Here is a 57,671-nt window from a genome sequence, read left to right on the forward strand (position 1 = left end):
TTTTAGGGGTTAAAAACCCCAGAATATCAACGTTTTTATTCGACAGTGACCGAATGTTGGGATTCGGCGCCAATTTGTAAGTTACTTAGATATTCTTTTCCAAATCCTTTGAGCAAATCTCTTATCTTCTCCCCACTCCCGATCAGTATAGATTAGATTTGCTTCGTCCAATCTCCATGTCTGATTACCGTTATTAGCGGACAACAACAAAACACCCTCCTCGAGTTTTAGGTCGTAAGTTCTATAACCCTCCCACGGAGAGGTGTCATTAACACGTTCCTCACCATCACTTACAATTAAAACCTTCCAATCACTATATTGATAGTGAAACGTGTCATCACTGAAATGATAATCTCCCCAAGCAATTACTTTCACTGTTTTTGTTTTATTTATGCGATTATCTAAAGTGAATCCTATTTGACCATTAGTAATTGATAAGGTTCCTGCCACATCGGGATATTTATAACTTACATCACCATCCACCCAGGTCTCTAATTCATACATTCCAGTCAAAAGATGACCGATGTGATCAATCACATCATTTGCAAATAACAAAGATGTATTAAAATAAACCATTATAAAAACTAAATATTTAAGCAATTTGGATATTCCCTAAACTCTTTTCAAATTTCTAAAACGTGATAAATCACGAACTGACATTAAACATCTTTATTTATAGAGGAAAAACTCGCCTTAAGAAAAAATACCACCGAACTACATCATTCTACGGTGACAGATTTCGCCAAATTTCTTGGTTGATCTATATCTGTTCCTTTTAATGCAGCAACATGGTATGCCAGCAATTGAATAGGAATAGCATATAATATAGGGGCAACCAGTGGCGAAACTTTTGGTAATGCAATCGAGGCAAAAGCCTGAAGACCTGCCTTACCGACCCCATCCTCATCCGAAATCAAGATCACGCGTCCACCCCGCGCTAAGACTTCCTGCATGTTGGCTGCTGTCTTATCAAAAAAATTATCATTTGGGGCAATCACAATTACAGGAACCCCATCGTCAATGAGAGCAATGGGTCCATGCTTTAACTCACCAGCTGCATAACCCTCTGCATGAATATAACTTATCTCCTTTAATTTCAGAGCACCTTCTAATGCAATAGCAAAACTAGTACCCCTGCCTATATAGAGAACATCTCTTTCATTATAGATTTGTTGAGCCAAATTGCGCAAAGCTACGTCATGATTCAGAACTTCCGCGACACGGGATGGAACCTCTGTTAACGCTGAGGACATCTCCTCTTCTCTTGCTCTAGTAAGATTACCACGGTCCCGGCCGATAGCGATTGCTAAACTGGCGAGAGTTATCAATTGGGTAGTAAAAGCCTTAGTTGAAGCAACACCAATTTCTGGACCAGCCATAGTATACAAAACATTATCGGCCTCACGCGCCATTGAACTTTCCGGAACATTCACGACAGATAAGATACTTTGGCCCATCTTCTTTGCAAATCGCATCGCAGCAAGGGTATCCGCAGTTTCACCAGATTGTGAAATGAACAGACCCAGAGTGCAGTCTTGCCTCGGTATGGCACGATAACGATATTCAGATGCAACATCTATATCAACGGGAAGGCCTGCAAGCGACTCAAACCAATAGCGGGCAACCAGTCCAGCGTAATAGGAGGTACCACAGGCTACGACACTTACTCTTTCATAGTCAGAAAAATTAATGTTTAGTTGCGGCAAGCTAATGGTTCTCTTCACTGGATTGAAAAGGCTCTGAAGACAGTCACCAATTACCACCGGCTGTTCATAGATCTCCTTTAACATAAAGTGAGCATGGTTACCTTTTTCGACCGCACTATCAGCTAAATCGATTTCCCTTATGGGCCTGTTTGCCACTTCTCCCGCCTGGTTATGAACTGTAACCACGTTATCCTGCAGTTCAACCCAATCCCCCTCCTCTAAGTATGAAATACGTCTCGTAAGGGGAACCAAGGCCAGGGCATCAGACCCTAGAAATAGCTGACCGTTCCCATGTCCAACAACTAACGGACAACCCCGACGGGCACCAATCATCAAGTTATCATGGCCAGTAAAAATAATGGCAAGAGCAAATGCTCCCTCAACCCGCCCAAGCATGGTTCTCGTAGCCTCTGCAGGTGACATACCCTTTCTCAGATAACCATCAATAAGAGCCAGAACAACTTCTGTATCAGTTTCACTCTTAAAACGATATTCTTGCCCTTCAAGTTCTTCCCTAAGTTTCAAGAAATTTTCAATGATCCCATTATGCACCAAAGCCACCAGATCAGTTGAATGTGGGTGGGCGTTAACAGTACTGGCGGGGCCGTGGGTAGCCCATCGGGTGTGACCAATTCCTATACTGCCCTCTATGGGATCAGTCTTCAAAAGAGACCCCAACTCAGCTAGCTTCCCCTCGCAGCGCCGCCGCTGAACCTGCCCATCCAGCAAAGTTGCAACTCCAGCTGAATCATAACCCCTATACTCAAGGCGCCGCAAACCCTCCATCAAGAGGGGAGCCACATTGTCCTGAGAAATTGCTCCGATGATCCCACACATAATACACCTCAGGGTTTATCGGTTGAGCGGCGCCCTCTCCATCTTTTGGCACCGCCTTTCAAGTGTTTTTGTTCTGCCCTGGTGACCGATAGCTCATCTTCTTCTATGTCATCGGTTACGACGCTGCCCGCACCTACAATGGCATTCTCACCAATGGATACAGGCGCTACGAGAGCAGTATTTGAACCTATAAACGCCCCATCACCAATCTCCGTTGAATGCTTTCTCAAACCATCATAGTTGCAAGTTATTGTACCTGCCCCAATGTTTACACCCGCCCCTACGTTTGAGTCCCCGATATACGTAAGATGGCCCACCTTAGTTGCCGATCCGATACACGCTGCCTTAATCTCTACAAAATTTCCTACCTTAGCCCCCGAACCAATCATCGTTCCAGGCCTCAATCGAGCGAATGGACCTACGACAACATCATTTGCCAGCTTAACTCCTTCCAAATGGGAGAAAGCCTTTATCTCCACCCGATCACCCACCTCAACAGATTTTCCTAGAAACACATTTGGCCCGATAGTTACATCCTTACCGAAAGTAGTATCCATAGAAAGCCATGTAGTTCCAGGATCAATAAGGGTTACGCCTCCTGCCATTGCCCTTACTCTTAAGCGGTTCTGCAAAATTGACTCAGCATTGGCTAAGTCCATACGACTGTTGATTCCTTGCAATTCATCGGACAACCCCACCACCAAGCCTACCTTCTCTCCGCTATCCCGAACTAACGAAACGAGATCTGTCAAATAATACTCACCTTTGACATTTTGATTCTTAACCTTAACTAGCTCCTTAAACATAACTTCTGAGCGAAATATCATCACCCCCGAGTTACATAGGGTTGTTTTTAGATCTTCACTGCTAGCGTCCAATTCCTCAATAATAGCCTCAATAGTGCCATCCCGTTTGCAACGGATACGGCCATACCCTTTTGGAATCTCTGGTTCAAAGCCAAGGACAGCCAGGATATTCTTCCTATTAACATCTAAGGCCCGTTTCATGAGCAAGATAGTCTCAGCAGTTAAAAGCGGAGTATCCCCAAATACAACTAAAATATTCCCCCCAAAACCTTTTAACGTAGCGCTAGCCTGCAGAACGGCATGGCCTGTACCCAATCGTTCTTCCTGGACTACAATAGTGTGATGCCGGCAGGCCCTCCCAACGTCTCCCATATCTGGCCCAATGACAACTACAACCTTATCCGGCGAGACCGCCTCAACAGTATCGAGCACATGGTCGATCATTGGGAGTCCGCCCACTTGGTGAAGAACCTTAGGGACTTCCGATTGCATCCTGGTACCATGACCAGCGGCGAGCACAATTACCGCCAGGGGCGCATCCGATCTATTATCTTTTGAAAACTCGCTCATTAGAATACATTACAAGAGAGTAACGAAATTGTCACAACCAACCTATCTATTATCCTTTTTGAAAGATCTTGCATGAAAAATGTCCCTGGTCCAGTCATCTTTGACCTTGATGGCACTCTTCTGGACACTGCACCAGACCTGGCTACAGCCCTCAATAACCTACTTTTGGAAGAGGGATTTGAACCTCTTACACTGTCCGCCGTGCGGTCTATGGTCGGCCAGGGAGCTGTCCAAATGATAAAAAAAGGCTTTACCGAATCGGGCAAGTCACCTTCAGAGGAAGAGCTCCATGGGAAGTTACGTAAACGATTTTTAAGCCATTATGAAAATTGTTATCTTAATGAAACTCGCCCCTTTCCATCAGTCGTAACAACACTGGAAAAACTAAAAGAGGCGGGTCACCCCATGTCCATATGTACGAACAAGTCTTACGAAATGTCTGTTCCTATTTTGGATGGACTTAACTTGGCGAACTATTTCCATGGGGTCATCGGTGGAAACTCACTACCGACTGCTAAGCCAGATGCAGCACCACTTGAAGCTGCTATTGGCCTTACCAATGGCTTGGCATCCTCAGCCACAATGGTTGGCGATAGCATTACCGATGTTGAGGCTGCACGGGCGGCGGGGATCCCTGTAATCGCTGTATCCTTTGGCTACACAGATATTCCACCAATTGACTTGGGAGCTGATGCAGTAATAGACAACTTCAGTGAATTGATACCAGAAATCAAGAGATTATCTCTCGATCGCAAAGAAACAAGCGAGCCTAACTTCTAGCCTATGGTGTGTTCTATATAAGAGAGCGTAGTTCAACGCCAGAACCTTGCGCAATCCAGAATATCTCGGGAAACAGCGCCCTTGATCATGGTAGAAGAGATAAATTCTCCCATCTCTTTACCAGTCCTGACACTTACTAGCTTACCTGATTATGCTACTCAGGATCTTGCAATCGACACCACAAAGAAAAACAGCTACTGGTGATTCGAGTTGAAGCCTGATGAAAAACCACCGCCAACCACCCAGCTTTCAATGAGGTAACGCGCGATCGCAAGTTTTCCTGGGAGAGAAAGGTCTGTCACTTCCCCGGCTAGGGCTTTCTTCACGTGCGCTCTAGAAAACCAACGAGCATCGGCCAATTCCTCTTCATCGAGAATAATATTCTCGCTTAATGCTTCTCCATAGCAACCCACCATTAAAGAGTAGGGAAACGGCCAAGGTTGTGAAGCCACATAACTAACCTCTCCTACTTCAATTCCAGACTCCTCCCTTATCTCTCGCCGAGCAGCCTCCTCTATTGATTCACCATACTCTATAAAACCAGCCAGGGCTGAATACAGATTGCGACCAAACCTACCGGACCGCCCAAGAAGGCACTTATCCCCCTTAATCACCAATACGATTGCAACTGGATCAAGCCTCGGAAAGTGATCTATCTGACAACGGGGACAGTGCCGCGAACTTCCACCATTTCGATGAACAGACCTATTGCCGCAGCCAGAGCAAAATGGGTGCCTGGCATGCCATTCCATAATAGAACGAGCTTGCGCCGCAATGGCAGCTTCCTCAGGCGACAAAACGGAAGCAAGATCACGCAATCCAAGAAAGCTCCCCATGGCGCCAATGCCGAGGGAGTCCAGGGCCAACTGAGGATCAGCCACATTGAAAACAAAATGGCCACGCCCCTTAAAATTCCCTAAAAATATCGGTTCTTCGGGTTTAGTGGATGCCTTAAGCCAGCTTCTGTCTCCCCATAATAACTTACCTTCCCGCCCATTTGTCGCCGGGAACTCCAAATTACTCACCGGAAGAAAACAACTACTTTCCGAGTTTAATGCCTGTTCTACCCAATCAGGATCACGCCTTTCATTGCTGGCACGATATATCGGGTTTCCGGAAAAGAACATCGGTTGTTCACTCACGGGAAATATCCCCTATAATTAACTCAGAACACGAATACGGGCCAGCCATCATGACGCTCCCAAGGCCTCCTCATAGCTCACAACGAAACACCATTGGACTCGATGTCTCATTCAACAAGATCAATCAATGATTGGAAACACCTGCATCCAGCGTAATAACAGTCCCAGATGTGTAATTACTTCTTGGAGAGACCAAAAACGTTGCGAGATCAGCCACTTCCTCCGCCTTCGCCGCTCTTCCAAATGGCAAATCTTTGAATAATTCCTCCCACCGCTCTTCATCACCCAATTTTTCTTTGGCTTGACCCCGCATCATTGTAACCATTCTATCCGACGCGGTCAGACCAGGACTAATGCCTAATACTCTAACACCATTATAAGTACTCCCATTAGACAAAGCCTTCGTAAAAGCAGTAAGACCAGCATTACCGGTGGTCCCAGCAATATAGGCATACATTGGCTTAACAGCGGCTGCGCCTATTATGTTGAGTATAACACCACTCTTCACCTCTTTCATCTTACCATAAAAAAGCCGACAGAGATTAATGTACCCAAAAACTTTTAAGTTCCATGCCTCTCTCCATGCTTCCTCGTCAATCGCCGTCAATTCCCCAGGAGGAATCGCTCCCGCATTATTTATTAGAATATCAACATTCCCCGCAAACTCAGAAATTTGCTCTGCTGAATTTTTTAGAGACAAATCAATTGGAAATATTTCCACTGATATGTTGTGCTTTTTTTGTAAAGTCGCCTTGACGTCCTCAAGCATGTCCCCGCTACGGGCAGTCAGAGCCAAATTACAGCCTTCCTGTGCAAGTGACTCAGCAATGGCTTTCCCTATTCCCTTTGAAGCCCCCGTAATCAAAGCCGTTTTGTTATTTAAGAACAAATCCATAGAATAACGTTTCCTTATACATAGCCTGACCAAAACTCAAAGTTGGCTATTTTGACTTGCCAACACATACTAGGTATAAACAAAATTAGAGCAATTGGGGAGACATAAATATGTCGGATACAGACCAGAAGTTTAGCGCCAGCTTCGCAGACAACGCAACCTTTAAGCCAGGGTTACGAGATTTTCTAGAGTACAGAGACCTCGGCGTGCTTGAAGCTACCAATGGTGAATTTAGGGCTCACGTTCTTCGAGTAAAAAAAGATTTTGAAGGCGATCAAGACATGAAGACAACAGGCTACCACCAACACATGGTCACCTTTCAAATGTTCTATGTGCTGAATGGCTGGGTTACCTTTGATTATGAGGGAGTAGGTGTAAAGACCTACCGGAAAGGAGACTGTGTCCTAGCTCCTGCTAAAATAAAGCACAATGAGTTAAAGTGCTCGGAAGATTTTGAAGCACTCGAAATTCTCTCTCCAGGAGTACATGATACGATTCAAGAGGATGGTAAAGTACTAAGTGATAAAGCGGCTTAGTGTCTTAAATTGAAGCCAGTGGCTGGACCTTCTGTTCTAACTCAATAATATTAGAAAATGTGGAAGGCCGGTATATAGGTCAACCGCCACCAAGAGGCCTCTGCCTTCCAGACGGAGTAGAAGCCACCCACAGCTCTCGATTTTTAATGGATCCCAGACTAAGTTGCTCACTCAATGCTGGAACTCAACAAAATATAAACCTCTTAAGTCTATAAAGCCAAATGGAAGATACGGATGGCGAAAACCATTGATTATTACTTTACCCCCCCTTCACCATATACCTACCTTGCCGGACCAAGATTCAAAATACTGGCAGAGCAAAACGAGCTAGTGGTTAATTGGAAGCCGTTTGATTTGTTTGCAGCATTTGCCTTAACTGGACAGAAAAAAGTAAAAGAACGTCCCCCTCAAATACAGGCTAACAGACTCAATGAACTGCGTCGGTGGGGCGAGGTTCTGAAAATGAAAATTAACATCCAGCCGAAGTACTTTCCACCAGACCCAACCCCAAGCCACAAAATGATTGTGGCAGCCACAAAGACGGGCCAGGACGTCACGGATCTAGCCAACGCATATATGAGTGCTTGCTGGGCAGAGGAAAGGGACATTGGGGATACAAATACCATTGTTGCTATTGCCAATGAGCAAGGCTTTGAAGGTAAAACACTACTTGAGGCCGCGGAAAGTAACCAAATTCAGCAAGAGCTTGATCAAAATACAAAGGACGCCATCTCGTCTAATGTTTTTGGCGCACCCACCTGGATATACCAAGGAGAACTATTTTGGGGGCAGGACCGAATCGACTTCCTCACCCGGGCAATTGAAAAATAGACGACGTCTCTCTGGCGGGAACCAAACTGACAATTTTGGAATGGACGGCCTTAAACTGTGAAGCCGGGGGCCGTTGGTAAATACTGCATATACTTTAATAACTATTTGGAATGTTTGACCCACTCCCGCATATCCCAAGGCTCATATAAAGTCCAGATATAATCAGCGGTGGAATTCTCTCTCAGTCGATGAATATCATCTTTCTCAGCCTCATCTAAAAATTCCTGAAAAACTTGCTCACTTGGAAATTCAACGACAATCATATGCCGCCGTTTAATATCTCCCCGTAATTCACGAATTGGGTTCCACCCCGAAGAAATGACCCTTCCCCCTTTTCCATATATTATTTTTCCTGCCTTTACAGAATACTCTTTATAATCATTTTCTTGCCCTTCAATAAAATTGAAGACATTTAGTGCATAAACCACAACACATCTCCCAGATTGAATTCCCAAAACGTATGTTCCTACCCGAGATATAACATAAAACATCGCCACTTTGTTAGCGGGGCACTCCTTCCCTGAAGACGTAATCAGTGATATTTACCACGTTCACTTAATGCAGCAGCCGAAACTTCCCATGACAACGACCCATTAAGACGACTTTATAAAAACTGGTCTAATTTTCGCCGATTCGCTGTAACCTATCAGCCCTATCCTATTTTGGATTTTAGAAGAGACGCGTTAGTTTTCTTCCAAAGGAAACGAAGAAGGCTGAGTTTCTCCTCAGCCTTCCAATCACACCACCTTATAACGTGAACAAAAACATCCTGACTAATAGGTACAATTAGTCCAGGTAGCGTAACCCATGCCATTCATCTCATCATCCATGGCCACGGTATGTCCCACAAAGTCGCCGCCGCCTGCGGAGCCCTCAAATTTCCCTGTACCACCCGTCACCTGAAAAGGGCCACCGGTAACCGGGAATGATCCTGTTCCCGCCCAAGTAAAAAACATTTTATCGCCTGCCGCATCTTTTAGGATACATACGCCTTGCGAATTTCCTTCACCACCCTGAACATGCCACGATCCCGGACATTGAACGGTGGCTTTGTGGGTTGGGTCATTTACATCCGTATTGAAAAACGCGCCACTGAACTCCCCAGTAAAGATAAAATCACCCTCTGCAAGACCGAAAACTTTACCCTTACCCAACCAACCAAACTCACCATTGCAGGTTCCCGCCAAAGCGCCGGTTGATACGGAAAATAGGCACAATGCCAAAATTGTTAGTAATTTCTTCATATCCACTCCAAATTCTGTTTTGTTATACGTAAGCGAGGGGCCTCCCTTGTAGACATCGCTAATCTAAGCATAAGCACTTTATGTAACGATAAATAGCACAAATAATGAAGGTATTCCAATTACTCTATTCAAACTTCTGATTTAGGATGAAAAAGACCAGAAACGTATGGGTTACCTAGAACGAAGGAGTATCATCCTCCACTATCCGCAAGCCCTGATTCGGCCACCAGGCGGTAAATTTTTCCCGGTCCTCAGAATTGGTCCACCATTTGCGGGCCTTGGGATCCCATCTAGCACCTAGTTTCTTGACCTCATCTTTATCTGCAAAATCCACATCGAGATAAAACTTATCCGCGTCCTCAACAACAACCGGATCCTGATAATCCGCATTGGCGCCCGGAAACCACTTGGCAAAAAGATCCTTATCAACATTTCCAGGGACATACCATTTTCGTACATCAGCATCCCAAAAAGCCCCCAGCCCCTTAGCTTCGTCTTTTTCAGAGAAAGGACAATCCAAATAAAACCGCTCTTTCTTCTCCATAACTTGTCTCCATAAGGCTCTTTTGGGGGACCGAGGAAACTGATCAGCCTCAGTCTAGTATAAGGTGATTTTGTCCAATATTATGCAACTAAACAACTCTTTTAGAGGAATATCTTATGACCACTGTTGGGAAATATCTTCTGCTAGTAAGTATGGACGTAGATGCGGAAAAGGAAGCCTTATTTAACGAGGTCTACGACAAGGAACACATCCCCGCGCTCCTAAAGGTCCCGGGAGTGGTATCTGTGCAACGTTCGAAAACTACCGATTTAGAGATGAATATTGGCGGGCAAACTGTACAAATGGACCCCAAAGGTGAACCTAGGTATACCGCCATATACGAAATAACCGATCCTCAAGTCCTTACCAGCGCGGCTTGGGATACGGCAGTAGAAAAAGGTAGATGGGGCATAGAAGTCAGGCCATTTACTAATAACCGACGCCATACCCTGAAAAAACTATTGTGAGCCGGGTCCGTTCACTGCCGGGGCCTAACCAAGCGAGCTATCTCTGTATAAACGGCATGGATGGGTTGCTCTACTACCTCGCTACCGATGCTGGCCCGTTCCATGAAGGTAAAGCCCCTATGTGCGGGGACCTAATATTGTCTCGCCCCTCATGGTGTTACCAACAAAGGAGATTGTGCCTTCGGTGATCAAAATGGGGAGCAACATCTTACCAACCTCAACCGACAACGCCACCACAAATCAAGGAATTAGCACTATTATAGGCGGCACAACCAAATATGCGGGCATTAGCGGAAGCGGACCTTGGCATTTGTTTTGGACCAAGGTCTGCCAAATATGACAACGCCTCTAACTACCGCCAAAGCCTTACCTATGAACTTCCATAGGGAAATAATTAAAAAGCAAAACACGTCGAGCTTACCCTGAATAGAGCCCGATCTGCTTGGAATCTTCGCTAATTCTGCCACAAAAATCCATACTTAACCAAAATAGTCTTGATTTTTTGATAATTTTTCCTATCTTCTCGCGCATTGCGTGCTTGAAAAGGGCACAAAATTTCTAAATTCACGATTATAAGGAACGTTACACAATGAAAAAGACACTAATCCTCTTCTTAGCTGGTTTGTTCTTCTCTTCGTTTAGCCTAACTGCTAGCGCTCAAGAGATGAATGCATGCACTGGCTCAAATTGTGATGAAGAAAAAGAGGAATCTTCTGAGTCTGAAGAGTAGTAGAAAATACTACCAAATAATAAAGGGGTGCCTTTTTGCCAAAAGCACCCCTTTTTCTTTTCTGGCCAGAACTATTCAATTAATCCAACACCCCCAAACTGACATTCTTCAGCATATCCCAATCGATATCGTATCCCAAACCGGGCTTTGTGGGCGCATGCACATATCCTTTATCAAATTGAATTTCCTCCACCAACCCATAGGTTAAACCTCCGGTACACGGAAAAAACTCATAAAACTCACAATTGGGAACTGCCATTGTCACATGCAAATTGGCAACATTATTGAGAGAATTCCCCCCGTGATGAATTTCACACTTCATATTGAAGCCCTCAGCTAAATGACAAAGCTTCATCATCGGGGTAATACCTCCGGTAACAGCAACATCACCGCGCAGGATGTCCGTAGCATATTGTGTGATCCACTGTGTCATTCCATAAAATCTGCCTGGAGCAAACTCTGTACACATAATTGGAATATCAAGTTTTTCGTTCAGCTTCACATAGTTATAAATGTCTTCCTCTACCAAGGGGTCCTCATACCAATAATAATCAAAATCCTCGATCGCCCTACCAACCCGCATCGCATCTTCGTATTGGTATGCCCACATGGAGTCCAGCATTAACTTCATATCCCCTCCGACTGCCTCTCGGATTGCTCCAGAGATCTCAATATCCTTTGCAGGATCTCCATGAGGATGAATTTTATGAGCCTGCCAACCCTTTTCTTTGAAAAGCAGGGCCTCTTCAACATACTCTTCCGTAGTTCCATGGAAAGCTGTACTGGAATAAACAGGAACCTTCTCTTTGCACGTTCCAAGCAACCTATGTATTGGCTGGTTCGCTATTTTACCGTTAATATCCCACAAACAAATATCAATGGCCCCAATACCAGCAATAGCAGCTGCCCTATTCATCTTCCACATGCGCCACCAAAGAGATCCAATATCCTGAGGGTTAGCTCCCATAACTATTGGCTTAAGATACTGTATTAAGCTGGGCGCAGTGTGTTCAGGAGCTCTCAAGAATGCATTGCCGATTACTCCCTCATCAGTCTCTACAGTTACTACACCGAGCTTACCTTCTCCCCCGGCCCGCAGGTGATTCAGGCCAACCCGCCAAGGCGCCGTAGACCATTTGAATAACTCCACTTTTACATTTGTTATCTTCATGGAACTTCCTTTCCAAATCCAGGTCCGTAGCGAACCACTCAATAGGTTACCCGACCACGCCATAATTCAGCTGTATTACTGAGACATTAAATAATCCTACGCACAGAAAACATTTGATACAATCAAATCTTACACTACCAATATTACACAGCTGAAAACCGCCCACTGGGAGAAATTTTGTGAGTCTAAACCGAAAAGAATTGATAGAATCCTTATTTCAGGTAATGGAGATTAAGATAGGAAACTGTTCCGAGAAGGAAGCAAAGGACGTTCTTCACGAACTTCAAGAAAAACCATACTCTATAGACATTGGCGCTTCATGGGAAAGCTATATCAAAGCGTCCTTTTAATAACCAGCAGCGTGTGACTTACACATTTAGCAACACTGATACTTAAATGAACAGGTAAGTGTGAGACCGGAGAGCTATAATGTTTGCCCATGGCCATGACCATAGCGTCGATATGTTGAACGCAGTCTGGAGACTGGTATTTTGTGGTTTCCTTGTCCTAGCCCCCCAACCACTAAGTACCCAAAAATCATGGGCGTTTGATCATCAAGACCTTGAATATTTTCAGAAGAATAGAGAATGTTCTGGCTGTAACCTAGCTGGAGTTGATCTAGCTTCCCTATACTTTGAAGAAGACGACCTAATTGAAGCTGATCTTAGTGGATCAAATTTCGAAAACGCTGATTTATCATGGGTAAACCTTACACGGGCGAATCTCAGTAACGCCAACCTATCACGCGCGATATTACGCCTTACAAATCTTACCGAAGCGACTTTGCGGAAGGCCATTCTTTTTGAAACAGACCTGACAGGAGCTAACCTACAAGGGGCGAACCTTTCACAAGCAACCTTAGAATATGCAAATTTAACAGATTCCAATTTAAGTATGGCCAACCTGCAAGAAGCGTTGCTCAATTTTTGTTTCTTAACTGGAGCGACGATGATATCAGCCAATTTAGACGGAGCCGCCATGGAGTCTGCTGATCTTGGCCGCGCGAATTTGGAGAAAAGCTCCATGCAAAGAGTCAACTTAAATTGGGCTAATCTTCAACTGGCAACACTAATTTCGGCCAATCTATCGAACTCAGACCTGCGCCTCGCCTCGCTTTCTCAAGCTGACCTTTCTAACGCTTTATTAGCCTATGCAAATCTGCAGCAGACAACACTTCGCGATGCGAATCTCAGTTTTTCCTCATTTTTTAAGGCCAACCTCGCCGAAGCGGACTTCAGCTGGTCTAATTTAAGTGGCACCGACTTTAACGCTGCAAACCTTGAACAAGCCCAATTTCAGCACACCCTACTTTGTCAATCTGAAACTAATTTCAAAAATCTTGCCAACATACGATGTTCCTCCATGGAACCGTAAATAAATCTGCGAATCCCCCTTGGTTATGATACAAACACTGCTTCATATTATTGGGGAAGCCGGTCCTCGATAGAAAGCTCAGAAATCACCTCCTTAAACCACCCTATAACTTCAGGGTGATAAGGAATGCCTTTATCCCTCCTAACAATCTCCTCTTCAAATTCTTGCAACCCCGCATAATAAACTTGCCCCTCTCCAGGAGCTGTCTTGGAGGCGCGAAGGCGTTTTAGATACGTATCTACATCATCTTTAAATTGATCCAAATCGGTAAAAGCATCTACTCTGTATGCCAAAAAATGATGAGCCTGCTCCGCTCGCCTATCTGGACCTGCGGAACCGCCAGATAGCGTACTTGTCAGCAACTCTATCATCATCGCTAAGCCAAACCCTTTATGCGAACCTATTTCTCTCGTACCCCCTACAGGTAGATGCAAGTATCCTTCTGGAACCTCTTTTTCCTCCATGATCGGGTCTCCATCGGAATCGGTTATCCAAGCAGGTAATGTCCCCCTTCCCAGCCTCTGTATTAATTTTACTTTATTTCCAGCTACAGCACTCATGGAAGCATCAAAAATGTAGGGGGGTTCCTTCTTACTGGGCACGGCTATCCCTATTGGATTGAGCCCAACCAAGGCCTCAGCCCCAAAAGTTGGGGCCATCGCCACGCCCCCCGCAGTCATCGACACACCAATCATATCATGATCAAGGGCCATGGCTGCCGTATAAGCAGCTGCTCCAAAATGGCCGCCATTGTATACAGTGACCGCCCCGACACCATATTTCTTACCCCGTTCAATGGCTTCTTTCATGGCAATTGGTCCAATCACCCCGCCGTGTCCTGAATCTGAGTCTATGGTGCAGGCCGCTGGAGCCTCACGAGTGATTTTCCAGTTTGGATTCAAGTTTATTTTTCCCTCCTGGATTCTCTCTACGTACAGCCTGAGCATATTGCTAACCCCATGGCTCTCTATGCCTCTGATATCAGCATACAAAAGAACGTCGGCAGATTGCCGAGCATCTTTCTCGGGCATTCCCAAAGCGACAAAAATATCTCTAACAGTCGCATGCATATCTTGGTGATCAACAAAAACAGCAACATCCTCGGACACACGAAATTGGTCTAACATTTCACTTCCCTTAGCCAAAAGTAATTGTAAGAATTCTGCAAAAACTTCTTGTCCTTGTTAATATGTTGGTAGGATTATCGCAATACAATTTAGAACTGTATCCAGAATTCTGGCTGTCCTGCGAGGAAGGGGATTGATACGACATCACTTCCTCTCGCTATAACAAATGCCGCGCCAAGTAAAATTTTCTACAAAGCATAAAAATAGCTAGTGAAATCCATACGAATATCTATGATAACTAGAGATTTGAAGGCTCTTGGTGACTTGGTATCTACTGACCTCTTCACTAAGCAATAACAAGCAAATGGAGAACGAAAGTGGAAACAGGGGACGCAATCGCAGACATTCTAAAAAGGGAGGGTGTGGAAACCCTTATATGTTATCCGGTAAACCACCTCATAGAAGCCGCCGCTCGTGCTGATATTAGAACTATTGTAGTCCGCCAGGAGCGGATCGGGTTACACATGGCGGATGCCATGTCTCGCGTCTCCAGTGGAAAGAACATTGGTGCATTTGCAATGCAGATGGGGCCCGGAGCAGAAAATGCTATGGGAGGTGTTGCTCAGGCGTTCGGTGACTCTGTCCCGATATTAGTTATGCCTATGGGATATCCTCAAGCACAGGCTCATGTAACTCCTAATTTTAATTCTGCACACAGCATGAAAAGTTTTACAAAAATGACGGAGCCGATAACCAGCCCGAAGGAAATACCGAATGTTATGCGACGGGCATTTACGCAATTACGTAACGGGCGCCCAGGCCCTGTATTAGTGGAAATACCAGCTGACATGTTTGGCGAGGAAGTGGAGGACTTCTCTTATACTCCAACTCTTGTAACCCGTTCGGGTCCCGACCCCGAAGAAGTCGGGAAAGTGGCTAAAGTTCTGATGGAGGCAAAAAGCCCTGTTATTTATGTGGGGCAAGGCGTACATTATGCAGAGGCTTGGCCCCAACTCAAACGTCTAGCTGAAATGCTGGCAATACCGGTCATGAGTAGTTTGGGAGGGAAAAGTGCTTTCCCAGAGAATCACCCCCTATCACTGGGGACAGGGGGCATAGCCATGTCACTGCCCTTGCATGAATTTCTACACAAAGCCGATGTTGTTTTTGGAATAGGTTGCAGCTTTACGGAAACCTCCTTTGGGGTAAGCATGCCTAAAGGACCAAAGATTATTCATTCCACCCTAGAACCCACTGACTTAAATAAAGATGTTGAAGCGGATTACGCATTAATTGGGGATGCTGCTCTGACGCTTGATGCCCTATTGGTACACGTAGAAAAGGAATTAAATGGCACACCCAGAGACCAAAAGAAAGTCACTGAGGAAATTGCCAGACTAAGAGCATCCTGGCTAGAGAAATGGATGCCAAAATTAACCTCGGATCAAAACCCTCTGTCCCCCTACCGGGTGATATGGGATCTCGCAAACACGGTAGACATGGAAAATACCATTGTTACCCACGACGCGGGCAGCCCGAGAGATCAAACAACACCATTCTGGAATTCCATCAAACCTCTCAGCTACATTGGATGGGGAAAAACAACCCAACTCGGGGCTGGGTTGGGCTTCGCAATGGGTGCTAAACTCGCCCAACCAGAAAAATTATGCATCAATATCTGGGGCGACGCTGCCATAGGCTTTACCGGAATGGACTTTGAAACGGCGGTCCGGGAACGAATCCCTATTTTGTCTATATTATTAAATAACTTTTGCATGGCGATTGAATTAAAAATTATGCAGGTAGCAACTGAAAAATACCGGTCCACTGACATCTCAGGAGATTACGCCGCCATGGCTCGAGCCTTCGGGGGCTATGGAGAGAGGATTACCGACCCCAAAGAGATAATACCCGCCATCCGCAGGGGGATCGAGCAGACTGAGAATGGAACTCCTGCCTTGCTTGAATTTATAACAGATAAAGAAGTTGAGGTGTCTCGGTTCTAAAATAGGTTTATAGAGGACGACTAGTGAAATAAGCCCACGAGATAATTTCTCGCGGGCTTATTATCAACTAATACGCACAAAAATTTTAATCTCCCTATTTCTCAACTCTCTAGGACTTTAAGTCTGCTGTCGGCCCGCCCAGATCCAGCCAGGCAGTAAATCCCCCAGCAATATGGCAAACATCAGAGAACCCCATATCCTGTAAAGTCTTGGCAGCAAGTGCTGAACGGCCTCCCGACGCACAGTAGAGAACCAGTCGCTTCCCACTAGAGAGCTCCGTCTTGTGCATTGGACTTTCCGGATCCGCCATAAACTCTAGCAAGCCACGGGGCACATGAATATGCCCCGGTAATCCCCCACTACTTTCAACCTCTTGGGTTTCCCGGACATCCACAAATTTGATATCATCATTTCCAATATGGCCTACCGCCTCCTCAGCCGAAATAGTCGTGATCTCGGCATTAGCCTCGCCCAATAGCGCCTTAAATCCCACCTTTAGCATTCTTGCCAACCCTTTTCCTTCAGACCTCTATACTACTATGTAACCTTTGCCGATTCCATCATTGCTTTAGTGATGGTTTCTGCGTTGGCCCCAGGAGCCCTTGCGGCCTCCAGAACTACGGCTTCCCTTCGGACCATGAGATCGGCTGCTGCGGGTACGTCCCGGGCCACCTCGTGGGGGATGACAACTGCCCCATGCATATCCGCATGAACCAAATCGCCAGACTTAACCACCATACCTGCAACATTTACCTCACCTCCCACATTCACCAAGTGCACATTGGCATGGCTTGGGGTGATAGCACCTGCTAATCCTTGAAAACCTGGAGCAAACTCAGTTAAGTCTCGAATACCACCATTGGTTATTGTTCCCAAACAGCCAAGGGCCTTATGCACGTTGCTGTTAACTTCACCCCAAAAGCACCCAAATCCAGCCTGTCCATCATCCAAATCCTGAACTACACTTACCGTTGGGCCTACCCCCTCAGCAACGTAGTTGTAATAATCTATTCGCTTCTGCTTTTGATCTGCTGGCTCATCCGTTGAAGCACGTAAAGCTCTTATCGTGGATGTCCTAGCGTAACCCACCATTGGTGGGAGTTTTGGATTTACACAATGCAAATGCTGTGTTGTGAAACCAAAAGACCTTCGCTCTGGCAAACAAATCTCAAGCGCATTGCATACAGTCGGGGTGTCGAGATCTCTCAAAGCCGCCAACTCGTTGGTATTAAGTGGTGTTTCAGACATACCTATATTCCTTTGCCATCAATCTTACCAGAAAAACTATTGCCGAGGTCTAGTGCGACCCCAGTCTCCACGTTCTAGCACCCATAATAAAGCCGAACTCTTGCTATACAATAGCTTAACAGACAATAAATCCAACAAAGGCATCCAAAAGGACCAATGAGTTGGGGAGTGCGGCAGCTTCTATGAAGGAAGTGCCAATCGACTATCTAATGTTTTTCCTTCCGGGTCGGCCAAAGCAGCTTCTACGGCTCCTTTAATTGCTCGACCCCCAATCCTGGGTTCGCCAGAACCATCGAGCGCCTTGGTTAATAATTCTTCCCTAATTCTCTTATAATTTTGTACACCCCGGTGATGGGTCTCACCATAGCCCTTAATCAAGCGTGCCAACTCGACCACTGACCTAGCCAAATCCACATCTATTCTGATCGCTATCCGAACATCCTCAACCCATTCATCAATTCTTTCTTGTTCTTCCTCCCATCGAGATCCAATGGGCCTAAGAAATTTTAACCGGGACAAGAGCCATAACACCAAAAAACCCCAAATAGTAGAAGTCCGGAGTGAAATACCGATATTTAGCCCCCTCGCGAACCCATGTTTTTTACAACTCCTCAAAATAGGCGTAGCAATGAACTTAGGCAAAAGGGAACAAAGCTCTTCAATCCCAGGTTTTAGAAATTCAGTTATTTGTACAGGAATCCCGGATGGAACCTTCAACTCAGATCTGATGTTTCGCATCCGCCCAGAAGAACTTTTTATTTGGGCTACTCTTATAACATCTTCATATGACATCCAAAGGGCCAACTCCCGCGCGAATTCAGTGGTTACAATTTTGTCCTGGGAACAATCCACTTCCAATATGCTTTCCATACGGGTAAGATATTTTTTGCAGTATTTTCTACCCTGATATTCCATTAATCTCTGTACCCCTAATGTCACGATTCCCCGCAAATCTGAGTATTCTTGGGGAATACTTTCCAGCCATGGCTGTATTTCTAAGGCATTCTCCTCAGAAGATTTAGTGGTCAAAATTATTGGTTCCTCACGCCTCTTGCTCAAAGCTATTCCTGCTTCAAAACCAGATAAATTGGCACTAACCGCCTTACCACCCTGTTCGATAGCCATCACAAAATTTTTCTTTTGGATCGGTAGAACTCCGGAAGCAAATAAGGCACCCAAAAGTACTGCGTTTATAGGACAACCATTGCTCTCAGCCACAGCCAGAAAATCATGTAACACGCATAGTTTAGACATTTTTTTCAAGGCGTTGCGCAATTCGACCGGATCCAAACGTCCATCACCCATGGCTGCCCTCTCACCAATTGTGAACACCCTATGGGTTGACGCTATCAAAGTTGTGCGATCAGGACTAACGTAACCATTACGTGCCGCTCTCGCTGCTTCTAATAACTCGGTGGCAATCATCAAATCGACGTCACCAGCCCCAGGATAAAGTGAAAAAACCGGCTTCCGTCCTTCTAGATCAGCCCCAGCTATGGGACATATTTCAATATAATAGGTAGTTGCCCCAGTCCGTTGTGCTACCCCAGGAATAGAAGTGCTTTGCACCAGCAAGCCGGCGCGCTCGGTAGCTTTTACAATCCAATCAGCAAAAACGCCACCACCCTCTCCTCCCATGGCGGCGATTAGTAATGTAATAGGGCGCTCCGACACTAGGGCTAAACTCGCACTAAGCCTTGGAGCACTCCAATCACGAATACCCTCCAGCGATTCAACCAAAGGTCGAATTTGGTTGGATTTCGAATGGTTTCGGCTTTGTAAAAGGAGGGACATAACACAGCTGCATGCGCTACCTCTCCGCATAATCCACAGCCCAGACAACCATTATTCACGTGAGCCACGGGATCCTTTCGAAGGGGGCTAGGATTAGGCTTAATCGTGAGAGACGGGCAACCCGACATCCTTATGCATGAATGGTCTCCTGTACAAAGCTCATCGTCAATTCCATATTTAGCAGTGACAACGCGCTTGCCAGCATCCAGTTGTCTCTCGATTTCAGGTTTGATCCGCCGTTGCCGCGCTAACTGGCACTCCCCGTCCGCAATGATAACCTTTAAGCCTTTCTTCGTTTCAGTTACCGCCCGTCGCAAGGTGCGGACCATACTAGCAACGTCATAGGTCCGAACCTTTTTCACCCACTCTATTCCTAAGCCCTTAAGCGCGCGTTGTATAGACATGCCCCTACCACGACCGAACCTACTAGTTTCGCTTGAAGGCAAAAATTGCCATCCTGTCGCCGAAGCATACCCGTTTTGCATAATAACAAGAACTGAGTCGTCTTCGTTAAAGTTCGCACTGGCCACGCCGGAGGACAGTCCATTATGCCAAAAGCCACCATCTCCCATTATACTGACAACTTTTTTACCAAAACTAGGTGCAACACCCGCTGAGCTTGCCAATCCCAACCCATAACCAACGACGGTATTTCCTATATTGAAAGGAGGCAACACAGCAAAGGTATGACAACCAATATCTGCGGCGACATGGGTGGGCCCCAATTCTTTTTCCAAAATTTTCATTGCACTGAAAACTGGCCGTTCGGGACAACCTGTACAGAAACTTGGTGGCCTTGGTGGAAGCGCCTCGCCTAATAAAGCGGTTGCTTGGTCAGTTAACTTATCGATCCTATGCGTAATCAACTCTCGTCTGGCATCATGATCTGGGTCCGACCATGCCTCTGCCAAAAATTGCTCTATCCCGCGTTGCATAACATCAGCAGTATATTCACCACTCTTAGGCAAGATCTCTTTCCCCACAACCTTGGTACTTTGATTTGCTTGCCGGAGGGCAACATTGATAGCCTGCTCAATATACTCTGGAAAACCTTCCTCAACTACCAAGACACTTTTTTTATCCATACAAAAACTAGTTATTTCTCTGGGCACTGTAGGATAAGCCACATTCATGACATAAATAGGGACCTTTGTATTGCCATATATATCTGACAAACCGAGACGTTCTAATGAGCGCACCACACCATTATAATGACCTCCTAGGGTAATGATCCCAATATCACAGGAGTCCGGGCCAAAAGTTTCATTAAATTTGTTCTCAACTATGAATTTTTCTGCAGCAGGAAGCCGAGACTCAACCTTCTTCTTCTCTTGCAGGTAAGTGGAGGGTGGTAGACAAAATTTCTCAAAATCAAAGTTTGGTTCCTGCAATACCTGTTTTCGAGATACCAAGGGCTCCCGATTGTTCCTTGCCACAAAATTTCCTGTAACGTGGCACGCCCGTATTCTGAGCTGCAACATAACGGGCATATTGCTAGCTTCAGATAAATCAAACCCTCTTTCCACAGACCGCACTATACTGTCCAGATCGGGGCGAGGATCCAGCAAACACATGGACGACTTCATCGCATAGGCATGGCTCCGTTCCTGAATAATACTAGCGCCTTCGCCATAATCCTCGCCTATAACAATTAATGCCCCTCCCACAACCCCAGCTGAAGCAATGTTGGACAGCGCATCAGAGGCAACATTGGTACCCACAACAGATTTCCAGGTTACCGCACCTCGCATAGGATAATTAATTGAAGCCGCTAACATTGCAGCGGCAGCAGCTTCCCCAGTTGGGGTTTCCAAATGCACTCCGAGCTCATCCAACAAATCACTAGCATCAACCATTACGTCCAGAAGCTGGGATATCGGTGAACCTTGATACCCACCAATATAACTGACTCCCGATTGAAGGAGAGCCTTGGTAACTGCTAGGATGCCTTCACCAGAGAAAGTCTCTCCAGCACCTAAGCGAAGCTGCTCTACTTCTTTTTTGAATGATCGTTCCATATGTCACCTAGCGAAATGGAGTTAATCCGGCTTTTGTATAAATTCAATAGTTATGCCGTCAGGATCCCGGGTATATACAGCTTTACCCCCTTTATTAGGGCCAGCATTCACTACTACGGGTTCACTTAGCGGCTCCGCAACCTGACGCACAGACGCCACCACGGAGTCTATATCATCCACATCAAAGGCTACATGGGCAAAACCAGAGTCACAAGGCCTCGCATCCAACTTTCGCCTATCTTCCGGAGAATGGTACTGTATCAGTTCCAGTTTGTGATTAGGAGCTTGTATATAGGCCACTTCAATTTCAGCCCCTGGAATACCCACCACCTTTTCTGTAAAACCAGGGTCTCTGAAAGACCTGTTGAGAAGCGGAAATCCTAGGGTTTGGGTATAAAATGCTATCGAAGTATCCAGATTAGAAACCGTGAAACTTGTATGATTTGTGCCAATAATATTAAACTTCGCCATTCTTTCCCCGTATCCTTCAACAACAGAGCTAGCCCGCACGATTTATGGTATACGACCAAACTGCTAAACACCAGTTTCTTGATCCCACCATCATTTTTCTGGCACAATACACTAAATTTAACCAGCAAGGTGCCTCATGACTATAGAGATAAAGCGCTTACATCCTCATTTTTTTGCCGAAGTTTCGGGGGTCGATTTAACAAAAAAATTAAGCGCTCAAATACTTGCAAGGATCCAAGAGGCCTTTGCTCAGCATGCTGTCCTCCTTTTCCGAAATCAGGCGTTCGACGATTTATCACAAATTTCTTTTACGTCGCAGATAGGACCATTGGAACGAAATATAGGTGGGAAATTTGGAAATGGACATCCCGAAATATCCAAACTTTCTAATGTTGGTTCGGATGGGAAGACGTTTGAGAAAGGAAGTGATGGGGCAGAATTTCTGAATGGAAACAGCACCTGGCATACCGATAGCTCATTTAAGGTTGTTCCAGCGCTGGGTTCAGCTTTATCCGCGAGGGCGGTACCTCCAAAGGGCGGCGAAACACAATATTGCGACATGAGAGCGGCCTACGACGTACTAGACGAAGAAACGAAAACTCTTATAGAAAAATCAACTGCGGTACACAGCTACCTGTATTCAAGCGGGAAGATAAGTGCTAACATTCTAACCGACCAAGAAAAAGAAGAACTTCCCCCCGTACAACACCCCATGGTACGGGTACATCCACAAACAACACGGAGAGCTATTTATGCCGGAAGGCACGCATCACACATCCTTGGTATGCCGGAGGAAGAAGGGCGATCTCTAATCGCTAAACTTAATGACTTCGCCACGCAGCCTGAATTTGTTCATACTCATAAATGGCAGGTGAATGACTTGGTAATGTGGGATAATCGTATGGTCATGCATAGGGGGCGCCCGTATGAAGCAAGGTATAAACGTGTAATGCACAGGACAACGATTGCTGGCGACTCCCCTGGTAACCCCTGGGTTGTGCAGGATAAAGTCGCCTAAATACGAAAGCCAGAGTGGAGAAGGAACATTCCAACACTCTACTTACACTGGAGGCATACATAAAGGCTGGACTATTTAATAAGATATTTTAATAACTGAACATGGTGCCATAATGAACAACCCACAAGGCCATACTTCCCTAGCGCCTGCAGAGACCCGGCAAGCCTATAGAACTATCTCTCGGCGTCGAGCCATAACCCTATTTGGATGTGCAGCAGGCCTACCGACCCTGGGGTTAGGCACGGCTTTTGCTGGCTCTAAAGACATATCTCTGTACAAGTGGGAAGGTTCTGCGTTGGGCGCACAGGCACAACTGACCCTAGCTCATCACAACCCCGAAGAAGCCAAGAACATAATATCTTCCGTAATCCAGGAAATCGAACGCCTCGAACAAATTTTCAGCCTACATCGACCCGAGAGCGAACTAACACTCTTGAACAGCCAGGGGTATATTTCAAATCCATCTGCTGATCTCACAAAACTCTGTAAAACTTCCATTGGATTTGGATACGACACAGATGGCGCTTTTGATATTACGGTTCAACCTCTTTGGAAGGTCTTTACAAAGCACTTCCAAGAAAATTCTGCAGCTTCTGAAGGTCCCCCGAGCCAGGAAATACTTAAGGCTCTAAATTACGTTGACTATCGTGCCGTAGATGTTTCAAGCCAAAAGATAAATTTTGGTCGCCCGGGGATGGAAGTAACGTTAAATGGTATAGCACAAGGATACATTACCGACACCGTTACCGAATTACTGCAGCAGAGCGGGATCACTCAAGTATTGGTCGAACTAGGAGAGACAAGGACATTGGGAGAACACCCGGAAGGACGCCCCTGGAGAATTGGCCTAGCTGACCCCAAAGACCGCACTAAGACTACTGAAACCGTCGAATTGGAAAATAAAGCCGTCGCGACATCATCTGGCTTCGGAACAAAATTTAACCGTGATGGAAGCTTTCATCATCTATTTGATCCCCGCACAGGCCTGCCTAGGAATCACAATATCTCTGTTTCAGTGGTTTCTGATAGCGCAGCGGTAGCTGACGCCATGTCGACGGCGCTCTTTATAGCCACACCTGATAATGCTCGCCCAATAGTTGAACGGGTGGGAGGCATGACGGCTGTAATTAGCGCAACGGATGGCACTAAACGAAGAATAGTCAGTTAAACTAAGAAAACCTATTAGCTACTGGTAGGTAGTTTAGCGAGGGAAGAGACCACTGTGGGTTCCACGAAAATCTTGCCCATGGCACTCTCTAACATCTCGCCTTGCTCTAAATAAACTAGCTAGGACCTTCGCACCAGACCATAGCGCCTGTTTGTAGGGCCTTCCCCAAATTCCCGATGATTACGTACTAGTTCAGACATTTTATCTACTTCGAAATCTTTCTGGATCATTGTTACATCGACATCGTAGATACGTGCCGCGTTAATACCGAAGATAGCCTGCTTCGTATTACTATTTGGCCCCCCCAATTCTGGAAGACTATATTTCTCTCGCATGTCCTCGGGTATCTCAAGACGCCTCATGGCCTCAATTTGCCACTGGGGTGACCCGTACCAAACCGAATCCGTCCCCCACAACACATGGTCCGGCCCCAATCCGGCTACTAAAGTGCCGATAAATGCAGCAGAAAATTTAGGGTGCGCAATGGCTGAGTTAGCAAAGGAAGTACCAAGCTCGCCGTAAACATTGCCTGTTCCGGCGGCCTCTGCCGCTTCGCACAGATCCGTGACCCATTTTATACGACCAGTCCGTTCAAACTCTGACCACGCTTGATCTGGTAGTTCAAGAAACGGACGCAACGCCGAATGATAGAAAATAAAGTTCATATCTGGCCAATCCCGCGCCGCCTTCTCCACATCCCAAGCTGTTGCGTACCGCCATAGACCGCGGAATGATTGTTCATAGTCTGGTGGCATTAAGCCTTTATGAACACATATCGTGTTTATTCCAGCCGCTAGAGATTTCTCGTAAAACGGGTACATAAGTTTCTCGTCATCCAAACGCCAGGGCCATTTCGAGGGACCAGAAGGATCCCCTATGGTATAGGTTTTCCACGACACTAAATCTGGGTTGCCATGGCTTATAGCTTCATCCACGGTATCCAGCCAGCCTGGCTGGCCTGGGGTAATAACCGCATGTCCACGTAGCCGGACACTACCAGACAAGTTATTCACCATGCTGCACGCATCCATTATCTGTTCATTAGAGAGTAAATACCACTCCGGATCATCAAAAGGCGCCCCAGACAGCAATGCCATCTTAGTGTCACTGTTAAACCATAGTTCACGAACATAATTATCGAATTTGTAATCTTTGAGCTTAACGGGATCCTGTTTTGGGTTTAGACTCCAATGTTGCGAAGAATAATTCCCTAAGCGAGTGATCTCTTCATGTGGAAAATCATCTCTCACAAAGTGGGTTTGTGCGTCAAAAATAAATTGACTCGCCAACTTGTCAGCGCGATCTTTCGTTAATCTTGGATCTCTCGCCTCAGTAGCATCGACCTGAAATATCTCCGCCCCGTAAACCTCGTTCATGGCAAGGAAAGCAGCCGCTAAACCGCAATTGGTCAATAAATATTGCCTTCGAGTTAAGCCTAAGCTTTTACTATTTAGGTCCGCCAACTCGGCGACCCGTCCCTCAACCATCTTTTGTTTGGGACTCTGCGCAGGAGGCAAATACTCCCCATTAGATACAATCTGGGTAGGCAGGGGATACGGAGAGTCTGATACTTCCGCACCTTCTACTAATCGTTCCTCGCGCTCGCTAAGCCACCTTGGCATGTTAACAACCCCTAGTGCATTATCAGAAAAAGTACTGTCCTAAATCATTGCTAGAAGGTTGAGAACCCAATAAATTTTTACACCTTGCATTATCACCAATTCTCAGTCACCTGTTATCGACTTTACGATTCTAGCGTTTCTCTATTCGCAAAATAAAAATCACTAAAATAGTCTTCTCAAATTCATATAGTTACCTTGACTGCCTTTTGATAAGCTAGGATGTTGGCGTGAAAGTTTGGCATGGGGGCAATTATTAAGTATGAGTCCGCCTTGATAGCCTAGATAGCCCGTTCTGTAATCAAGAAAAATGGATTAGTAAATAATGGGAATTAAAAAACTGCTTTCGATATTTTTATTTTTTATGGCTTTTGCTAGCCACGTTCATCCTGCAGAAAATTATTCTCTTGTAGATGTTCAATGGCTGAAGCCATTAGTCTGTGAGCCCAACGTGACAATTCTCGATGTACGAAGGTCAGCAGAAGACTATAAAGCCGGCCACATCCCCTGTGCAGTTCACACCAATTATTACAAGGATGGATGGAGAACACGAAAAGACGGGGTGCCACACATGATGCCCACAGTACCGCATCTCGAGGCTCTCATGGGAAAATTGGGGATCACCAATGACAGTCACGTGGTCATTTATGGATCAGGAACGGGTGAATTTGATATCGCCGAGACTACTAGTATTTACCTAACTCTAAAATATCTAGGCCATGATAACGTTTCAATCCTCGATGGCGGTTTACCAGTTTGGATGGATGAATGGTCAACTGACTTTGATGTAGGGGTAACTGAAATCAGCCCCTCCGAATATACAGCCAAACCAAATTCCCATCTGCTGATATCCTCGGAGCAAGTCCAGAATTCCATAGATGGGAAAACTCCCCTTGTTGATATCCGTAGCAACGATATGTTTCTCGGAATTAATAAGGCATGGATGTTAAAAAGGCCAGGAACCATACCAGGTGCCTTAAACCTTCCCATGAGCTGGTTCACCATTAATTCCAGCCTATTGTTCCGCGACACCAAAAAATTAAAAAAATTGTTTTCTGCAGCCAATGTGCCGTTAACTGGCAAAACTATCTTCTTCTGCAATGCTGGCCTCGAAAGTTCCGTAGGTTGGTTTGTAGCACATGAGCTTCTCAATAACACAGAGGCAGTGTTGTATGATGGTTCACTCGCTGAATGGACTAAAAACCATGAACTTCCCATGACTAGGCATATTCAGCTTGACTGAACCTGTCGTTCCGCCATCAATTTACAGCTGGCACGTAAATTTTTTGATCAACGATTGTTAACCATTTGAAGAGAGGTGTTTTGTTTGGACCTAAACAAAGGAATCTCATACTCCTTCCAAGGCACCTGCAACCAAAAATATTTCCTTCCACTCCTTGATTGCAAAAGAAAAGTCCCCATATCATCTAATGTAGGTAATGCCGCGACAGGGTTCCTACAAGAAACCGGCCGCGCTTTGCGGGCCATACCTTAAATCGTGTTGCTCAATGGAGGATATGATAATGCACACTTTCGATCTCTCACCACTTTTCAGAACATCCGTTGGATTTGATCGCCTAAACCACCTTTTCGATGCTGCACTTCGTGTTGACGAGGACGCGTCCTTCCCACCATATAATATAGAGAAATTGGATGAAGAAAGTTACCGAATCTCAATCGCCATAGCTGGATATGGCGAGGATGACGTCGAAGTACTTGTGAAGGAAAATTCTCTCTCTGTAAGCGGTAAAATAGGGAAAGAGAAACAGGGACCCTCCTACCTTTACAGGGGCATTGCGGGACGATCGTTTGTTCGTCGTTTCCAGTTAGCTGATCACATAAAAGTGACCAATGCGGACTTAAACAACGGCCTCTTGAATATTGATCTGGTCAGGGAGTTACCAGAAGAAATGAGGCCAAAGCGCATCGCGATAAACACTAGCAAGACCCTAGGCTCAAGAAAGGCTGCTTAGCAACTCAAAATCATGATGAAGGTAGCGGACATTTTCCTCTACTAGAGGGAGATGGTTCGCTACCCGACCCCCTCCACAATAACCACCTCTCCTTCAGACGCTTTCTGACGCAACTCTATCAGAGGTGCATATTCGGCCGAGGTATACCAACGTCTTGCAGCTTCTTGGGAATCAAACTCGATCACAACTAAACGAGTTCGGGCAAGGGCTCCTTCCAGATTATCCATTGACCCACCACGAACAATGTAGCGGCCACCATAACGCTTAACTACAGCCGCAACTTGTTCTCCATATTTCTTAAAAAGATCAGGATCAGTTATGTCAATCTGGGCTATAACATATGCTGACATTAGCCTTCTTCCTTTCTTACTAAACCCCTTAAAAACAGCTTTATCACTCCCTAGGATGAACATCCTCTCCAAATAACCATTAGCTCAGAGCACTAGAGCTCAAACACTCAAAAACATCGCCACCATCAGGGGAGAGATTCAAAACATGCTTCCGGTGCCAAAGTGCAAAGAAAAGCAATATCCAGGCCGCCTGCCCTGCCCTTTTCCCGGGATTCTTAAATAATGGCACTATGGTTCCTGGCCTACATATCTCTTTCACTCCTGGCTGAGCCGCTACCAATTCGCCAAGATTATTACCACCGGCCGCCATCCATTCCCTAACGGGTACAGTGAACCCCTTCTTCTTCGAAAACGCCCCAGCCCGAGGTAAGCGCCTAGATAGCCACTTCCGTAAAAGCCATTTCCCTAGGCCCCGTTGAAGTTTGGCCTCATCAGGAAGCCTAAAGGCAAAATCGGCCAGCACCGGATCTAGGAATGGCGTTCTTCCCTCCAAACCGTGCGCCATCAGACACCGGTCTAATTTCAACAAAAGGTCATTGGGCAACCAATTTGCAAAATCTCGAGCCTGAATTCTCTGGAGATTTGTGGAGAAAGGGCCCTCATTGAACTCCTCGGAGAATGAAAAATCTACCCCTTCTATAAGTACACCTAGCCTATTGAAGAATGATTTAGGGGACCCACGTCCCCCCAACCAACGGGGTCTTAATTCTCGTCTATACCGACCATAGCCACCAAATAATTCATCTCCACCCTCCCCCGATAACACAACCTTGACATCTTTCGCAGCATGACGCGCCAGAATATATGTAGGAACAATCGCATAATCCGCACACGGATCGTCCAAAGCGGCCGCAATGTTTGGTAATTCTCTCCAAAAATCATCACACGTTATTCTAACTTCCGAATAGGAAGCACCCACCGATTCAGAAATATTTCGGGCATGTTTGGTCTCATCAGTCACCGAACTAGCATCAAATCCAGCCGTGTAAGTGATGACCGGATGGTCCTTTCGCCGCACCATCTCAGCTAAAATGCAGGCACTGTCTATACCTCCTGAAAAAAATAACCCATACGGCACATCGGATCGCTGATGGAATTCAATGCTCTCTGCAAGCTCTCGGTCAAGATCCCGCTCTAACTCGCTCAACGAAGAAACTAAAATCGGAGAAGTTGGCAGAGCATGGTTTTGGCGACGCTCGACAATCTTCCCTTTTTCGACCACTATGATTTCTCCTGGAGACACCCTTTTAACTTTTGGAAATATGGTTTCCACCCCAGGCACAAATTGTTTATTCAAGAGCCTAGAAACCAGAACTTTGGATATCCTTCTTTCCGCACATCCAGCCTTTAGCAATGCCTGCAGTTCAGAGGCGAAAAAGAACCCTTCGCTATCTTCCACAAAGTACAAAGGCTTTATACCAAAAGGATCCCTCGCTAAGACCAATCTCGCCCTTTGCTTATCGTAAATCGCAAAAGCATACATCCCTCGCAAACGATTAACAAAGTCGAGACCATATCGTGCATAGAGATGCAAGGGAGGCTCGCAATCAGACTTAGACTTTAACTTCACGTTATTCATCTCAGAGATTATCTCACGATAATTGTATATTTCGGCGTTACCAATTAAGTAGTTCTCTCCATTATCACACATCGGTTGCTGTCCAGTTTCTAGGTCAATTATGGAAAGACGCCTATGGGCTAGCCCTACATTATCGAACAAAACTTTTCCCTCGGAATCGGGCCCCCTGTGCTCAAGAGCCGAAGACATGATTTCCAACTGAATTACAGATGGCTTGAGACCTTCCCTCATCATCATTCCAGCTATTCCACACATCACCGTCTCACCGACTCAAAAAACCGAAGATATTTTTTGACAACAACCTCCTCAGAAAAATTTTCTTGGTAGTTTCGCAACCCTTGTACCGAAAGCCTTGCACCCATATCACCATCAACCCTAGTTACAGCATCGGCTATAGCTACGGGATTATTGACCTCACATAATAAACCATCCTTTTCATGTGAAATAAGTTCTCTTGGACCAGCTGATGCAGCCGCCACAACTGGTACCTCATGGGCCCAGGATTCTATAATAACGTTCCCTAAGGGTTCCTTTCTGGATGGGCAAACCAAGACGTCTGCAGATGCTAGAAGAGAAGCAACATCTCGTCTCCATCCCAAAAACCGAATCCGCTTTTCTATTCCAAGCTCTTTCGCCCGGACACGTAGAGACCTCTCCTCTGGCCCTGCTCCGGCTATCCAAAGCCAATGTTTTGGCAACATTTCCATGGATTCCAATAACACATCAAATGCTTTGTTAGCATGAAGCCGACCGAGACCTAAAACTAAGGGAACATCCTGCGGAGTGGCCAAGGTAGCTCTGTCTACCTCCTTAGATTTTTCTGGAGATACAAAATTTGGGAGATAATGCGTAGCGCTTTCTGGCCAACCTAGCTTACCAATATACCCAACCATTCCCATAGTGTTACCAATGAGGTGATCACATTTTTCAAAATATTTAAGCTTATAATAGCCCCCCAACCGCGCCACATGAACTGGACCACTTTCTGTCAAAGACCTAGAGCAGACCTCTGCCGCACGGCCCATCCAGCTCAACACCACATCCGGCTGCCATTCTCTAATTATTCTTCTCAAGGTGAACGGGGTCCGAAAATCCAGCCTTCGTCCAAAAGGAAGCAATTCCATATCCACTCCCTTTGCTTTCAATTCATTAACTCTATCGGGGTAAGCCCTGATAACTACTTTTTGACATATAGGCGTTTTTACAAATGCGGTGGCAAGCCTAACAAAAAACTCTTCTGCCCCACCCGTTTCGGCCCCACACATTACTTGCAAAACCTTCACTGAAGACCACCCCGACGCCTCAAATCGACCTTAAGATGCGAAATTAGCGGATAAAGGGCCGACATTAGGGCAACTGCAAATCCCCAACGTCCTTCCCGATAGCCCCGCCTTAAGAAATAACATTTGATAAACCTTCCCAACGATCGTCGAAGTGTCCAAATCATTGGAGGATTTTGCGCCTCCGAGGCCAACAAATCGGCCGCGCGCGCGTCGGTATAACGCTTGAGCCTCTCCAGCATATCGTTGAAGTCCTTGTCAACATAATGGCTGATCGGATTTTTTAACCAACGTTTTTCCCCCAACAAACTCAAAGACGGGTGAATACGCTGGCGTCCCCAACGCTTTGCGCCTCGACTAGAAAGACGCGGCGCTGCCATCACACCCCAAGATCCTCCCCATCCATATTTCACTAGCTTATCCCCTATGTAATTATCAAAAGGGACTAGAAAATAACCCGGGTCCGCTCCATCGATCACTTCTCTGATTTCTAGTAATAATTCATCTGATACTCGCTCATCTGCATCAACCTCTAATACCCACTCACCGCGACAAGAGTCCAAACCCAAGTTACGTCTCTCTCCCTCGATATCCCAGGATCCCTCAATTAAAAAGTCTGTGTAACGATTAGCAATCTCTCTAGACTTATCAGTGCAGCCATCCAGAACTACTACCAATTCATCCGCTGCCACTAAACGAGAAAGGCAGTCAGCCAACTGCCTCTCCTCATTATGAACAACCACCAGTACGGACAAACTAATTTCACTCTTCATTTCTCGACAGCCCGCCTGTGCTGCCCCCACAGAGTAATCGCAGCCTCTTCAACCTGATCCACACTCAAAGAAGACATCAAACTTCCGGTGTTACGATGATCGTAACCCGGTTCTCCTACTAATTCATCATATGTTTTTGGAGTCCTGATCCAAGCGGATTTGGAGCCCCAAGGACCATAATGCGCTTCCTTACTGGGCCCAAATAATCCCAGGGTGGGGATACCAGAAGCTGCCGCCATATGCATCAACCCGGAATCGTTTCCGACAAACAACGAACTTCGTCTAAGTACCGCATAAGCCGTAAGAAGATCAATTTTTCCAACCAAATTTACACGTTTTTCCGCTGGAATTTTCTCTAGCACTATTTTGGAACGAGGCAGCTCTGCTTTGCTTCCCAAAATGACCACAGAGGCACCGGCAAGAATACCTCCGGGTTGGGTCAATCGAAAAGCCAACTCAGAAAATCTTTCAAGCTTCCATTCCTTTCCCTTCCAGTTGGCCATGGCCCCCAAGGCCAACACTTTTTGTTTCGGCTCAATAATTTTTTGGGCTGCCTCCTCTTGGCGATCAGAAGTCCACAGGAATGGAGATGGTGGCGATGACCGCATCCCCATCACGTCACCCAACTGCTGAACTCTGTGTATTGATGGATCAACCCGCCTCATAACGTACCGGCGCCGGGCAAACAACATTCTACTCACGGGAGAATTTCGTAGGTCCACTATAATATCCCACTTAATACCTATACATATCTTCCACAGATCAAACCAATGAAGAGAGCAAACTTTCTTCTCCATGGCGACCAACTTTTTTAGACGAGGCATTTCCGAAAAAATTGGAGCAGCCGCTGGCCCACAGGCAATAGTGATATCTATGTTAGGATGTGATTGAATTAATTCCTTCAAAATACCAGTGGACAAAACTGCATCCCCTATCCGGGTAGAAGTGATGAAAAGTACCTTCATGAGAAAATCCGCTCTAGGTCGCTAGCCACATCATCCCAACTGCGCTTGGATTGCTCTTTCTTTGCAATCCTGCTCGCCTCCATAAAGAATTCATCATCATTTATTAGCCGGACAACCCGTTCCTTAAACACATCATCATCCACTGCGAGAAACCCTGTTTTATCATTCAAAAGACGTTCCCCAACGCCCCCTAGATCACGACTTACCGCAGGAAGGCCTGAAGACTGACTATCACCTAGTGTAGGGCACACAAGATCCCGAGGATCGCCTGGATACAAATGAGCCCTTGCAGCCCTGTAGACTTCTACCATCCGGATATCCGGAATCGGTTCAAAAATTTTGACACTAGAGTTGTGATTTTGCCCGGCCAACTGCAAAATTTCAGTTACCACCGGGTCCGGGACCTGGGTTCTTAACCCTCTAGACAACAGCGAGGAATAAACATGAAGTTCGGCATCAGGCACCTGATTAGATATTTGCTCAAACCAAAGTCGCACCAACCAGCTCATTCCATTTCTGGGATGGGTTGTTACAACCACGCGTTTAGGAGAACTTGATGCCATTCCTCTTGATAATCTATAGCAGTCAAGGGTCGCAGGTGGAAGCATCTCAGCAGATCTTAACTGCAAAGAGTGCGGCACGGTGGAACTCTGACAAAGTGTCTGCAATAATAATATTGGCTGCCTGCTGTTCATCGCCTTCAAAGGATCTGGTTTTGCCAGATATCCTGCATGACCACCCACCCAAAGTGCTGCTTTTTCCGCTCTGGGCACATAAGACAAGAGAGTCGGCTTCCGATGTGCTATCAACCAGTCAGAGTATGTTGCTTTGCATGTTTCAATCGGCTGCCAACTCACTCCCTCAACAACCACCCCTGACAAACATCGATTGAAAACTCGAACCGTGTGGCCACGTCTGGATAAGGCGGTGCTCAACGCCACCAATGCCTTCTCCCCGCCCCCAATTGCCCGTTTGGAAGGACTTTGGCCATCAAAAGGCACCGAATCATCTAGGAAAGTAATCAACATCAAGTCACTTATACGATGTTCCTTGCGGTTCTGCCAAGCAAAGGCTGAAGGCATAATTAGGAAGCCAAAGAAGAAGGTGTTATAATAACTTAGTGGCTTAAGGGCAGTTAATATGATTTTTTATGAGGTTTTATACGATCGAGGGGTGGTAGCGGTTGAAGGTCCGGACGCACGAACTTTCCTTCAAGCTATGATCTCTAATGACGTTAATAATATTTCCCCTAGTACTTCAATTTATGCCGCCATGTTGACGCCCCAAGGAAAATACCTTCACGATTTTGTGATTAGTCAAGTAGACCATAGGTTTCTTCTCGACACTGAACAAGGCCGCATATCGGACTTGGTTAACCGCCTTACCCTTTTTCGCCTTGGAGCAAAGGTTACAATCACGGCTATAAAGGAGGATACCCTGATAGCAGCCTTCTGGCGAAAAGCCAGCCCTCTCATTTTAGCCAGCGATCACAAACCCGGTCATACAACCACAATATCAGGTTGCTCCGTAGTATTAGATCCACGCCTTGCCGCGTTAGGATACAGAGTTATAGGAAGCAAACTTAATATAGAAAAATTTATCAGTCGCGAATTACCTGATTCTGCCACTAAGTCGAATTTTGATTCACACCGGTTGGAAAATGGAGTGCCAGACGGAAGTCGCGATATACAGGTAAACAAATCATTTCTTTTAGAGAGTAACTTTGAAGAGCTTAACGGAGTTGCTTTTGATAAGGGATGCTATGTAGGGCAGGAAAATACCGCACGCCAAAAACACCGAGGCACAATCCGCCGAAGATTAGTAAAGGTAAATATTTCTGGTCCCGCTCCAGTAAATAATGAAAGAATTTTATGGAAGAACACGGAAATCGGCAAAATGAGATCTGTGAGAGATAACGTAGGAATGGCAACTATTCGCCTAGATCGTTGGACAGAAGCCAAAGCTCAAAATGCTGAATTCCGTGCAGGCTCCGCAATAGTGGTCCCCGTCCTCCCTAAGTGGATGGGCCTTGAAAATATGTAAGCCATTGCCCTCAAGAACGGCAACATCGTTTTTCCCTAATCACCTTTAATAATTTCGCCGATCGACGTCTGGGCTGCAGCTAGTCTCGCGATAGGCACGCGGTACGCTGAACACGAAACGTAGTCCAAACCAATTTTATGACAAAAAGAAATAGAGCTAGGATCTCCCCCATGCTCGCCACATATACCTAGTTTGATATCCGGACGAGTTGTTCGACCGCGATCCGTAGCTATTCGGATTAGCTCGCCAACTCCGTCCTCATCAATAGAAACAAATGGATCCTGCTCTACAATATTAGTCTCATGATATGTTGGAAGGAAATGCCCTGAATCATCTCGGCTTATACCAAAGGTAGTCTGGGTTAAATCATTGGTGCCAAAACTAAAAAATTCTGCCTCCTTTGCCAGGGATCCTGCAAAAAGGCAAGCCCTCGGCAATTCCACCATTGTTCCAACTAAATAAGACAATTTCGTTTGAAGAGAATTCTCTATTTCCTTGGCTACAAGGTCAATCCGCGACCTAATAATCTTCAATTCAGCCTTGGTAGCAACCAGTGGGATCATTATTTCAAGATGGACTGGGTTCCCGCGCCTTTGCTTAACCTCCACCGCTGCCTCAAAAATCGCCCGCGCCTGCATTTCATATATTTCCGGATGCGTTATTCCTAATCGGCAACCACGGTGACCTAACATAGGATTCAACTCGTGAAGTTGGGTAGCCCTGTTTCTTACAGCGACTTCCGTGCTGTCCGTTGACCTAGCAAACTCTGCGAATTCCGAATCAGTCTTAGGCAAGAATTCATGCAGCGGAGGATCTAACAACCTTATAGTTACAGGCAATCCTTCCATAATCTCAAACAACTCTACAAAATCATTGCGCTGCATCGGTTGCACCTTTGCAAGTGCGCCTGACCTATCATGACTATTCTTTGCCATTATCATTTCTCGCATGGCCGAAATTCTGGACGCATCGAAGAACATATGCTCCGTGCGACACAAACCTATCCCTTCTGCACCAAACTTTCGTGCAATAGCTGCATCTTCGGGTGTCTCAGCATTGGCCCTCACCTTAAGAGTCCGACACTCATCCACCCAAGCCATGAAAGTATCAAAATCTCCGCCCAGTTCGGGCTGGACTGTCGCAACTCGACCCTCCATGATCTCCCCAGTAGAACCATCTATAGTCATAGTTTCCCCAGATTTGATCGTTTTTCCTGCGACTACTAGGGTCTTCGCAGAGTAATCTATTTGCACCTCACTGGCGCCACTTACGCAAGGACGCCCCATACCTCGAGCGACCACCGCCGCATGACTTGTCATACCACCGCGAGCCGTTAAAATACCAACAGCCGCATGCATCCCGTGAATATCCTCTGGACTCGTTTCCACTCTGGCTAACAAGACTTTTTCACCAGCATGGGACAGCCTCTCCGCCTCATCTGCCTCAAATACAAGCTTTCCAGTTGCCGCCCCTGGGGAGGCAGCCAAACCACGCGCGAGAACAACTCGTGAGGCGTCCGGGTCCAAAGTAGGATGCAATAATTGTTCCAGAGAAGAAGGTTCGATCCGCATCACTGCTTCCCGAGGCTCTATGAGCCCTTCTTTAGCCATAGCCACTGAAACCTTAAGAGCTGCCTGTGCTGTTCTCTTTGCATTACGGGTCTGCAACATCCAAAGAAAACCCTTTTGAACAGTGAACTCAATATCTTGCATATCACGATAATGGGCCTCTAGACTCGCACATACATTTTGCAGTTCCTGGTAAATCTCCGGCATGGCTTCCTCCATAGCCAAGCTTTCGACACCACCTCTCGACTTTTCCTTGAGGGTCAATGGCTGTGGTGTTCGTATACCAGCGACGACATCTTCCCCTTGGGCATTCACAAGGTATTCTCCATAAATTTCGTTATTGCCCGTGGAAGGGTCCCGCGTAAAGGCAACCCCAGTTGCACAGTCGTTCCCCATATTTCCGAAAACCATAGCTTGGACATTGACAGCCGTTCCCCAACTCTCTGGAATATTGTGCAACTTGCGATACGTTTTAGCTCGTTGGTTCATCCAACTACCAAACACAGCGCCAATGGCACCCCACAATTGCGCAAGCGGGTCTTGAGGAAATGGTTTTCCACATTGCCGTTCAATCTCAGCGGCATAGCTGGCTATTATTGCCTGCCAGTCTTCTGCCAGCATCTCAGTATCAAGGGATAAATTTCTCTGCTCTTTATAATCTTCTAATATATCCTCAAAATGATGATGGGCTACGCCTAACACAACGCTCCCGTACATTTGAATGAAGCGCCTGTAGCTGTCATAAGCAAACCGCCTATCCTTACTTTGCTCAGCCAAACCTTCGACTGTTTTATCATTTAGACCAAGGTTTAGTACGGTATCCATCATACCCGGCATAGAAGCTCTGCCGCCCGATCGTACAGATACTAAAAGTGGGTTTTCCGAGCTTCCAAATCTGGCCGAGACAGCATTTTCCACTTCTGAAAGAGCCGCTACTACCTGAGATTCAAGCCCTTCCGGATACTGCTCATTATTTTTATAAAAATTCGTGCATACTTCGGTGGTGATCGTAAAGCCGGGTGGAACAGGTAACCCTAAACTGCCCATTTCCGCTAGATTTGCACCTTTCCCGCCAAGAAGGTCGCGCATGCTCGCACTACCTTCTGCTGACCCCGAACTAAATGCATAGACCCACTTAATCATAGATTGCCCCATACCCGAGCTCACCCTTCTATAACCGAAAAATCTGCAACTGATCCCAGGAGGGCGCCAACCCTTCCCAGCAAACAAAGTCTATTTACACGAATTTCATCATTTTCAACATTAACCTTGACCTGTTCAAAGAAGTTAGCGACAGCCGCCCCTAACTGAACCACACTCTTCATTGCACCAACAAAATCCTCGTCTACCAAAGCCTTCTGTATTTGCACATCCATAGATTCAAGCCTATCAAGAAGTGTTTTTTCCGCCGGTTCGGATAAAAGTTCGGGAACCACTTTTCCCCTAAAACTCACCTTTTTCCTTCTCTCTTCTATTTGCACAATACTCATTGCCCTACTATAAACTCCTAACATCTGAAGCCCATCAGCAGAAGATAAAAAGTCATGTAATGCCTCAATCCGAAGCTGAAGCCGTACTAGATCAGCATTGTCAGGAACAGAGAACGCAGCCTCCACAATATCATGCCGAAATCCCATCTCACGAAGATAAACCTTCAGACGATCCAGGATAAACAGCAAAACTACCTCTCCAATTTTATCCCCACATGCAATATCTTGACCTATATAAGTTTCTCTGCTCCACGCAATCATTGCAGACAACGACACCCGCACCTTATTCTCAAGTATTATCCGCACAATGCCCAAAGCAGCTCTGCGCAAAGCAAATGGGTCTTTGGAACCCGTTGGGCGTTCGCCCGCAGTGAACATCCCAACCAGCGTATCAATTTTATCGGCGAGAGCCAAACAAATGCAGTTTGGTTCAGTGGGACAAGACATAGTTGGCCCAAGAGGGGCATAGTGACCCCCAATTGCTTCGGCAACAGGCCCCGGCTCGCCCTGGGCCAGGGCATAGTATTTCCCCATCACACCCTGGAGTTCAGCAAACTCGCCTACCATTTCCGTGACAAGATCAGCCTTACAAAGTGCAGCTGCCCGCTGTAACGACTCTGAATCAGTGCCTGGTACAAACCTCCCTATTTTTGGAGCTAAAACCGACAGCCGGACAACCTTATCAGCAACTGATCCGAGTTTTGTATGGAAAGTAATGTGCGAAAGACCCTTTCCATGATCAGAAAGTGAAATCGCCTTGTCCGTTTCCCAGAAGAATTTCGCATCGTGTAATCGTGCCCTCAGAACACGTTCATTCCCATCTACTATCCCATTGGTTTTAGAAAGACTCTCTATGTTAGACACCATTATAAACCACGGCGCCAATGCTCCCTCTTTGGTGTGCAACGGAAAATACTTCTGATGGCTTTTCATGGAGGTAATCAGAACCTCATCGGGTAATGTCAAAAACTCTTGCTCTATCGCCCCCATAAATACCACCGGCCATTCCACAAGGCCCGCATTCTCATTTACGATGTCACCATCCAAATTTGTAGACAAGCCCTTTGCCGTAGCTAGGGCCAAAGCATTTTCCTCAATAGTTCTTTTCCGCGCTTCCCTATCAATCTGAACATATGTTGACTTTAATTGATCCTTGTACTCGTCAAAATTAGCGGGAGCGAACGTATCACAAGCCAAGAATTTATGCCCCCGCGTTTCGCTTCCAAAACAAAGTGTTTCTCCCGACCCCTTCCCGCGGACTACACCTAAATCAATACCCCCATTTACAACCTTCCCATCAAAAATACATAAAATAGACTCAATTGGACGCACCCATCTAAAGCTTCCCGCACCCCACCGCATGGACTTAGGCCAGCGCATCTCGCTCAAAATCTCTTTCACCAATTGAGACAAAATATCTCTGGTTTTACGACCTCCGACACGAAGGCGTGCTACATAAAATTCATTATTTTTGATTTTTTTTATCTCTATATCGGGATGATCTACCGAATCATAGCCCACTGATTCTAAAAAACCACCGACCGCCTTAGGGTTTGCACCTACCTTTGGTCCTTTTCGCTCCTCTATAATTTCTTTCTGTTCCTTTGGAAGTCCATCCACTAATAAAATCAGCCGTTGCGGCGTGGAATACGATTTTAGCAGCTTAAACTCCATCCGATGCTCTCTTAATTTAAGGCGAAACGCATCCGCCAAACCTGATATTCCCTTATCCTGCATCCGTGCAGGCATCTCTTCTGATAATATCTCGAGTAGAAATTCCGACATATTAGCCCGGGGTCTTTTGGCGATTCGAAGCCAACCAAGATTCGCAGCAGTTTCTTGCTAGAGCACGCACGCGGCTTATATATGCCTGGCGCTCAGTAACACTAATGACCCCGCGAGCATCAAGTAAATTAAATAGATGACTTGCCGCAATGCACTGATCATACGCGGGTAAGGTTAAACCATTCTCTAAAAGGTCCGCACATGAGACTTCTGCATCATCAAAATTTCGCCTTAAGATTGTTACATTGGCTTTCTCAAAATTATAAGCGGAATATTGTCGTTCAGATTCGAGAAATACGTCCCCATAAGTTACCCCGGCACCATTCCAATCTAGTTCATATATATTTTCTACTCCTTGAACATACATCGCCAATCTTTCCAAGCCGTAGGTCAATTCCCCTGAAACGACCTCACAATCAATTCCCCCCACCTGCTGAAAATACGTGAACTGAGACACCTCCATCCCATCACACCATACCTCCCAGCCTAAACCCCAAGCTCCAAGCGTTGGACTCTCCCAATCGTCCTCTACAAAACGCACATCGTGCTTTCTATAATCTATTCCTAAGGCCAACAAACTATCCAGATAGAGCCGCTGTATCTCCTTCGGAGACGGTTTCAAAAGCACCTGGAACTGGTAGTAATGCTGCAGTCTATTTGGATTTACCCCATAGCGGCCATCTGCCGGCCGTCTGCAGGGTTGAACATATGCTACGCGCCAGGGATCCGGCCCTAAACTCCTCAAAAGAGTAGCAGGATGAAATGTCCCAGCACCAACACTCAAATCGTAAGGCTGCATCAGCACACACCCTTCCGAAGACCAATAGCCCTGCAATGTCAAAATCAACTGCTGGAAAGACGTTGCGGTCCCCGTATTTGTCTGGCTCAACACTGTTCAATCACCAGACAGATAACGATATTTTGGATGACACTTAGATTCGATCATTACCAACTCTCAACATCACGGAAGTAAACCCGCCACAATCATGCTCGTATCATCACTTGCCACAATCCTGGGCATCCTAATCCCTATTTTACCCAGGATATGGACAATCAGGTTGGCCGCAGGATTTAGCCCCCTTAGTCGCCGAATAGTATGTGCCGCAATGAGCGCACTGAACCATATCCTCAGCCTCCAGCACCGAAGAAGGCTTCGGGCTGCGTTTTTTGGCATTTCTAACCTGCGCCCGTCGCTTTTTGTCAATACGCCCAATTAGCTTAAAGCCGTACCATACAATCACAATTATAGCGATGGTGAAGAGCAGCTTTTGTATACTAAACCCGAACATACCCCTATTTGAACAGTCCAGACCCGAAGGTCAAGCGTTTCCAGCGTATTAACCCAAAATCCAGCTTTTAACTCAGAAACTCCTACTCCAAAATAAGCCCTAAAGCCCATACCTTGACCAGAGGGCTTGCGCTTCCACCTGACACCATAGCTTATCTACAAACTCGGCCGGGAAGTGCCCATCAAAAAAGTTATTTTGGCCTACTCCCATTCTCCTCCGGAACCAATTTTTTGGCGCCTCCACAAATTTAATCCGGACATCCTCTCCAAAACGTTGGCGGGTGATTGAATAGAGGTCTCCCAATCCGTCAACTAGGCCCAGCTCTAGCGCACGTTTGCCAGTCCAGACATCCCCATTAAAAAGAATTTCCGCGTCTCCATTGAGTCGTTTCCCACGGCGTTGCTGAACATACTCTATAAAGCCCTCATAAATCTCTTTCTGTATACCCTTCAGCATGGCAATCCCATCGGGATCCTCTGCCTTAAAGGGATCCAACATCGCCTTGTGTTTGCCCTCAGAGTAAACTCGCCTCTCTACACCCATACGATGGATTGCCTCCTGAAAACCAAAGCCTGAAGAAATAACCCCAATGGAGCCAACAATTGAATTTGAATCAGCAAAGATCTCATCAGCTGCACAGGCGAGCCAATATCCCCCCGACGCTGCAACATCCTCCAAAAATGCAAAAATTGGGAGACTTTTCTCAGATGCCAAAGCTCTAATACGACGACTGATCAACGCGGATTGCACAGGGGAACCACCAGGCGAATTAATGGATAAAGCAATAGCTTTAACCCCCCTCATGGAAAATGCCCGCCGAATAGATTGGTCCAAAGAGGCTATACTCAACCCTCCGGAAACAGGCCTCCCAGAAGCGGCAATAACGCCCGACAACCTCAAAACCGCCACCTTAGGAACGGGCCTGGAAAACGGCCAAACTCTCATTACCCTAACCTTTCATAACTAAATATGCGGCCCTTCTAAGACCCATATCAAGGACTTTAGAACTCCAAAGCGCCACCCGAATATAAAATCTGCGTCGCCGATATGGTGTACTGACCTTCACCATCATGCAAGACTAGACCCGCACAAAATTTGACTGGGCCTCGACGACCCTTTCGCCCCCTTACTATCACCCGCTTGGCTTCTTTTCCAAAGCTTGGCCAAATCGGGAATACACTTATATCCCCCGCAACCTCTCGCACCCTGGACAATAACTCATCTACGCGATCGGCACGATGAATAAAAGTGAGTGTGCCGGCATCTCTGGCAAGTGATGCAGCGGCATAGACCCATTCTCGAAGACCTATTCCAACTTCAATCCTAGAGCGATCCAGGGCAGATGTGGTTTGTGCCCTTGACGCCGGCAAATAAGGAGGATTGATCATGACATGATCAAACCTTGGCTTCCATAATTTCTCAACCTCGGAGACATCTCCCAAAATAAATTTTATTCGTTTTTCAAAGCCGTTGAGAGATATATTCTGGATTCCCAGAGAAAGCAAAGGTTCTTGCACTTCGATTCCTTCTATGTGGCATTCTTTTACTCTATAAGCCAAACACAAGGACGCCGACCCTACTCCTGAGCCAAGATCCATAACGCTATCACCATCGGCCGCCGGAACAGCTGAAGCGAGAAGGACTGAGTCAAGGGCCGCCCTATAACCCTTTCTAGGTTGAAACAACAAAATCCGGCCGCCCAACAGTTTATCTTTGGTCGTCTCACCCCCATCCTCTTCAATATTTTCTACCACCTTCACAACTGGCCTCACTCAACACGTACTTTAAGAAACATTCAATCTTCAATGATCTAAGGGATATCCGCAAACTTATGAACTTGCAAACTGAGTAGCCAATTCGGGTTAACATAACAATACTCAGCCGCTGCGGCCATATTCGCCGCCAATCGACTTCCTGACATGGGCTGTAGCAAGAAATTGCTGAAGTCAAGATCTTGAAAAAAACCTGGCTCGAGCCCCATCTGAGGAAAAACTAACTTCAATTCGTCACCACGAGTGCACTTCAAAGGGGCGCCAGCTTTTGGACTTACACATATCCAATCCACTCCCTCAGGCGGCAACATAGTCCCATTCGTTTCTACGGCGACCAAAAAACCGAGTCTATGAAGACAATCAACCAATTCGTGGTCAAGCTGAAGAAGGGGCTCCCCACCTGTCAAAACCACTAACTTAGGGCCCGAAAAATTCTTTTGCCACAAGGCGCCTATAGAATAGGCTAGTGATTCCGCCGAGGTATAACGCCCGCCCATCACACCATCCATGCCAACAAAATCCGTATCACAAAATTTGCAAATCGCTCTCTCGCGGCTAGGTTCGAGACCGTTCCACAAGTTACACCCGGAGAATCGGCAAAAAACTGCAGGGGTTCCTGCGTTTACCCCCTCTCCTTGCAGGGTAAAGTACATTTCCTTTACGGTATATGCCATTAACGGACCTCCAGGCGTCTAGCGAAGCAAACTTACTTGTCGAACACCAACCACTTGTGGCCTCTTGCTAGTCTCCTAAAGAGCTAGTTTTTAGAGGCACCCATTCATAAATCTCTTATAACCCTGCATACGTAACACACATGCCGGGCACTCGCCACATCCGTAGCCCCAGGAGTACCGGCTAGACCTCTCCCCCAAATAACACGTGTGAGTCTCCTCAAGAATCAATTGTATCAGAGGGTCTCCGCCTAGTTCACAGGCCAATCCCCAGGTCTCAGCCTTGTCAAGCCACATCAACGGGGTCTCTATTACTAACCTCGCATCCATTCCCAGATTTAAGGCAACCTGCATAGCCTTAACACTATCGTCACGGCAATCCGGGTAACCCGCGAAATCCGTTTCACACATTCCACCAATGACATATCTAGTCTCCCTCTGATACGCAATTGCAGCTGCTAGACTAAGAAAAATAATATTCCGTCCCGGAACAAAAGTAGTTGGCAAACCATCCGGGCTAATGGTGATCTCCTGATCTCCCGTTAGAGCCGATGAGCTAATTTGAGACAAAGCAGGAATCTCTATAAGATGGTTTTTGTTAAGACGTTCGCCCCACAATGGGAATTGTGTTCGGATTAACTCAAGAATTCTCGTCCGACATTCAAGTTCGACAACGTGACGTTGCCCATAGTCAAAAGATATCGTTTCAACTTGCTCGTACTTGCTCAGGGCCCAAGCAAGACAAACTGCGCTGTCTTGACCTCCGGAAAACAGAACGAGGGCTTTTTTGTTATTTAAAGTCATTGGATCATTCTCTTGATTAAACAAGCTCATGGAAAATATCACAGGATAATGTTTTGATGTTACCCCCAAATACCTGATATCGAGTCACCGGATAGGACCATATTTCATCTCTCATGCCATTGATCAACAACCTCATTAAGATGATTAAGTTCCGCTGGGCTAAGCAGTGACATCACCCGCGACCGACCTTTAACTGCCTCAGGATCGCCATTGGCGGAAGCAAGAGCGTACCAAAAATAGGCTCTCGCCATATCGGATTCTACCACCACCCCTTGTTCGTATAGCGACCCGACTATTTTTTGAGACCTTGGATGCCCCGCCTTTGCTCCAATCCGAAACCACTTGACCGCTTCAAGTTCATTACTATCAACGCCAATCCCATCACGGTAAATCTGCGCCATTTCATAGACCGCCTCCCGGACACCTTGGTTCGCCGCACCAAGAAGCAAGTCTCTCGCTAAAACGAGATCAGCCACTACCCCTAAACCTTTAAGGTATTGCATACCTAGATAATATTTTCCAAAAGGGTTCCCTCGGTCAGCAGCCAATTGAAACCAAGATAATGCCGTAGACGGGTTGCCGGCTAACCCCAAACCACTCAAATAAAGCCTACCCAAGTTGACCTGTGATAACACATGCCCCTGGCTAGCAGCCCTCCGATACCACTCCATTGCAGTGATAGCGCTAGATTCAATGCCCTGACCAAAACGGTAAAGGGTAGCCAAGTTATATTGCGCTGTAGGGTTTCCGGTAAGCGCCAAAGGCAGCCAAATTGAATACGCCAATTCGTAATCCCCACTATCATAGGCTAACTCAGCTTCATTTAGGTCAGCGACCGCTCTAGAGGGAATTAACTGCAATCCAACCAAAATTCCGACCAAACAAGCCATATTATGGAAAACTTTGAATATCATCTCACTTGACCTACGGTATTTAGATAAACAAGTTCAAACCTAACATACTTGCAAACATCTCTTGTCGATATATACAGGAATGATAAAGATATTATGAACTTGGTTAAAAATTGGCCAAATCATTGAAATAAGGTTCTGCACCAATATAAATGGGGTATCACCAACCAAAAATTGCGGATTTTGTTATACGCTCAGCCTTTATTGTGGATGGTAGCGGCGGCCCCGGCTTTATTGGGGATGTAGCCGTTACTGATGACAGGATAGTTGGCATTGGCGATTTGAGTGAAACTACGTCGGGCATGGAAAGAAATGGAAAGAATCTTGTACTCTCTCCCGGATTCATCGATGTCCACACCCATGACGATCGGGCTCTCTTATCCACTCCTACACTAGACTTTAAAGTGAGCCAGGGTGTCACCACTGTAGTCACTGGCAACTGCGGGATCAGCTTAGCACCATTAAGCGGGCAAGAAATACCCCCTCCACTTGATCTAATAGCAACCGAACCCAGCCAGTTATTCGCAAAATTTTCTCACTATCTAGAAGCCCTAGATCTTGAGCCACCGGCCGTAAACACTGCAGCCCTGGTTGGACACTCGACCCTTCGGATCGACTCTATGCAAGACCTTCAACGCCCAGCTTCTAATAATGAAACCAATATGATGAAGCAAAAGTTGGAAAAATCTCTTGACGCGGGAGCTATAGGCTTTAGCACGGGCCTTGCCTATCAGCCCGCCTCGCATGCCTCCACAGAGGAAGTGATTAGCCTTGCGAAAAGCCTTCGCTCAGTGAAAAGCGTTCACACAACCCATATGCGGAACGAGGGGAATTTTATCAAAGATTCTTTAGAAGAAACATTCCAAATAGGACTCGAGGCAGAAGTTCCTATTGTCATTTCCCATCATAAAGTAGGAGGGAAGGCAAACTTCGGAAGATCAAAAGAAACCCTTGCCATGATTGATAGCGCACGGAAACGTCAACCCTTAACTTTCGACGTCTACCCTTATGTGGCAAGCTCAACCATACTAGGTGTAAAAGGGCTAGACTCTGCCTCTAAGATAATAGTGACCTGGTCTAAGAAAAGGCCTGACCTCGCGGGTCGTGATTTATCAGCCATAGCTAAAATTCTTGACTGCCCACCGAAAGAGGCGATTAAGGCCTTATCGCCTGCTGGTGCTATATATTTTATGATGGACGAAGATGACGTACGCCGAATAATCTCGCATCCAGCTGCAATGATTGGGTCAGATGGATTGCCACATGATGCCCACCCACATCCTCGCTTGTGGGGAACTTTTCCGCGAGTTCTTGGGCACTACTCTCGAAATACTCAATTGCTGACACTCGAAGAATCTGTAAGACGAATGACGTCCTTGCCAGCAACAGAGTTTGGTTTGTCGGGACGTGGACAAATTGCCGTAGGCAATTATGCAGACCTAGTACTTTTTAATTCAAATACAATTATAGATCAGGCTACTTTTGAAAAACCAACGGAAAAAGCCGATGGCATTGAACTAGTCATGGTTAATGGCCGCACTACCTGGGAGAACAAGAAATCTACGGGCTCTCGACCTGGCAAAGTCGTTCGACGAGGTGATTCCTAAAATAGTATTTACCCATTACTACGCTCGACACATCAACCTCCCGCGCCTCAGGAAACTTCACCCCTCATTCACGTCCGACCTTTTTTACTAGCGGCAAAAATATGAGACTCAAGGCTAAGCAAATAGCCACTACGGTTGTTATTTCATTGAATGCCAATATCATAGCTTCTCTTTCACCTAAAAGTGCATACCGTTGGATAGATGCAATTGTCGCCGATGGGGACTCCCCTAAAATCGCAGATCCTGCAGACTCGAGGACCCCTAAGGTCTCCTGCGTTGTAGGATCACCCGCAACTATCGACTCACGCATCACCTGGTAGTGATGCCTGGTGCGAACGAACAAATAATTGTTAGCTATAGCCACGCATATCGCCCCACCTAGCCGCATGCTCAATTGAAACAAGGCCGTACCCGCCTTTACCTGCCGCTCCGGTAACGAACCAACAGCCAGTCCGACCATAGATAAAAAGCACATTTGCGTAGCGATTCCTCTCAGGACCTGGGGCCACAAGAGTTCAAAAAATCCAGTATCAAAGTTAAGTTGCGCCTGATACCAAGTCCCAAGAGCCATCAAACTGAATCCAACTATCGCCACGTTTCGCAAGCTAAAGGTGCGCATTATCCACGGCATAAAAAATGTACACACCATCATTGTTAGCCCCAACACAACCAGCATTGAACCAATTTGCCAGGTATTTAGACCGAGAATTCTAGATAGAAATAATGGCAACAAATACAAGGGAACAAACATTCCTGCCCCAAACACAGCTAAATAAAAAGATCCAAAAGAAAAATTAATATTCCCAAATACTCGCAAATCAATCAGTGGGTTTTTGCAGGCAAGCTCTCGCCACACAAATAAAATTCCGGCTATCAATGACATTATGGAAAGCAAAATAACCATCTCGGAACGAAACCAATCCTGCCTTCTACCTTCCTCCAAAACTACAAGGAGAGAAATAAAACAAGTAGCCATGAGGGCGATACCCAGCAAATCTACATCTTTAAAAATTGACCAATTTGGTTCATCTAGATCCACACAGAAAAAAACTAAGGCAGCGGAAATAAGAGCGAATGGCACACTAAAATAAAAGAGCCACGGCCAAGAAGCTTCTTCACTTATCCATCCACCCAAACTTGGGCCCAAAGCCATGGCACTTGTGCCAAGCAAGGAGACAATTGCGAGGAGGTAGTTCTGATAGTGCTTGGGATAAGAGGCATAGATCGCTGCAAAAATCATAGGTGCTAACCCCCCTCCCATTAGGCCTTGTAACGACCGGAACACTATCATTTCCTCAATACTAGTTGCCTGAGCGCATCCAATGCTCGCAGCACCAAAAGCTAGGGTGCAGATTGTGAACAACCATCGTGTCGACATCAACCTAGATAGCCATCCCGCCATTGGAATCATTATAACTTCTGCTATGAGAGCCGATGTCAGCACCCAACTTACCTCTTCAGGGCCCGCCGCCAAACCACCTTTTATCTCGTCAAAAGAACTTCCCACAATTTGAATGTTAAGAACAGCGAGAAACATGCCCATTGCCATTCCTACAAAAGCAACCAACCGTTTGAGTTCCACGCGGTCCGCGGCATCTCCTTTCTTCTCGTCTATCAAAACAGGGTATCCTTTAGAAACGACCATACAGATCGCGCCATAAGAGGCAGTATCAACATTTGGAATTCACGAAACTTTATGAACGAAGACCCTCGATGACTTCATGTACCTCACCACACCAAGGCCTCCCAACATATTGCGGGAAAGAACCATAGACCATGCAAACTGCACTATCCCAAGCAATGCAGGCCTCCAGGATAGGACAAACTGCCGTAAATAAGTAACCCCGTCAATCATGATACAGGGGATATCGACTGACGTCTCTCCTTCGACAGAGAATTGTTGAAAGTCACTTTGCACTCGATCGTACAAAATTGCTTTGTACTTCTGCTTTGAGCCCGTCGCCTCCCTTTGCCACCCCCCTTGAAAAACAACACATTACACTGCTTGCATCGACCTACTTTCCTATCTCGTAGAGTTTGGCCCACCTGAAGCCATAGCCACGATGAAAAGTCTCTTGGCACACATCTAAATTCGAGTCCAGACTTATACGCGTTTGGCGAATAAGATGCCTCCACTCCCGATTGACGCGACCAACCTTCGGCATACTTTGTGGTAGCATGCTCAGCATCCCCTGAAGCGGAAATCGACAAAACAGCTCGGATGGAGGTCACTTCTTGCTCCCAGGTAGCGATAGATTCCGCCTGGTCCGACGGATCTTTGAGTAGTCCGAACCGCCCTGCAAACTCCAACACCTGTTCAGGCGTACAATCAAGATTCGCGAACTCTAAGCAAATCGACTCCGCAAATTCTTCCCGTAAACAGGCCAGAGCCTGGGCTTTGGTAGCACTATTCGCGTATAGCACTCCATCCACACATCTATAACCAGAACCTGAAATCTGCCAAGTAAACCAGATCATTAGGGTCCACTCTATCTCCCTTTTACCGCACTCCCTTCTAGCATACCTAAATCATACCCGTTAAACTACGTAAGCAAAGCTCCAATTATTTAGTGGGAGTACCATCAGCAATTAGGGAACCTATAATGGCCCCATTTCAGACAATATGCGAAGACCTCAAATTTCCAGAGGGCCCTATCGCCATGCCGGATGGGTCGATAATTTTAGTTGAAATAGCCCGGGGTACACTTACTCGCGTTCTTGCCAGTGGGGAAACAGAAGTCATTTGCGAAACCGGAGGAGGCCCCAATGGAGCCGCGATAGGCCCCGACGGCGCTTGTTATATCTGCAACAATGGAGGTTTCGACTGGGACAACGACCCGAAAACTGGAACATTGAGACCCTTAAGCCAATCTAAAGACTACGTTACGGGCCGTATAGAGCGGGTTGACCTGGCGACTGGCAAAATAGAACGTTTGTACGAAAAGTGTGGTGACCACAAACTCAACGGCCCGAATGATCTAGTCTTTGATAGAAAAGGGAACATGTGGTTCACAGATCTTGGCAAAACCAGGTTACGGGATAGGGATCATGGAGCAGTGTATTGGGCCCGCCCAGACGGATCTGAGATCAGGGAGGTTATCCAGCCCATCACCACACCAAATGGCATTGGCCTCTCACCAGACGAAAAAACCTTATTCGTCGCGGAAACAGAGGGGGCGAGATTGTATGGATTCCCCATAATAACAGACGGCAAAGTTGAAAAATTGCCTTTTCCTGGATCATTAAATGGAGGAAAACTAATAACTTGTGATGGAGGACTGAGACGATTTGATTCCCTGGCACTCGAAGCTAACGGAAACATATGTGTGGCTACTCTTGTTACAGGCGGAATAACGGTAGCAAACTCCAACGGAGGGACAGAGGAATTCGTCCCAACCAATGACCCATTTACCACCAATATCTGCTTTGGTGGACCTAAATTAGAGACGGCCTTCATAACACTTTCATGGCACGGACTATTAGCCAAGGTTAATTGGCCACGCGCAGGCCTTCCTTTAAATTTCTTAAATACTTGAGCCCGTCGGCCCCATTTTATTCGGGTTGAAGCGTCTATTCATTGACCCCTGAAACTCACAACTTGCACTTTTTGAAGGCGCTTGTTGTTATTTGACTGGCGCTCACCGGAACCTCGTTTTTTAATTCTCGAAAACAGCTACCAACCTAGTCTCGATACTTCTACGAGGAAGTGGTCCTCCCACGTTTTCTGGGTAGTCAAAGGAGGTATGCGGACAATACACTGATCGGTCTGGTCGCGAATCGAGCTGCTTCATAATCAACACCTCATCAGTTGACATATTAGCAAAATAACAAAACTGGTGAGAAGCACTATATACTGGCGCAGCCACCAAACTCCCTTCTTCACTCCTTCCAGTGTAATAATAATCAATGACGTCTTCCTCGGGTAAAGACTCCCAGTCTATAAATGCCAATGGATTATTTTCGACAAGATTATCAAACGGCTGCCAGGTGTTAAAAAAAGCAAACTTCCAATTTTTCTGTATCTCCACTCCATACCGACCGAGCACATCCGCTGCTAATTTACCAAGCGTTCTTACATTGTAGTCACAGTGCACAAACCGAGCGTACCCATCATTAAAATCTACAGGAGTTTCAGTCCGCACTAAATGATTCAGTACATACGCAGACTGTGCACCAGTCACACGACAAATGAGATTCTTCATCTCGTCATGGTAAACCCTAGAGACTTCTTCATTATCCCTAAAGTTCTTTACCATACTTACATTGCCATCCATCGTGAAACCCGATTTATCCAAATTAGCCCCACCTGAGGCCACACGATTTCTCACATCAGTAATCTCAACATCATGAAAGGAGGTAGCGGCCCTGCGGCTCTCTCGAGATCCTATCCGAGGAGCCTCTCCCCGCTCTTTCCATACTGGGTCAACGTACCGTACTTTAGCTACGATCCTATCTCTTCCGCGAGAACCCATTCTCTCTGACATTCCGCTCACACCTACTAAACCCCCGCTTCCTGTTCAGATTCTTGTAATTCCTTGAGGAGCTTTTTCCAAGAACGTGGAGGTAACAAACAAATGTTATCATCTCTAACAAAGGCGCACTTTTTCCTCGTAGAATTGTTACGACAGGTGTTAGGATTGGAGTGCCGGCAACCCAGCGTTTGCTCCTCGGTATCATGTTCGGTTAGCGGTCTTCTTTGATCAACTTTCACTATTTATCTTCCACTTTTTACACTGCTCAGTGAGTATAGCAGAAAATCAATGTTACTGTAATTCAATCGTAGCATGATTAACTCCTGTTTCCTCACCTCAATTGCCGATTTTCCGAGTTGGAATATGCCAGCCAAACTGGCCACCTTCAACAAAAGCTATGGCAATATATAGCTCTATTTGTACGGGTTGTAACCACCCTTTTCCGCCACTTAGAAACTAATAGCCGTTTCCGAACCTATATGTTTTGAACAATTTCCCCGGAAGAAGGGTTCCTGACTACTTCTTCCACTACTACTGACCTAGCTGTTTCCTAATATCTTGAACTCTCCGATCCGCTTCCATGTGGCTCAACGCTTCACAACGTAGCTTTGGTCCTGAGTTAACCCATGACACCCCGTCCGCCGCTCGCAACGCATAAGTGCTCGTCCAAGCAAACCTATTAAGGGTGTGCCGCCGTATTGTAGCTGGGGACTCCGCTACTCCAGTCCGCTCCTCGATTGGCACATAGGCATTCTCAAGCCATATATAATGCCGTCCTGTTTCTTTGTACTCCGGTAACACGCTAGATTGTTTGAAACCTCCGGGCCCACCGATGTAAACCTCGAGGGCCTCATCATGGAACTTGAACAACACCCCCCGAACTGCTTGGCCCGAAGAAACCGCCGGAATATTATCGAGGTTCTCCTCCCCATCGACGCATACAATTGCCTTGCCCCTTAACGCAAAACGCTCCTGCGCCTCCGCCCCAAGGCCTCCCAATAACAAGAGTAGGGCAAGCGCAGTGAGAATTCCCTTGTTTATCATTTGCCACCTTTTCAAAACTGCAAACAGAGGCTATGCCTCAGGAAACAATCCTCAAGCAACTTCTCCCAACTTAATCTATGGATCCAAGAAATGTCCAGAAGAGAAATTAGCAACCCCAAGATTCTCACAAAATAAATTCCCAAATGAAGGGGTTTCCAGTTCTGTTGTTGGCCCCTCTCAGGTTCCATAAACATCTAATGCCATCTAAACCCCGAATCCCAGCCAAGGAAAAATGTTCAGACCTCTTTGGGAAAAGAAATTCAACCCGAACTATTGGGCAGGTGGCCGATTTGCTCTACAACCCGAGTATCCACCTCCAGGCCCAACCCATTATCCCTATCAAGAAACAAATTAGTGCAAACCACAAATAAGTGTTTCCAAAAAACTTCGCCATATACAACCCTTCAGGATCGTCTTGCCCGTTCTGCGATTCACAAGTTGGAAAGCACAAAACGGGACTAAAAGTGTCAAACTTTTCTATAAAAAGTGTCAAACTTTTACCCTGCCCCATTTGGACATCTCGTAAGTAACTGTTATTTATCGGAAAAATGGTGCCCAGGGGGTGAATTGAACACCCGACACGCGGATTTTCAGTCCGCTGCTCTACCAACTGAGCTACCTGGGCAACTCCGATCAAGCCTTATAATCAATGGTTAAAGCGCTGTCTAGGTAGACATAACCAACACTACCCAATTTGGGCGGTTAAACCGCCATCAATAACCAACTGAATTCCATTAATATATTTAGCTTCGTCAGACGCTAAAAATAGCGCCCCATACGCCACATCCCATGCATCACCCATACGCCCACTCGGACACATCTGATGCCGTTTTTCTAACATTTTTTGGGAATCACCATAATGGCTTGGTAAATCCGCCCTGATCATGGGAGTATCCATAAGACCCGGTAGTATCGCATTGCATCGTATCCCCTGCCTCGCGTGCTCTACTGCTATGCTCTGGGTCAGTTGCACAATAGCCGCCTTACTAGCGCCATACGCGACATACGGGATACCAGTGTATCGAATGGCGGCTATACTTGAGACATTTATTATTGCACCCCTGCCCAAACCAATCATTACCGGCAATACCTCCTTGGTCGTGAGATACATACTCTTGGTATTTACTGCAAAGACATGATCCCAGTCCTTTTCCTCCAGTTCAGTGGGACCGCCAAGCCTACCAATGATTCCCACATTATTATGAAGGACATCGATACGACCATACTTTTGAACCGCAGTCTCTACTAGGTTCTGCACCGCCTTCCCAACCGTTACATCCACCTTAAGGGCAATGCACTCACCACCCTCTTTCACAATTAGATCCCGGGTCTCCTCAGCCGCCTCCTTACGAATATCGGATGCGATAACTTTAGCACCCTCCCTAGCAAATAATACAGCAGCAGCTTTGCCGTTGCCCCATCCAGGCCCAATCGAACCCGCCCCAGTAACTACCACAACTCTTCCTTCCAATCTGCCCGGCAAATGAACCTCCAATTATCACAAACTCTTGAGCTTCCCGTTACTTAAACATAACATGGACGATCAATTATGGAGAAACAAGAAAATGGAATGGAGTCCAACTCAGATAAAGAGTTTTGAACAGGATGGATATTTGTTCATTCCCGATCTTTTTACTGAAGACGAAATCGAAACATTACGGTCCGATTTGCCTCGGATCTTCTCCCTTGATAGAGATGAAATCGAACGGGATGCTGATACCAATGAAGCTAGGTTAGCTCTCGCCATACACAAATACAGTGAGATTTTTGCCACCATGTTACGGCACCCACGTCTACTCAACCCTGCACAGAAAATTCTTGGAGGAGAAGTTTACTGTCACCAATACAAAATAGTAACGAAAGAACCTTTTGGCCAACTAACCTTTCCGTGGCATCAAGATTTTGCATCTTGGAGCGCCCATGATGGAATGCCTAAGCCACTAGCTATGAATTTTGCAGTATTTCTTGACGACGTAACGGAGTTTAATGGTCCAATCACGTTCATTCCCGGCTCCCATCGCCAGGGGAAACTGAGCTCACAAGCAGAGGCCCTTCCGGGAATTACCCCTCTATATACGATGGGAAGCGACTTAGTCTCCCAGCTTATATCAGAAAACGGGATTGTTGCACCAAAAGGCAAGGCCGGCTCAGCCTTATTTTTCCATTCTTGTCTCGCGCACACTTCGTCTCCGAATATTTCACCTTGGCCAAGAAATATAGTTTACCTAACATGTAATCGGACAGATAATTTTATACGGAAACCTACTCGTCCATATTATTATGCGGACACTGATTTCTCACCACTCTCAGCTCTATCGGACGATTGCTTAAGCACTATAACAAACTCAACAAAAACCTATGCATAAAATTAACCCCTAGATATTTAGTAATTTCGTGGACCTTAAATATGGAACGACTATCACCACTCACTGATGACCAAATGAACGAGCGACAGCAGGCCATTTTGGAGGATATTCGCTCGGGCCCGCGGGGACCTTCTGCCCATGGCCCGTTTCTGGCCTGGCTACAAAGCCCAGACCTTGCAGACCGCGCCCAAAAACTTGGTGAATATTTACGTTTTGAAGCTAAAATGGAAAAACGCCTAGCGGAATTAGCAATTCTCACGGTAGCACGAAAATGGACTGCCCAATTTGAATGGTATGCCCATAAAAAATTTGCAATAGCGGCAGGGCTATCTGAGGACGTGATAGATTCTATAGAACAACGAGAGCCGCCACACTTTGTTAATGAGGACGAAAAAGCCATATACAACTTTTCCATAGAACTGCAAGAGAGCCACTCAGTTGATGATGTAACTTTTGATGAAGCGATTCGCCATATTGGCCGTACTGGAGTTACTGACCTAGTAGGCCTATTGGGCTATTACACCCTTGTATCCATGACCTTGAATGTGTACCAAATTCCATTACCAAATTCCGAGCCCCCTCCGCTTGACCCGTAAGTCACTAGTACAAAAGCAGATATTTGAGAAACCCCACTTATACAGGAGCATAGTATGAACATTGACAGCCTGAACGATATAGCTTCGGCAATAGTCTCTCCGGGAAAGGGCATTCTAGCTGCAGATGAGAGTAGCCCTACTATAAAAAAACGCTTCGATAGCATTGGGGTTGAGTCAACAGAGGAGAATCGGAAAAATTACAGAAATATGCTTTTCACTACTGAAGGCGTGAATAAGTATATCAGTGGCGTAATCCTATTTGATGAAACTATCCGCCAACAATCGCCAAACGGTGTACCGATGGTGGAAGTATTAAACGAAGCGGGAATGATCCCTGGAATCAAAGTGGATAAGGGGGCCAAGGCTCTCGCAAATACTTCTTCGGAAACAGTCACGGAAGGACTGGACGGACTAAGAGAACGCTGCCAAGAGTATGTGTCATTGGGTGCTAAGTTTGCTAAGTGGCGAGCCGTGATAAAAATTGGATCCAACACTCCTTCTGATTTATGTTTAGCAACAAATGTCCACGCTTTAGCTCGTTACGCGGCGTTGTGTCAGGAGACAGGTTTAGTACCAATCGTTGAACCAGAGGTTTTAATGGATGGAACACATGATATCGATCAATGTGAATCAATAACGGAAAATACTCTCAAAGCTTTATACCATGAGCTTCACCGACAACGTGTTGTTTTAGAAGGAACTCTACTAAAGCCTAACATGGTAATCTCGGGCTCCGAATGCCCACAGCAAGCCAACGTAGAGGAAGTTGCACAGAGAACGGTGGCCTGCCTAAAACGTTCTGTTCCAGCCGCTGTACCAGGAATCGTCTTCTTATCAGGGGGACAATCGGACGACGTAGCAACGTTGCACCTCAATTCGATGAATGCAAATACCAATGACCTCCCCTGGAAGTTATCATTTTCTTATGGCCGCGCTCTCCAAGCGGCTCCACTAAAGGCATGGGCAGGAAGCAATATTGACAAAGGAAAAGAGGCTTTCATGATGCGCGCAAAGGCTAACGGGGAAGCATGTCTCGGCAAGTTTAAGTGAACTGCTTAAAACTGATATAATAAAGAGATTATAATCTTTTGATCAAAATCTCTATCCCTAGTAATAGGTGCACTCATCCCAATTCCCACCTCCAAAGGAACTCCTTTTATTGGTGAACCAATGAACCCCCAAGAGGCGTTGATCACACTTTCGTTATCATCGCCAATGACAACCAGCTCACCATCTAACTCAAAAATACCCCTCAATCGAGGTTGAAGCCAATAAGCCATTGCAAGGTTATATTCCAAACCAAGATCCTTTTCCGCCTCTGTTAGGGCATCTTCATTGAAGGGAAACTCTAATCCGAAAAACCCAATGTATTCGAAGGGCCCATCGATAAAGCCACCATCTAAAAATGGTTTTACAATTATTTCATTGTTACTACCTATATCCTTCCCATCATCCCCAGTCGGCAACTCCAACTCTAGCCCTCCACCTAACAACGAAGTAGTACTTACCCCTCTAGCGAGCTTCAAAGCAATTTCGGCTACGTCCAGGTTATCTTGAGAACCACTTCCATCTGATGGATCACGGAACTTGTAAGGTATGTCAACTTCAATGCTAACCCCAGGCATGATAGCAAACTCGCCCTCTGGATTAATTTCCAGCTCATCAGCACTGCTTGTCTCTGTTACTATGTATTCGAACCGAAACTCGGTATCTGGTGTCGGCGACTCGGCAACTAGTGGATGCGCAAGATCCGGGATGCCATCATCATCTGCCCAGCCAACCTTACTAGCTAAAGCGCACATAGCCACTACACATAGCAATAGAACCGGGATAACTCTATCTGCCATGCTTTTACTACCGCTTATGTTCTTAAATATTGTACCGATACTGTCCAACATGCCCTTCTCCCTCAATACACTTTAACCACGCACTTGGTAGCTCCCACAACATCACTTCCGGTCTTCTTCTGGCCAAAACATCACAAAGCCGTCACGGTTCGGCATTCTTACCATAGGCAAAGTAACAGCATTCATTACATCTACCTCGCCAATAATACCATTCTGAGCCAAAATATAAGCTGTAACCGCATATACCTCCGAATTACTCAGAGAAGCCGGTGCGTCATAGGGCATAGCTCTCCGTATATAGTCAAAAATAGTCGTCGCGTAAGGCCAGTAACTCCCCACAGTTTTCAACGGCTCATCGGTGGCAAGAGATCCAATTCCTCCAACAAGAGGGTCAGCCAATCCCAAACCCCCAGCCCCTCTTTGCCCATGGCAGTGCAGGCATCG

At 46.1% G+C, this 57,671-nt stretch carries 57 protein-coding genes and 1 tRNA gene (1 of these 58 running past the window's edge); 16 read left to right on the forward strand and 42 right to left on the reverse strand.

The window, feature by feature from the left end:
• Positions 1-81 precede the first annotated feature (81 nt).
• From CMM32_10845 to glmU, 3 genes are all read right to left on the reverse strand, one after another.
• Entirely contained in the window at positions 82-600 is a 519-nt protein-coding gene (locus CMM32_10845; GenBank protein MBT07391.1) for a hypothetical protein, read from the reverse strand.
• Between the two features lie 119 nt (positions 601-719).
• Positions 720-2,543, reverse strand: a complete 1,824-nt coding sequence (gene glmS, locus CMM32_10850; GenBank protein ID MBT07392.1) for a glutamine--fructose-6-phosphate transaminase (isomerizing) — start codon at positions 2,541-2,543, stop codon at positions 720-722.
• A gap of 8 nt (positions 2,544-2,551) precedes the next feature.
• A complete protein-coding gene (gene glmU, locus CMM32_10855; GenBank protein MBT07393.1) occupies positions 2,552-3,919 on the reverse strand; it encodes a bifunctional N-acetylglucosamine-1-phosphate uridyltransferase/glucosamine-1-phosphate acetyltransferase in 1,368 nt (455 codons plus the stop codon).
• Between the two features lie 72 nt (positions 3,920-3,991).
• On the opposite strand from glmU, the gene gph reads away from it, so the two are divergent.
• Positions 3,992-4,699: a phosphoglycolate phosphatase gene (gene gph / locus CMM32_10860; protein MBT07394.1), complete on the forward strand. Its 708-nt coding sequence runs from the start codon at positions 3,992-3,994 to the stop codon at positions 4,697-4,699.
• A 194-nt stretch (positions 4,700-4,893) separates the two neighbouring features.
• Here the strand turns inward: gph and CMM32_10865 are convergent, their stop codons facing one another.
• Together CMM32_10865 and CMM32_10870 are read right to left on the reverse strand one after the other, a co-directional pair.
• Positions 4,894-5,826 carry an NAD(+) diphosphatase gene (locus CMM32_10865; protein ID MBT07395.1) on the reverse strand — a complete coding sequence of 311 codons (933 nt, stop codon included), beginning with the start codon at positions 5,824-5,826 and terminating at the stop codon, positions 4,894-4,896.
• A gap of 139 nt (positions 5,827-5,965) precedes the next feature.
• The gene (locus CMM32_10870) at positions 5,966-6,736 is read right to left on the reverse strand and encodes a short-chain dehydrogenase (GenBank protein MBT07396.1); all 771 of its coding nucleotides are present in this window, start codon (positions 6,734-6,736) and stop codon (positions 5,966-5,968) included.
• A 110-nt stretch (positions 6,737-6,846) separates the two neighbouring features.
• Between CMM32_10870 and CMM32_10875 the strand changes: the two genes are divergently transcribed.
• Complete coding sequence (locus tag CMM32_10875; GenBank protein ID MBT07397.1) at positions 6,847-7,272, forward strand: cupin; 426 nt, start codon at positions 6,847-6,849, stop codon at positions 7,270-7,272.
• A 234-nt stretch (positions 7,273-7,506) separates the two neighbouring features.
• Positions 7,507-8,103, forward strand: coding sequence for a 2-hydroxychromene-2-carboxylate isomerase (locus CMM32_10880; protein ID MBT07398.1), 597 nt, complete (start codon positions 7,507-7,509; stop codon positions 8,101-8,103).
• A 101-nt stretch (positions 8,104-8,204) separates the two neighbouring features.
• Here CMM32_10880 and CMM32_10885 read toward each other — a convergent pair whose 3' ends face one another.
• From CMM32_10885 to CMM32_10895, 3 genes are all read right to left on the reverse strand, one after another.
• Positions 8,205-8,594 (reverse strand): hypothetical protein, encoded by a 390-nt coding sequence (locus CMM32_10885; GenBank protein MBT07399.1) that lies wholly within the window; start codon positions 8,592-8,594, stop codon positions 8,205-8,207.
• A 282-nt stretch (positions 8,595-8,876) separates the two neighbouring features.
• Complete coding sequence (locus CMM32_10890; GenBank protein ID MBT07400.1) at positions 8,877-9,347, reverse strand: hypothetical protein; 471 nt, start codon at positions 9,345-9,347, stop codon at positions 8,877-8,879.
• A 175-nt stretch (positions 9,348-9,522) separates the two neighbouring features.
• Complete coding sequence (locus CMM32_10895; protein ID MBT07401.1) at positions 9,523-9,891, reverse strand: hypothetical protein; 369 nt, start codon at positions 9,889-9,891, stop codon at positions 9,523-9,525.
• 116 nt (positions 9,892-10,007) lie between these two features.
• Here CMM32_10895 and CMM32_10900 point away from each other — a divergent pair, with 116 nt between their 5' ends.
• Positions 10,008-10,358 carry a hypothetical protein gene (locus CMM32_10900; GenBank protein MBT07402.1) on the forward strand — a complete coding sequence of 117 codons (351 nt, stop codon included), beginning with the start codon at positions 10,008-10,010 and terminating at the stop codon, positions 10,356-10,358.
• Positions 10,359-11,167: 809 nt separating this feature from the next.
• Here CMM32_10900 and CMM32_10905 read toward each other — a convergent pair.
• Positions 11,168-12,259, reverse strand: a complete 1,092-nt coding sequence (locus tag CMM32_10905) for a mandelate racemase (GenBank protein MBT07403.1) — start codon at positions 12,257-12,259, stop codon at positions 11,168-11,170.
• Positions 12,260-12,688: 429 nt separating this feature from the next.
• Between CMM32_10905 and CMM32_10910 the strand changes: the two genes are divergently transcribed.
• Positions 12,689-13,633 carry a hypothetical protein gene (locus tag CMM32_10910; GenBank protein ID MBT07404.1) on the forward strand — a complete coding sequence of 315 codons (945 nt, stop codon included), beginning with the start codon at positions 12,689-12,691 and terminating at the stop codon, positions 13,631-13,633.
• A 47-nt stretch (positions 13,634-13,680) separates the two neighbouring features.
• On the opposite strand, the gene CMM32_10915 is transcribed toward CMM32_10910, so the two are convergent.
• Positions 13,681-14,760 carry a malate dehydrogenase gene (locus tag CMM32_10915; protein ID MBT07405.1) on the reverse strand — a complete coding sequence of 360 codons (1,080 nt, stop codon included), beginning with the start codon at positions 14,758-14,760 and terminating at the stop codon, positions 13,681-13,683.
• A 317-nt stretch (positions 14,761-15,077) separates the two neighbouring features.
• Here CMM32_10915 and CMM32_10920 point away from each other — a divergent pair, with 317 nt between their 5' ends.
• A complete protein-coding gene (locus tag CMM32_10920; GenBank protein ID MBT07406.1) occupies positions 15,078-16,706 on the forward strand; it encodes a hypothetical protein in 1,629 nt (542 codons plus the stop codon).
• 109 nt (positions 16,707-16,815) lie between these two features.
• Here CMM32_10920 and CMM32_10925 read toward each other — a convergent pair whose 3' ends face one another.
• The 5 genes from CMM32_10925 to CMM32_10945 all read right to left on the reverse strand — a co-directional run bounded on the left by CMM32_10925 (position 16,816) and on the right by CMM32_10945 (position 22,237).
• On the reverse strand, positions 16,816-17,208 hold the full coding sequence (locus CMM32_10925) for a hypothetical protein (protein ID MBT07407.1): 393 nt from the start codon (positions 17,206-17,208) through the stop codon (positions 16,816-16,818).
• Between the two features lie 35 nt (positions 17,209-17,243).
• Positions 17,244-17,954, reverse strand: coding sequence for an acyl transferase (locus tag CMM32_10930; protein MBT07408.1), 711 nt, complete (start codon positions 17,952-17,954; stop codon positions 17,244-17,246).
• Between the two features lie 180 nt (positions 17,955-18,134).
• Positions 18,135-19,748, reverse strand: a complete 1,614-nt coding sequence (locus CMM32_10935; protein ID MBT07409.1) for an indolepyruvate oxidoreductase subunit B — start codon at positions 19,746-19,748, stop codon at positions 18,135-18,137.
• Positions 19,634-21,766: an indolepyruvate ferredoxin oxidoreductase gene (locus tag CMM32_10940; GenBank protein MBT07410.1), complete on the reverse strand. Its 2,133-nt coding sequence runs from the start codon at positions 21,764-21,766 to the stop codon at positions 19,634-19,636. Before CMM32_10940 ends, CMM32_10935 begins: the two co-directional genes overlap by 115 nt.
• 21 nt (positions 21,767-21,787) lie before the next feature.
• Entirely contained in the window at positions 21,788-22,237 is a 450-nt protein-coding gene (locus CMM32_10945; protein MBT07411.1) for a bleomycin resistance protein, read from the reverse strand.
• A 136-nt stretch (positions 22,238-22,373) separates the two neighbouring features.
• On the opposite strand from CMM32_10945, the gene CMM32_10950 reads away from it, so the two are divergent.
• Together CMM32_10950 and CMM32_10955 are read left to right on the forward strand one after the other, a co-directional pair.
• Positions 22,374-23,255, forward strand: a complete 882-nt coding sequence (locus CMM32_10950) for a 2,4-dichlorophenoxyacetate dioxygenase (protein MBT07412.1) — start codon at positions 22,374-22,376, stop codon at positions 23,253-23,255.
• Between the two features lie 112 nt (positions 23,256-23,367).
• Positions 23,368-24,423 (forward strand): thiamine biosynthesis protein ApbE, encoded by a 1,056-nt coding sequence (locus CMM32_10955; protein ID MBT07413.1) that lies wholly within the window; start codon positions 23,368-23,370, stop codon positions 24,421-24,423.
• 119 nt (positions 24,424-24,542) lie between these two features.
• Here the strand turns inward: CMM32_10955 and CMM32_10960 are convergent, their stop codons facing one another.
• Entirely contained in the window at positions 24,543-26,045 is a 1,503-nt protein-coding gene (locus CMM32_10960) for an amidohydrolase (protein MBT07414.1), read from the reverse strand.
• 322 nt (positions 26,046-26,367) lie between these two features.
• Between CMM32_10960 and CMM32_10965 the strand changes: the two genes are divergently transcribed.
• Together CMM32_10965 and CMM32_10970 are read left to right on the forward strand one after the other, a co-directional pair.
• Positions 26,368-27,285, forward strand: coding sequence for a sulfurtransferase (locus CMM32_10965; GenBank protein MBT07415.1), 918 nt, complete (start codon positions 26,368-26,370; stop codon positions 27,283-27,285).
• A gap of 280 nt (positions 27,286-27,565) precedes the next feature.
• Entirely contained in the window at positions 27,566-28,015 is a 450-nt protein-coding gene (locus tag CMM32_10970) for a heat-shock protein (protein ID MBT07416.1), read from the forward strand.
• Positions 28,016-28,074: 59 nt separating this feature from the next.
• On the opposite strand, the gene CMM32_10975 is transcribed toward CMM32_10970, so the two are convergent.
• The 6 genes from CMM32_10975 to CMM32_11000 form a co-directional block, all read right to left on the reverse strand.
• A complete protein-coding gene (locus CMM32_10975; GenBank protein ID MBT07417.1) occupies positions 28,075-28,365 on the reverse strand; it encodes a D-fructose-6-phosphate amidotransferase in 291 nt (96 codons plus the stop codon).
• Between the two features lie 79 nt (positions 28,366-28,444).
• Positions 28,445-30,199 (reverse strand): asparagine synthase (glutamine-hydrolyzing), encoded by a 1,755-nt coding sequence (gene asnB, locus CMM32_10980; GenBank protein MBT07418.1) that lies wholly within the window; start codon positions 30,197-30,199, stop codon positions 28,445-28,447.
• Positions 30,199-31,209 (reverse strand): glycosyl transferase, encoded by a 1,011-nt coding sequence (locus CMM32_10985; GenBank protein ID MBT07419.1) that lies wholly within the window; start codon positions 31,207-31,209, stop codon positions 30,199-30,201. Before CMM32_10985 ends, asnB begins: the two co-directional genes overlap by 1 nt.
• Before the next feature lie 14 nt (positions 31,210-31,223).
• Complete coding sequence (locus tag CMM32_10990) at positions 31,224-31,997, reverse strand: glycosyl transferase (protein MBT07420.1); 774 nt, start codon at positions 31,995-31,997, stop codon at positions 31,224-31,226.
• Positions 31,994-32,962 (reverse strand): glycosyltransferase 9 family protein, encoded by a 969-nt coding sequence (locus CMM32_10995; protein ID MBT07421.1) that lies wholly within the window; start codon positions 32,960-32,962, stop codon positions 31,994-31,996. Before CMM32_10995 ends, CMM32_10990 begins: the two co-directional genes overlap by 4 nt.
• On the reverse strand, positions 32,959-34,044 hold the full coding sequence (locus tag CMM32_11000; GenBank protein MBT07422.1) for a hypothetical protein: 1,086 nt from the start codon (positions 34,042-34,044) through the stop codon (positions 32,959-32,961). The genes CMM32_10995 and CMM32_11000 overlap by 4 nt, the downstream gene beginning before the upstream one ends.
• Positions 34,045-34,102: 58 nt before the next feature.
• On the opposite strand from CMM32_11000, the gene CMM32_11005 reads away from it, so the two are divergent.
• Positions 34,103-35,005: a glycine cleavage system protein T gene (locus CMM32_11005; protein MBT07423.1), complete on the forward strand. Its 903-nt coding sequence runs from the start codon at positions 34,103-34,105 to the stop codon at positions 35,003-35,005.
• Between the two features lie 35 nt (positions 35,006-35,040).
• Here the strand turns inward: CMM32_11005 and CMM32_11010 are convergent, their stop codons facing one another.
• The 9 genes from CMM32_11010 to CMM32_11050 all read right to left on the reverse strand — a co-directional run bounded on the left by CMM32_11010 (position 35,041) and on the right by CMM32_11050 (position 45,298).
• Entirely contained in the window at positions 35,041-37,716 is a 2,676-nt protein-coding gene (locus CMM32_11010; GenBank protein MBT07424.1) for a pyruvate, phosphate dikinase, read from the reverse strand.
• Positions 37,717-37,736: 20 nt separating this feature from the next.
• Positions 37,737-39,848 carry a glycine--tRNA ligase subunit beta gene (locus CMM32_11015; GenBank protein ID MBT07425.1) on the reverse strand — a complete coding sequence of 704 codons (2,112 nt, stop codon included), beginning with the start codon at positions 39,846-39,848 and terminating at the stop codon, positions 37,737-37,739.
• A 1-nt stretch (position 39,849) separates the two neighbouring features.
• Positions 39,850-40,737 (reverse strand): glycine--tRNA ligase subunit alpha, encoded by an 888-nt coding sequence (locus tag CMM32_11020; GenBank protein MBT07426.1) that lies wholly within the window; start codon positions 40,735-40,737, stop codon positions 39,850-39,852.
• Positions 40,738-40,882: 145 nt separating this feature from the next.
• On the reverse strand, positions 40,883-41,137 hold the full coding sequence (locus CMM32_11025; protein MBT07427.1) for a hypothetical protein: 255 nt from the start codon (positions 41,135-41,137) through the stop codon (positions 40,883-40,885).
• Between the two features lie 99 nt (positions 41,138-41,236).
• The gene (locus CMM32_11030) at positions 41,237-42,082 is read right to left on the reverse strand and encodes a S49 family peptidase (protein MBT07428.1); all 846 of its coding nucleotides are present in this window, start codon (positions 42,080-42,082) and stop codon (positions 41,237-41,239) included.
• Between the two features lie 56 nt (positions 42,083-42,138).
• Positions 42,139-42,909, reverse strand: a complete 771-nt coding sequence (locus tag CMM32_11035; protein MBT07429.1) for a methyltransferase — start codon at positions 42,907-42,909, stop codon at positions 42,139-42,141.
• 38 nt (positions 42,910-42,947) lie between these two features.
• Positions 42,948-43,583 carry a 7-carboxy-7-deazaguanine synthase gene (gene queE, locus CMM32_11040; protein ID MBT07430.1) on the reverse strand — a complete coding sequence of 212 codons (636 nt, stop codon included), beginning with the start codon at positions 43,581-43,583 and terminating at the stop codon, positions 42,948-42,950.
• 90 nt (positions 43,584-43,673) lie between these two features.
• The gene (gene queC / locus CMM32_11045) at positions 43,674-44,384 is read right to left on the reverse strand and encodes a 7-cyano-7-deazaguanine synthase QueC (GenBank protein ID MBT07431.1); all 711 of its coding nucleotides are present in this window, start codon (positions 44,382-44,384) and stop codon (positions 43,674-43,676) included.
• A gap of 104 nt (positions 44,385-44,488) precedes the next feature.
• Entirely contained in the window at positions 44,489-45,298 is an 810-nt protein-coding gene (locus CMM32_11050; protein ID MBT07432.1) for a hypothetical protein, read from the reverse strand.
• A gap of 149 nt (positions 45,299-45,447) precedes the next feature.
• Here CMM32_11050 and CMM32_11055 point away from each other — a divergent pair, with 149 nt between their 5' ends.
• Positions 45,448-46,902 carry a D-aminoacylase gene (locus CMM32_11055; protein MBT07433.1) on the forward strand — a complete coding sequence of 485 codons (1,455 nt, stop codon included), beginning with the start codon at positions 45,448-45,450 and terminating at the stop codon, positions 46,900-46,902.
• 64 nt (positions 46,903-46,966) lie between these two features.
• On the opposite strand, the gene CMM32_11060 is transcribed toward CMM32_11055, so the two are convergent.
• Both CMM32_11060 and CMM32_11065 read right to left on the reverse strand, forming a co-directional pair.
• Positions 46,967-48,547 (reverse strand): hypothetical protein, encoded by a 1,581-nt coding sequence (locus tag CMM32_11060; protein MBT07434.1) that lies wholly within the window; start codon positions 48,545-48,547, stop codon positions 46,967-46,969.
• A 206-nt stretch (positions 48,548-48,753) separates the two neighbouring features.
• Positions 48,754-49,380 (reverse strand): hypothetical protein, encoded by a 627-nt coding sequence (locus CMM32_11065; protein MBT07435.1) that lies wholly within the window; start codon positions 49,378-49,380, stop codon positions 48,754-48,756.
• A 125-nt stretch (positions 49,381-49,505) separates the two neighbouring features.
• Here CMM32_11065 and CMM32_11070 point away from each other — a divergent pair, with 125 nt between their 5' ends.
• Positions 49,506-50,438, forward strand: a complete 933-nt coding sequence (locus tag CMM32_11070) for a gluconolaconase (protein ID MBT07436.1) — start codon at positions 49,506-49,508, stop codon at positions 50,436-50,438.
• 120 nt (positions 50,439-50,558) lie between these two features.
• On the opposite strand, the gene CMM32_11075 is transcribed toward CMM32_11070, so the two are convergent.
• From CMM32_11075 to CMM32_11105, 7 genes are all read right to left on the reverse strand, one after another.
• Entirely contained in the window at positions 50,559-51,386 is an 828-nt protein-coding gene (locus CMM32_11075; GenBank protein ID MBT07437.1) for a hypothetical protein, read from the reverse strand.
• Positions 51,387-51,400: 14 nt separating this feature from the next.
• The gene (locus tag CMM32_11080) at positions 51,401-51,616 is read right to left on the reverse strand and encodes a hypothetical protein (GenBank protein MBT07438.1); all 216 of its coding nucleotides are present in this window, start codon (positions 51,614-51,616) and stop codon (positions 51,401-51,403) included.
• A 289-nt stretch (positions 51,617-51,905) separates the two neighbouring features.
• The gene (locus CMM32_11085; GenBank protein ID MBT07439.1) at positions 51,906-52,418 is read right to left on the reverse strand and encodes a hypothetical protein; all 513 of its coding nucleotides are present in this window, start codon (positions 52,416-52,418) and stop codon (positions 51,906-51,908) included.
• Positions 52,419-52,429: 11 nt separating this feature from the next.
• Positions 52,430-52,612: a hypothetical protein gene (locus tag CMM32_11090; protein ID MBT07440.1), complete on the reverse strand. Its 183-nt coding sequence runs from the start codon at positions 52,610-52,612 to the stop codon at positions 52,430-52,432.
• 101 nt (positions 52,613-52,713) lie between these two features.
• The gene (locus CMM32_11095; GenBank protein MBT07441.1) at positions 52,714-52,929 is read right to left on the reverse strand and encodes a hypothetical protein; all 216 of its coding nucleotides are present in this window, start codon (positions 52,927-52,929) and stop codon (positions 52,714-52,716) included.
• Positions 52,930-52,967: 38 nt separating this feature from the next.
• A tRNA-Phe gene (locus tag CMM32_11100) sits at positions 52,968-53,043 on the reverse strand.
• A 60-nt stretch (positions 53,044-53,103) separates the two neighbouring features.
• Positions 53,104-53,901: a 3-oxoacyl-ACP reductase gene (locus tag CMM32_11105; GenBank protein MBT07442.1), complete on the reverse strand. Its 798-nt coding sequence runs from the start codon at positions 53,899-53,901 to the stop codon at positions 53,104-53,106.
• Positions 53,902-53,953: 52 nt separating this feature from the next.
• Between CMM32_11105 and CMM32_11110 the strand changes: the two genes are divergently transcribed.
• The 3 genes from CMM32_11110 to CMM32_11120 all read left to right on the forward strand — a co-directional run bounded on the left by CMM32_11110 (position 53,954) and on the right by CMM32_11120 (position 56,430).
• A complete protein-coding gene (locus CMM32_11110) occupies positions 53,954-54,784 on the forward strand; it encodes a proline hydroxylase (protein ID MBT07443.1) in 831 nt (276 codons plus the stop codon).
• Between the two features lie 74 nt (positions 54,785-54,858).
• Positions 54,859-55,380, forward strand: a complete 522-nt coding sequence (locus tag CMM32_11115; protein ID MBT07444.1) for a 4-carboxymuconolactone decarboxylase — start codon at positions 54,859-54,861, stop codon at positions 55,378-55,380.
• A gap of 54 nt (positions 55,381-55,434) precedes the next feature.
• On the forward strand, positions 55,435-56,430 hold the full coding sequence (locus tag CMM32_11120) for a fructose-bisphosphate aldolase class I (GenBank protein MBT07445.1): 996 nt from the start codon (positions 55,435-55,437) through the stop codon (positions 56,428-56,430).
• Positions 56,431-56,435: 5 nt separating this feature from the next.
• On the opposite strand, the gene CMM32_11125 is transcribed toward CMM32_11120, so the two are convergent.
• Together CMM32_11125 and CMM32_11130 are read right to left on the reverse strand one after the other, a co-directional pair.
• Positions 56,436-57,278 carry a hypothetical protein gene (locus CMM32_11125; GenBank protein ID MBT07446.1) on the reverse strand — a complete coding sequence of 281 codons (843 nt, stop codon included), beginning with the start codon at positions 57,276-57,278 and terminating at the stop codon, positions 56,436-56,438.
• Between the two features lie 51 nt (positions 57,279-57,329).
• Positions 57,330-57,671: the 3' portion of a cytochrome C biogenesis protein CcdA gene (locus CMM32_11130; GenBank protein MBT07447.1), read on the reverse strand. 213 nt of this gene lie beyond the right edge of the window; 342 of the gene's 555 nt are visible here — the last part of the coding sequence; its start codon lies beyond the right edge, outside the window — the gene reads right to left on this strand; its stop codon occupies positions 57,330-57,332.

Source organism: Rhodospirillaceae bacterium, from assembly GCA_002728255.1.
In the GTDB taxonomy this organism is placed as follows: Bacteria; Pseudomonadota; Alphaproteobacteria; order UBA7887; family UBA7887.

What these genes read in the sequence shown, in the direction of transcription:
- CMM32_10975 (MBT07417.1), bottom strand. Translation starts at nt 28,365, where the DNA reads ATGTCAGCATATGTTATAGCCCAGATTGACATAACTGATCCTGATCTT.
- CMM32_10985 (MBT07419.1), bottom strand. Translation starts at nt 31,209, where the DNA reads ATGTGTGGGGCCGAAACGGGTGGGGCAGAAGAGTTTTTTGTTAGGCTT.
- CMM32_11075 (MBT07437.1), bottom strand. Translation starts at nt 51,386, where the DNA reads ATGTCAGAGAGAATGGGTTCTCGCGGAAGAGATAGGATCGTAGCTAAA.
- CMM32_10875 (MBT07397.1), top strand. Translation starts at nt 6,847, where the DNA reads ATGTCGGATACAGACCAGAAGTTTAGCGCCAGCTTCGCAGACAACGCA.
- CMM32_10965 (MBT07415.1), top strand. Translation starts at nt 26,368, where the DNA reads ATGGGAATTAAAAAACTGCTTTCGATATTTTTATTTTTTATGGCTTTT.
- CMM32_10930 (MBT07408.1), bottom strand. Translation starts at nt 17,954, where the DNA reads ATGTCTGAAACACCACTTAATACCAACGAGTTGGCGGCTTTGAGAGAT.
- CMM32_10960 (MBT07414.1), bottom strand. Translation starts at nt 26,045, where the DNA reads ATGCCAAGGTGGCTTAGCGAGCGCGAGGAACGATTAGTAGAAGGTGCG.
- CMM32_11110 (MBT07443.1), top strand. Translation starts at nt 53,954, where the DNA reads ATGGACGATCAATTATGGAGAAACAAGAAAATGGAATGGAGTCCAACT.
- CMM32_11000 (MBT07422.1), bottom strand. Translation starts at nt 34,044, where the DNA reads ATGCCTTCAGCCTTTGCTTGGCAGAACCGCAAGGAACATCGTATAAGT.
- CMM32_11085 (MBT07439.1), bottom strand. Translation starts at nt 52,418, where the DNA reads ATGATAAACAAGGGAATTCTCACTGCGCTTGCCCTACTCTTGTTATTG.
- CMM32_10925 (MBT07407.1), bottom strand. Translation starts at nt 17,208, where the DNA reads ATGCTAAAGGTGGGATTTAAGGCGCTATTGGGCGAGGCTAATGCCGAG.
- CMM32_10890 (MBT07400.1), bottom strand. Translation starts at nt 9,347, where the DNA reads ATGAAGAAATTACTAACAATTTTGGCATTGTGCCTATTTTCCGTATCA.
- CMM32_11095 (MBT07441.1), bottom strand. Translation starts at nt 52,929, where the DNA reads ATGGGGCAGGGTAAAAGTTTGACACTTTTTATAGAAAAGTTTGACACT.
- CMM32_10865 (MBT07395.1), bottom strand. Translation starts at nt 5,826, where the DNA reads ATGTTCTTTTCCGGAAACCCGATATATCGTGCCAGCAATGAAAGGCGT.
- CMM32_10990 (MBT07420.1), bottom strand. Translation starts at nt 31,997, where the DNA reads ATGAAGAGTGAAATTAGTTTGTCCGTACTGGTGGTTGTTCATAATGAG.
- CMM32_11055 (MBT07433.1), top strand. Translation starts at nt 45,448, where the DNA reads ATGGGGTATCACCAACCAAAAATTGCGGATTTTGTTATACGCTCAGCC.
- CMM32_10910 (MBT07404.1), top strand. Translation starts at nt 12,689, where the DNA reads ATGTTTGCCCATGGCCATGACCATAGCGTCGATATGTTGAACGCAGTC.
- CMM32_10955 (MBT07413.1), top strand. Translation starts at nt 23,368, where the DNA reads ATGAACAACCCACAAGGCCATACTTCCCTAGCGCCTGCAGAGACCCGG.
- CMM32_10895 (MBT07401.1), bottom strand. Translation starts at nt 9,891, where the DNA reads ATGGAGAAGAAAGAGCGGTTTTATTTGGATTGTCCTTTCTCTGAAAAA.
- CMM32_10870 (MBT07396.1), bottom strand. Translation starts at nt 6,736, where the DNA reads ATGGATTTGTTCTTAAATAACAAAACGGCTTTGATTACGGGGGCTTCA.
- CMM32_10905 (MBT07403.1), bottom strand. Translation starts at nt 12,259, where the DNA reads ATGAAGATAACAAATGTAAAAGTGGAGTTATTCAAATGGTCTACGGCG.
- CMM32_10880 (MBT07398.1), top strand. Translation starts at nt 7,507, where the DNA reads ATGGCGAAAACCATTGATTATTACTTTACCCCCCCTTCACCATATACC.
- CMM32_11070 (MBT07436.1), top strand. Translation starts at nt 49,506, where the DNA reads ATGGCCCCATTTCAGACAATATGCGAAGACCTCAAATTTCCAGAGGGC.
- CMM32_11090 (MBT07440.1), bottom strand. Translation starts at nt 52,612, where the DNA reads ATGTTTATGGAACCTGAGAGGGGCCAACAACAGAACTGGAAACCCCTT.
- CMM32_11010 (MBT07424.1), bottom strand. Translation starts at nt 37,716, where the DNA reads ATGATTAAGTGGGTCTATGCATTTAGTTCGGGGTCAGCAGAAGGTAGT.
- CMM32_11125 (MBT07446.1), bottom strand. Translation starts at nt 57,278, where the DNA reads ATGTTGGACAGTATCGGTACAATATTTAAGAACATAAGCGGTAGTAAA.
- CMM32_10970 (MBT07416.1), top strand. Translation starts at nt 27,566, where the DNA reads ATGCACACTTTCGATCTCTCACCACTTTTCAGAACATCCGTTGGATTT.
- queE (MBT07430.1), bottom strand. Translation starts at nt 43,583, where the DNA reads ATGGCATATACCGTAAAGGAAATGTACTTTACCCTGCAAGGAGAGGGG.
- gph (MBT07394.1), top strand. Translation starts at nt 3,992, where the DNA reads ATGAAAAATGTCCCTGGTCCAGTCATCTTTGACCTTGATGGCACTCTT.
- CMM32_10900 (MBT07402.1), top strand. Translation starts at nt 10,008, where the DNA reads ATGACCACTGTTGGGAAATATCTTCTGCTAGTAAGTATGGACGTAGAT.
- queC (MBT07431.1), bottom strand. Translation starts at nt 44,384, where the DNA reads ATGACTTTAAATAACAAAAAAGCCCTCGTTCTGTTTTCCGGAGGTCAA.
- CMM32_10950 (MBT07412.1), top strand. Translation starts at nt 22,374, where the DNA reads ATGACTATAGAGATAAAGCGCTTACATCCTCATTTTTTTGCCGAAGTT.
- CMM32_11120 (MBT07445.1), top strand. Translation starts at nt 55,435, where the DNA reads ATGAACATTGACAGCCTGAACGATATAGCTTCGGCAATAGTCTCTCCG.
- asnB (MBT07418.1), bottom strand. Translation starts at nt 30,199, where the DNA reads ATGTGTGGAATAGCTGGAATGATGATGAGGGAAGGTCTCAAGCCATCT.
- CMM32_10885 (MBT07399.1), bottom strand. Translation starts at nt 8,594, where the DNA reads ATGTTTTATGTTATATCTCGGGTAGGAACATACGTTTTGGGAATTCAA.
- CMM32_11005 (MBT07423.1), top strand. Translation starts at nt 34,103, where the DNA reads ATGATTTTTTATGAGGTTTTATACGATCGAGGGGTGGTAGCGGTTGAA.
- CMM32_10995 (MBT07421.1), bottom strand. Translation starts at nt 32,962, where the DNA reads ATGAAGGTACTTTTCATCACTTCTACCCGGATAGGGGATGCAGTTTTG.
- CMM32_11065 (MBT07435.1), bottom strand. Translation starts at nt 49,380, where the DNA reads ATGATCTGGTTTACTTGGCAGATTTCAGGTTCTGGTTATAGATGTGTG.
- CMM32_10940 (MBT07410.1), bottom strand. Translation starts at nt 21,766, where the DNA reads ATGGAACGATCATTCAAAAAAGAAGTAGAGCAGCTTCGCTTAGGTGCT.
- CMM32_11025 (MBT07427.1), bottom strand. Translation starts at nt 41,137, where the DNA reads ATGTTCGGGTTTAGTATACAAAAGCTGCTCTTCACCATCGCTATAATT.
- CMM32_10935 (MBT07409.1), bottom strand. Translation starts at nt 19,748, where the DNA reads ATGTCCCTCCTTTTACAAAGCCGAAACCATTCGAAATCCAACCAAATT.
- CMM32_10945 (MBT07411.1), bottom strand. Translation starts at nt 22,237, where the DNA reads ATGGCGAAGTTTAATATTATTGGCACAAATCATACAAGTTTCACGGTT.
- glmS (MBT07392.1), bottom strand. Translation starts at nt 2,543, where the DNA reads ATGTGTGGGATCATCGGAGCAATTTCTCAGGACAATGTGGCTCCCCTC.
- glmU (MBT07393.1), bottom strand. Translation starts at nt 3,919, where the DNA reads ATGAGCGAGTTTTCAAAAGATAATAGATCGGATGCGCCCCTGGCGGTA.
- CMM32_10915 (MBT07405.1), bottom strand. Translation starts at nt 14,760, where the DNA reads ATGTTAGACCAATTTCGTGTGTCCGAGGATGTTGCTGTTTTTGTTGAT.
- CMM32_11115 (MBT07444.1), top strand. Translation starts at nt 54,859, where the DNA reads ATGAACGAGCGACAGCAGGCCATTTTGGAGGATATTCGCTCGGGCCCG.
- CMM32_11060 (MBT07434.1), bottom strand. Translation starts at nt 48,547, where the DNA reads ATGGTCGTTTCTAAAGGATACCCTGTTTTGATAGACGAGAAGAAAGGA.
- CMM32_11050 (MBT07432.1), bottom strand. Translation starts at nt 45,298, where the DNA reads ATGATATTCAAAGTTTTCCATAATATGGCTTGTTTGGTCGGAATTTTG.
- CMM32_11030 (MBT07428.1), bottom strand. Translation starts at nt 42,082, where the DNA reads ATGAGAGTTTGGCCGTTTTCCAGGCCCGTTCCTAAGGTGGCGGTTTTG.
- CMM32_11015 (MBT07425.1), bottom strand. Translation starts at nt 39,848, where the DNA reads ATGTCGGAATTTCTACTCGAGATATTATCAGAAGAGATGCCTGCACGG.